Origin of the sequence: Phaeobacter sp. 11ANDIMAR09 (assembly GCF_001294455.1) — a bacterium.
Lineage (GTDB): Bacteria > Pseudomonadota > Alphaproteobacteria > Rhodobacterales > Rhodobacteraceae > Pseudophaeobacter.
Genome location: NZ_LIKT01000016.1, coordinates 1 through 56,826 on the forward strand (window position 1 = coordinate 1; position 56,826 = coordinate 56,826).

The 56,826-nt window shown below is 58.1% G+C and carries 53 protein-coding genes (1 of these 53 only partly in view); 31 read left to right on the forward strand and 22 right to left on the reverse strand.

Features of this window, described 5'->3' with window-relative positions; genetic code table 11:
• Both AN476_RS13805 and AN476_RS23225 read left to right on the forward strand, forming a co-directional pair.
• Nucleotides 1-740, forward strand: a 740-nt coding sequence (locus AN476_RS13805; RefSeq protein WP_216598382.1) for an aminotransferase class III-fold pyridoxal phosphate-dependent enzyme, incomplete at its 5' end; no start/stop codon positions are given.
• Nucleotides 740-1,000, forward strand: coding sequence for an aspartate aminotransferase family protein (locus AN476_RS23225; protein WP_054462185.1), 261 nt, complete (start codon nt 740-742; stop codon nt 998-1,000). The genes AN476_RS13805 and AN476_RS23225, both read left to right, overlap by 1 nt.
• 67 nt (nt 1,001-1,067) lie before the next feature.
• Here AN476_RS23225 and AN476_RS13815 read toward each other — a convergent pair whose 3' ends face one another.
• Nucleotides 1,068-1,982 (reverse strand): LysR substrate-binding domain-containing protein, encoded by a 915-nt coding sequence (locus AN476_RS13815; protein ID WP_054462186.1) that lies wholly within the window; start codon nt 1,980-1,982, stop codon nt 1,068-1,070.
• A gap of 99 nt (nt 1,983-2,081) precedes the next feature.
• On the opposite strand from AN476_RS13815, the gene AN476_RS13820 reads away from it, so the two are divergent.
• The 9 genes from AN476_RS13820 (at nt 2,082) to AN476_RS13860 (ending at nt 12,311) form a co-directional block, all read left to right on the forward strand.
• Nucleotides 2,082-3,743, forward strand: a complete 1,662-nt coding sequence (locus AN476_RS13820; RefSeq protein ID WP_054462187.1) for a GMC family oxidoreductase — start codon at nt 2,082-2,084, stop codon at nt 3,741-3,743.
• Between the two features lie 13 nt (nt 3,744-3,756).
• Entirely contained in the window at nt 3,757-4,965 is a 1,209-nt protein-coding gene (locus tag AN476_RS13825; RefSeq protein WP_054462188.1) for a mandelate racemase/muconate lactonizing enzyme family protein, read from the forward strand.
• Between the two features lie 22 nt (nt 4,966-4,987).
• Nucleotides 4,988-6,448 carry an aldehyde dehydrogenase family protein gene (locus AN476_RS13830; protein ID WP_054462259.1) on the forward strand — a complete coding sequence of 487 codons (1,461 nt, stop codon included), beginning with the start codon at nt 4,988-4,990 and terminating at the stop codon, nt 6,446-6,448.
• Between the two features lie 168 nt (nt 6,449-6,616).
• Nucleotides 6,617-7,021, forward strand: a complete 405-nt coding sequence (locus AN476_RS13835; RefSeq protein WP_054462189.1) for a 5-carboxymethyl-2-hydroxymuconate Delta-isomerase — start codon at nt 6,617-6,619, stop codon at nt 7,019-7,021.
• Nucleotides 7,018-8,526: a 5-carboxymethyl-2-hydroxymuconate semialdehyde dehydrogenase gene (gene hpaE / locus AN476_RS13840; RefSeq protein WP_054462190.1), complete on the forward strand. Its 1,509-nt coding sequence runs from the start codon at nt 7,018-7,020 to the stop codon at nt 8,524-8,526. The genes AN476_RS13835 and hpaE overlap by 4 nt, the downstream gene beginning before the upstream one ends.
• A gap of 108 nt (nt 8,527-8,634) precedes the next feature.
• Nucleotides 8,635-9,486 carry a 3,4-dihydroxyphenylacetate 2,3-dioxygenase gene (gene hpaD, locus AN476_RS13845; RefSeq protein ID WP_054462191.1) on the forward strand — a complete coding sequence of 284 codons (852 nt, stop codon included), beginning with the start codon at nt 8,635-8,637 and terminating at the stop codon, nt 9,484-9,486.
• Between the two features lie 70 nt (nt 9,487-9,556).
• Nucleotides 9,557-10,414, forward strand: a complete 858-nt coding sequence (locus AN476_RS13850; protein ID WP_054462192.1) for a fumarylacetoacetate hydrolase family protein — start codon at nt 9,557-9,559, stop codon at nt 10,412-10,414.
• Nucleotides 10,411-11,211, forward strand: a complete 801-nt coding sequence (gene hpaH, locus AN476_RS13855; RefSeq protein ID WP_054462193.1) for a 2-oxo-hept-4-ene-1,7-dioate hydratase — start codon at nt 10,411-10,413, stop codon at nt 11,209-11,211. Before AN476_RS13850 ends, hpaH begins: the two co-directional genes overlap by 4 nt.
• A 41-nt stretch (nt 11,212-11,252) precedes the next feature.
• A complete protein-coding gene (locus AN476_RS13860) occupies nt 11,253-12,311 on the forward strand; it encodes an aldolase/citrate lyase family protein (RefSeq protein ID WP_054462194.1) in 1,059 nt (352 codons plus the stop codon).
• 50 nt (nt 12,312-12,361) lie between these two features.
• On the opposite strand, the gene AN476_RS13865 is transcribed toward AN476_RS13860, so the two are convergent.
• Entirely contained in the window at nt 12,362-13,528 is a 1,167-nt protein-coding gene (locus AN476_RS13865) for a nucleotide sugar dehydrogenase (protein ID WP_054462195.1), read from the reverse strand.
• A gap of 200 nt (nt 13,529-13,728) precedes the next feature.
• Here AN476_RS13865 and AN476_RS13870 point away from each other — a divergent pair, with 200 nt between their 5' ends.
• The 3 genes from AN476_RS13870 to AN476_RS13880 all read left to right on the forward strand — a co-directional run bounded on the left by AN476_RS13870 (nt 13,729) and on the right by AN476_RS13880 (nt 18,166).
• A complete protein-coding gene (locus AN476_RS13870; protein WP_054462260.1) occupies nt 13,729-14,988 on the forward strand; it encodes a nucleotide sugar dehydrogenase in 1,260 nt (419 codons plus the stop codon).
• Between the two features lie 305 nt (nt 14,989-15,293).
• On the forward strand, nt 15,294-16,730 hold the full coding sequence (locus tag AN476_RS13875; RefSeq protein ID WP_054462196.1) for a mannose-1-phosphate guanylyltransferase/mannose-6-phosphate isomerase: 1,437 nt from the start codon (nt 15,294-15,296) through the stop codon (nt 16,728-16,730).
• Between the two features lie 434 nt (nt 16,731-17,164).
• On the forward strand, nt 17,165-18,166 hold the full coding sequence (locus AN476_RS13880; RefSeq protein ID WP_054462197.1) for a hypothetical protein: 1,002 nt from the start codon (nt 17,165-17,167) through the stop codon (nt 18,164-18,166).
• A gap of 21 nt (nt 18,167-18,187) precedes the next feature.
• Here the strand turns inward: AN476_RS13880 and AN476_RS13885 are convergent, their stop codons facing one another.
• Complete coding sequence (locus AN476_RS13885) at nt 18,188-19,450, reverse strand: replication initiation protein (RefSeq protein ID WP_054462198.1); 1,263 nt, start codon at nt 19,448-19,450, stop codon at nt 18,188-18,190.
• A 597-nt stretch (nt 19,451-20,047) separates the two neighbouring features.
• Between AN476_RS13885 and AN476_RS13890 the strand changes: the two genes are divergently transcribed.
• On the forward strand, nt 20,048-21,433 hold the full coding sequence (locus AN476_RS13890; protein WP_054462199.1) for an AAA family ATPase: 1,386 nt from the start codon (nt 20,048-20,050) through the stop codon (nt 21,431-21,433).
• Nucleotides 21,426-22,493 carry a ParB N-terminal domain-containing protein gene (locus AN476_RS13895; protein ID WP_054462200.1) on the forward strand — a complete coding sequence of 356 codons (1,068 nt, stop codon included), beginning with the start codon at nt 21,426-21,428 and terminating at the stop codon, nt 22,491-22,493. Before AN476_RS13890 ends, AN476_RS13895 begins: the two co-directional genes overlap by 8 nt.
• Nucleotides 22,494-22,527: 34 nt before the next feature.
• On the opposite strand, the gene AN476_RS13900 is transcribed toward AN476_RS13895, so the two are convergent.
• The 5 genes from AN476_RS13900 to AN476_RS13920 all read right to left on the reverse strand — a co-directional run bounded on the left by AN476_RS13900 (nt 22,528) and on the right by AN476_RS13920 (nt 28,271).
• Nucleotides 22,528-23,541: an NAD-dependent epimerase/dehydratase family protein gene (locus AN476_RS13900; RefSeq protein ID WP_054462201.1), complete on the reverse strand. Its 1,014-nt coding sequence runs from the start codon at nt 23,539-23,541 to the stop codon at nt 22,528-22,530.
• Nucleotides 23,542-23,688: 147 nt separating this feature from the next.
• Nucleotides 23,689-24,930: a lytic murein transglycosylase gene (locus tag AN476_RS13905; protein ID WP_054462202.1), complete on the reverse strand. Its 1,242-nt coding sequence runs from the start codon at nt 24,928-24,930 to the stop codon at nt 23,689-23,691.
• An 80-nt stretch (nt 24,931-25,010) separates the two neighbouring features.
• A complete protein-coding gene (locus AN476_RS13910; RefSeq protein ID WP_054462203.1) occupies nt 25,011-26,006 on the reverse strand; it encodes a HAMP domain-containing sensor histidine kinase in 996 nt (331 codons plus the stop codon).
• Nucleotides 26,006-26,680 (reverse strand): response regulator transcription factor, encoded by a 675-nt coding sequence (locus tag AN476_RS13915; protein WP_054462204.1) that lies wholly within the window; start codon nt 26,678-26,680, stop codon nt 26,006-26,008. The genes AN476_RS13910 and AN476_RS13915 overlap by 1 nt, the downstream gene beginning before the upstream one ends.
• Nucleotides 26,658-28,271 (reverse strand): DUF4173 domain-containing protein, encoded by a 1,614-nt coding sequence (locus tag AN476_RS13920; protein WP_157063762.1) that lies wholly within the window; start codon nt 28,269-28,271, stop codon nt 26,658-26,660. The genes AN476_RS13915 and AN476_RS13920 overlap by 23 nt, the downstream gene beginning before the upstream one ends.
• 239 nt (nt 28,272-28,510) lie before the next feature.
• Here AN476_RS13920 and AN476_RS13925 point away from each other — a divergent pair, with 239 nt between their 5' ends.
• The 6 genes from AN476_RS13925 to AN476_RS13950 all read left to right on the forward strand — a co-directional run bounded on the left by AN476_RS13925 (nt 28,511) and on the right by AN476_RS13950 (nt 35,484).
• Nucleotides 28,511-29,695: a lytic murein transglycosylase gene (locus tag AN476_RS13925; RefSeq protein WP_054462206.1), complete on the forward strand. Its 1,185-nt coding sequence runs from the start codon at nt 28,511-28,513 to the stop codon at nt 29,693-29,695.
• A gap of 287 nt (nt 29,696-29,982) precedes the next feature.
• On the forward strand, nt 29,983-31,509 hold the full coding sequence (locus tag AN476_RS13930; RefSeq protein WP_157063763.1) for a class I adenylate-forming enzyme family protein: 1,527 nt from the start codon (nt 29,983-29,985) through the stop codon (nt 31,507-31,509).
• A 77-nt stretch (nt 31,510-31,586) separates the two neighbouring features.
• The gene (locus AN476_RS13935) at nt 31,587-32,651 is read left to right on the forward strand and encodes a C4-dicarboxylate TRAP transporter substrate-binding protein (protein ID WP_054462208.1); all 1,065 of its coding nucleotides are present in this window, start codon (nt 31,587-31,589) and stop codon (nt 32,649-32,651) included.
• Between the two features lie 84 nt (nt 32,652-32,735).
• Nucleotides 32,736-33,233, forward strand: a complete 498-nt coding sequence (locus AN476_RS13940; RefSeq protein ID WP_054462209.1) for a TRAP transporter small permease — start codon at nt 32,736-32,738, stop codon at nt 33,231-33,233.
• Nucleotides 33,234-33,281: 48 nt separating this feature from the next.
• Nucleotides 33,282-34,622: a TRAP transporter large permease gene (locus tag AN476_RS13945; RefSeq protein ID WP_054462210.1), complete on the forward strand. Its 1,341-nt coding sequence runs from the start codon at nt 33,282-33,284 to the stop codon at nt 34,620-34,622.
• 67 nt (nt 34,623-34,689) lie between these two features.
• Entirely contained in the window at nt 34,690-35,484 is a 795-nt protein-coding gene (locus tag AN476_RS13950) for an IclR family transcriptional regulator (RefSeq protein ID WP_054462211.1), read from the forward strand.
• A 47-nt stretch (nt 35,485-35,531) separates the two neighbouring features.
• Here the strand turns inward: AN476_RS13950 and AN476_RS13955 are convergent, their stop codons facing one another.
• Entirely contained in the window at nt 35,532-36,053 is a 522-nt protein-coding gene (locus AN476_RS13955; protein WP_054462212.1) for a CBS domain-containing protein, read from the reverse strand.
• Nucleotides 36,054-36,176: 123 nt separating this feature from the next.
• Here AN476_RS13955 and AN476_RS13960 point away from each other — a divergent pair, with 123 nt between their 5' ends.
• Nucleotides 36,177-36,365 carry a hypothetical protein gene (locus tag AN476_RS13960; RefSeq protein WP_054462213.1) on the forward strand — a complete coding sequence of 63 codons (189 nt, stop codon included), beginning with the start codon at nt 36,177-36,179 and terminating at the stop codon, nt 36,363-36,365.
• 69 nt (nt 36,366-36,434) lie between these two features.
• Here AN476_RS13960 and AN476_RS13965 read toward each other — a convergent pair whose 3' ends face one another.
• From AN476_RS13965 to AN476_RS13980, 4 genes are all read right to left on the reverse strand, one after another.
• Nucleotides 36,435-36,809 carry a cupin domain-containing protein gene (locus tag AN476_RS13965; protein WP_253279903.1) on the reverse strand — a complete coding sequence of 125 codons (375 nt, stop codon included), beginning with the start codon at nt 36,807-36,809 and terminating at the stop codon, nt 36,435-36,437.
• A 24-nt stretch (nt 36,810-36,833) separates the two neighbouring features.
• A complete protein-coding gene (locus tag AN476_RS13970) occupies nt 36,834-38,165 on the reverse strand; it encodes an FAD-binding oxidoreductase (protein WP_054462215.1) in 1,332 nt (443 codons plus the stop codon).
• A 213-nt stretch (nt 38,166-38,378) separates the two neighbouring features.
• Nucleotides 38,379-38,627 carry a (Na+)-NQR maturation NqrM gene (gene nqrM, locus AN476_RS13975; protein ID WP_054462216.1) on the reverse strand — a complete coding sequence of 83 codons (249 nt, stop codon included), beginning with the start codon at nt 38,625-38,627 and terminating at the stop codon, nt 38,379-38,381.
• A gap of 11 nt (nt 38,628-38,638) precedes the next feature.
• Nucleotides 38,639-39,664 (reverse strand): FAD:protein FMN transferase, encoded by a 1,026-nt coding sequence (locus AN476_RS13980; RefSeq protein ID WP_054462217.1) that lies wholly within the window; start codon nt 39,662-39,664, stop codon nt 38,639-38,641.
• A 210-nt stretch (nt 39,665-39,874) separates the two neighbouring features.
• Here AN476_RS13980 and AN476_RS13985 point away from each other — a divergent pair, with 210 nt between their 5' ends.
• Genes AN476_RS13985 through nqrF form a run of 6 tightly spaced genes read left to right on the forward strand, consistent with a single transcriptional unit; the run spans nt 39,875 to nt 45,714 of the window.
• Complete coding sequence (locus tag AN476_RS13985) at nt 39,875-41,212, forward strand: Na(+)-translocating NADH-quinone reductase subunit A (protein ID WP_054462261.1); 1,338 nt, start codon at nt 39,875-39,877, stop codon at nt 41,210-41,212.
• 4 nt (nt 41,213-41,216) lie between these two features.
• On the forward strand, nt 41,217-42,416 hold the full coding sequence (locus tag AN476_RS13990; protein ID WP_054462218.1) for an NADH:ubiquinone reductase (Na(+)-transporting) subunit B: 1,200 nt from the start codon (nt 41,217-41,219) through the stop codon (nt 42,414-42,416).
• Nucleotides 42,409-43,215 (forward strand): Na(+)-translocating NADH-quinone reductase subunit C, encoded by an 807-nt coding sequence (locus tag AN476_RS13995; protein ID WP_054462219.1) that lies wholly within the window; start codon nt 42,409-42,411, stop codon nt 43,213-43,215. The genes AN476_RS13990 and AN476_RS13995 overlap by 8 nt, the downstream gene beginning before the upstream one ends.
• Nucleotides 43,215-43,868, forward strand: a complete 654-nt coding sequence (locus tag AN476_RS14000; RefSeq protein WP_054462220.1) for an NADH:ubiquinone reductase (Na(+)-transporting) subunit D — start codon at nt 43,215-43,217, stop codon at nt 43,866-43,868. Before AN476_RS13995 ends, AN476_RS14000 begins: the two co-directional genes overlap by 1 nt.
• Nucleotides 43,868-44,476 (forward strand): NADH:ubiquinone reductase (Na(+)-transporting) subunit E, encoded by a 609-nt coding sequence (gene nqrE / locus AN476_RS14005; RefSeq protein ID WP_054462221.1) that lies wholly within the window; start codon nt 43,868-43,870, stop codon nt 44,474-44,476. Before AN476_RS14000 ends, nqrE begins: the two co-directional genes overlap by 1 nt.
• 14 nt (nt 44,477-44,490) lie before the next feature.
• Nucleotides 44,491-45,714: an NADH:ubiquinone reductase (Na(+)-transporting) subunit F gene (gene nqrF, locus AN476_RS14010; protein WP_054462222.1), complete on the forward strand. Its 1,224-nt coding sequence runs from the start codon at nt 44,491-44,493 to the stop codon at nt 45,712-45,714.
• Nucleotides 45,715-45,824: 110 nt separating this feature from the next.
• Here the strand turns inward: nqrF and AN476_RS14015 are convergent, their stop codons facing one another.
• Nucleotides 45,825-46,265, reverse strand: coding sequence for a MarR family winged helix-turn-helix transcriptional regulator (locus AN476_RS14015; RefSeq protein WP_054462223.1), 441 nt, complete (start codon nt 46,263-46,265; stop codon nt 45,825-45,827).
• Nucleotides 46,266-46,432: 167 nt separating this feature from the next.
• Here AN476_RS14015 and AN476_RS14020 point away from each other — a divergent pair, with 167 nt between their 5' ends.
• Entirely contained in the window at nt 46,433-48,349 is a 1,917-nt protein-coding gene (locus tag AN476_RS14020) for an FAD-dependent monooxygenase (protein ID WP_054462262.1), read from the forward strand.
• A 30-nt stretch (nt 48,350-48,379) separates the two neighbouring features.
• On the opposite strand, the gene sbnB is transcribed toward AN476_RS14020, so the two are convergent.
• Entirely contained in the window at nt 48,380-49,399 is a 1,020-nt protein-coding gene (gene sbnB / locus AN476_RS14025; protein ID WP_054462224.1) for a 2,3-diaminopropionate biosynthesis protein SbnB, read from the reverse strand.
• A 1-nt stretch (nt 49,400) separates the two neighbouring features.
• Nucleotides 49,401-50,399 (reverse strand): 2,3-diaminopropionate biosynthesis protein SbnA, encoded by a 999-nt coding sequence (sbnA, locus tag AN476_RS14030; RefSeq protein ID WP_054462225.1) that lies wholly within the window; start codon nt 50,397-50,399, stop codon nt 49,401-49,403.
• Nucleotides 50,400-50,568: 169 nt separating this feature from the next.
• Between sbnA and AN476_RS14035 the strand changes: the two genes are divergently transcribed.
• Entirely contained in the window at nt 50,569-51,198 is a 630-nt protein-coding gene (locus AN476_RS14035) for a 4'-phosphopantetheinyl transferase superfamily protein (protein ID WP_172684832.1), read from the forward strand.
• On the opposite strand, the gene AN476_RS14040 is transcribed toward AN476_RS14035, so the two are convergent.
• The 6 genes in view from AN476_RS14040 to asnB are tightly spaced (at most 13 nt apart) and all read right to left on the reverse strand, a layout consistent with a single transcriptional unit that may run on beyond the window.
• The gene (locus tag AN476_RS14040) at nt 51,170-52,345 is read right to left on the reverse strand and encodes a hypothetical protein (RefSeq protein WP_054462227.1); all 1,176 of its coding nucleotides are present in this window, start codon (nt 52,343-52,345) and stop codon (nt 51,170-51,172) included. The two genes, AN476_RS14035 and AN476_RS14040, sit on opposite strands and share 29 nt — an antisense overlap.
• Nucleotides 52,342-53,484, reverse strand: a complete 1,143-nt coding sequence (locus tag AN476_RS14045) for an acyl-CoA dehydrogenase family protein (RefSeq protein ID WP_054462228.1) — start codon at nt 53,482-53,484, stop codon at nt 52,342-52,344. The genes AN476_RS14040 and AN476_RS14045 overlap by 4 nt, the downstream gene beginning before the upstream one ends.
• Nucleotides 53,481-53,741 carry an acyl carrier protein gene (locus tag AN476_RS14050; RefSeq protein ID WP_054462263.1) on the reverse strand — a complete coding sequence of 87 codons (261 nt, stop codon included), beginning with the start codon at nt 53,739-53,741 and terminating at the stop codon, nt 53,481-53,483. Before AN476_RS14050 ends, AN476_RS14045 begins: the two co-directional genes overlap by 4 nt.
• A gap of 13 nt (nt 53,742-53,754) precedes the next feature.
• The gene (locus AN476_RS14055) at nt 53,755-54,609 is read right to left on the reverse strand and encodes a 3-hydroxyacyl-CoA dehydrogenase family protein (protein WP_054462229.1); all 855 of its coding nucleotides are present in this window, start codon (nt 54,607-54,609) and stop codon (nt 53,755-53,757) included.
• A gap of 2 nt (nt 54,610-54,611) precedes the next feature.
• Nucleotides 54,612-55,265, reverse strand: coding sequence for a hypothetical protein (locus AN476_RS14060; RefSeq protein WP_054462230.1), 654 nt, complete (start codon nt 55,263-55,265; stop codon nt 54,612-54,614).
• On the reverse strand, nt 55,265-56,826 hold the 3' portion of the coding sequence (gene asnB, locus AN476_RS14065; RefSeq protein WP_054462231.1) for an asparagine synthase (glutamine-hydrolyzing). It continues 304 nt past the right edge of the window; the window shows 1,562 of its 1,866 coding nt (coding positions 305-1,866); its start codon lies beyond the right edge, outside the window — the gene reads right to left on this strand; it ends in the stop codon at nt 55,265-55,267. Before asnB ends, AN476_RS14060 begins: the two co-directional genes overlap by 1 nt.

Here is a 56,826-nt window from a genome sequence, read left to right on the forward strand (position 1 = left end):
TTTCCCTGACATATTTCGCGCAAGGAGGCATCGCCATAACCACACCAGACGCCAATTCCGCTTGGGCGAAGGACCGCAACCATGTTCTGCATACTTATACGGATTTTACCACCTTCAAAGATGAAGGCAGCGAGGTGATCGAAACCGCAAAGGGCCCCTATGTCACCGACGGGCGCCGTCTGCTGGACGGGATTGCCAATCTCTATGCTAAACCGGGGACCATGACCGAAGAGGCCTATTGCGAAGGTCTGGTGCAGGAGTTTGAGAACAGAATTGAACAACATGGCGCAGAAAATGTCGCCGCCTGTATTGCTGAACCCATCATGGGCGAAGGTAGAGTGCTCGTCGGCCCCAAGGGCTATCACCGGCGCATATGGGAAGTCTGCAAACGCCACGACATGCTCTATATTGCAGATGAGGTGGTCACTGCCTTCGGCCGTCTGGGGGAATGGTTCGGCTCAGAGAGTGTATTTGACTATCAGCCCGATATTCTGGTTTCGGCCAAAGGCATTACCTCAGGCTATATCCCACTGGGGGCGACACTGATTTCGGACGAGATCTATGAGGTCATCAGCCGCCCGCAATGTGACGGCGGAGTCTTCTCGATAGGACTGACCTATTTTGGCCACCCCGTCGCCTGTGCAGCGGCGCTCAAAAACGTCGAGATCATCGAACGTGAGGGCCTACTGACCCTTGCACGGGACACCGGCGCCTACTGCAAGAAACAGCGCAAAGCCTGATGGATCTGCCAATTGTTGGTGATGTGCGCGGGCAAGGGCTGATCACGGCCGTAGATCTGTTGGCTGACAAAACGAGCAAAGCGGGCTTTCCGGTTACTGCTCAGGCCGGGGCCCGGATGTCCAATAAATGTATCGAAAACGGTGTCATCGTCCGGCCTGTGAGAGACAGGCTAGTTCTGTCGCCGCCAATCACCATCAACCGTGAGGAATGTGATTTCCTTTTATCCGCCCTGCGCAGCGCGATATCTGACATCGCCTAGACCCCGGGGGGGCGCCCGAAAAGGCGCTGCGGTGCGACCCGTACCTGATCGATTTATAAGCCAGCCATCAGCCCGGATGCTCAGCCTCCGAAAAGGTCATTTCCTGATAAAGCGATTGCACCCAATTGCAAAACAGCCGGACTTCCTCTTTCAGCTGGGCCCTGTCATTCACAACCAAATAGTGCGACCGCCGCTTTGGCAGCCGATAGGGAACAGGGGCAATCAACACCCCCTGGTCTAGATACTGCCTGGCAAAGCTCTCAAGCACCATGGTGACACCCTGCCCCGCCGACACCGTTTGCAGAGCGATCAGCGACGAATCCGCCTTTAACCAATCCGTCGTCACCTTGAGCCCCAGATGATGCAGCTCTGACAGTTTTCCCCAATCGGTCTCGGATCCGATGATCTGAACCACATCGCCAGCGGCCAGGGATTGGATCGTCAGATTCTCGCCAAAGCTCTGGGCATAGTCCGCCCGGCACACAGGCACGGCGTATTCATGGCCAAGATGCGCAATCTGTGCCTCGCCCCAATTTCCCAACCCGTAGCGGATATCAACATCCAGGGCCTCATCATCAAAACGGTCCGCCCAGACCGAAGTCGTCATCTGCACCAGAATGTCCGGATGCGCCGCCTTGAACGCGGCCAGGCGGGGGCCAATCACCAGCGCTGCGCAGGAAATCGAAGCACGCACCCGCAGGATTCGGGTGCGCTTTTTGCCAAACAACCCGTTGGTGGCCAGCGCCATATCTTCAAAGGATTTCCCAATCGTCTGCGCATAGGCCTGGCCCACATCCGTCAGGCTCACCCCGCGTGGCAGGCGTCGGAACAATTGTGCATCCAGATGTTGCTCAAGATGCCTGATCTGCTGGCTGATCGCAGCGGGCGTCAGCCCCAACTCACTGGCTGCAGCAGTAAAACTGTTGTGGCGGGCGGCGGAATCAAAGGCCTTGAGCCAGATCACATGGGGCAGATCCTTCATGCCAATACTTAACCTCAATGATGCCTATGGGTAAAAACCCATTGTTTGATTTATGCCTAATACTGCTTTCATGCTCCGACAAGACATAAGGATGCCGCTGTGACGCAGAGATTTGACTTTATCATCATCGGAGCCGGTTCGGCCGGCTGTGTCTTGGCCGACAAGCTGACCCGCTGTGGTGGACATCAGGTCTTGTTGCTGGAGGCCGGTGGCAGTGATCGTCGCGGCTGGATCAAGATCCCGGTCGGCTATGGCTTCACCTTTTCGGACCCGGCGGTGAACTGGTGTTTTTCGGCAGAGCCCGACCCCGGGCTGCAGAACCGCACAGGCTATTGGCCCCGTGGCAAGGTGATTGGTGGGTCTAGCTCGATCAATGCCATGGCCTATGTGCGCGGCCTGCCCCATGACTTTGACGACTGGGAGACCGCCGGAGCCCAGGGATGGGGCTGGGACGCCGTGCGGCAAAGCTTTGATGCACTGGAAAGCAACGACGAGCTTGGCCCGGATGGCAACAGGCAGCGGCGCGGCGGCGGGCCTGTTCGGGTCACCGATCTGCAGGGCCAGATGCACCCCTTCGCGCAGAACTTTCTGGCGGCCGCCAGAGACATGGGCTGGCCCACATCCACCAATATGAATGCCCTGCCGTCCGGCAACAGCAACCATGCGCCGGGCGAAGGTCTGAACTATGTCCGCAGCACAGTGCGCAATGGCTTTCGCTGGTCGGCAGCGGATGCCTTCCTGCGCCCTGCCCTCAAACGCTCAAATCTGACAGTTCTCCGCCAGGCTCAGGTCGAACAGATCATGCTGACGGGCAAGCGCGCCACCGGCCTGCGCTATCGCCAGGCTGGCCAGATCCACGAGGCCACAGCCAGCCGCGAAGTGATCCTGAGTGCAGGCGCGGTCAGCTCGCCGCAGATCCTGCAGCTTTCCGGCATTGGCCCGGCAGGGATGTTGAAAACCCACGGCATTGATGTCGCCCATCACCTGCCCGAGGTTGGGCGCGGGCTACAGGACCACCTGGCACTGTCACATTTCTACTGGTCCAACACGGTGACCCTGAATGCAACGCTGGGCAATCGCTGGGGACAATTCATGGCAGGGCTGCGCTATGTTTTAACCCGCCGTGGTCCGCTAAGCGTTCCGGTCAATCAATGCAGCGGCTATGCCCGGACCAAGGGCGCCGATGTTCCCGATGTGCAACTCTATTGCAATCCGGCCTCCTATGCGACACGGCCTGACGGCAAACCGCAAATCGACCGGGACAACGGCTTTTTGCTCTGTGTCCAACCCAGCCGCCCCACCAGCCGGGGCGAGATCACTCTGCGTTCAGCCAATCCCGGTGATGCTCCGCTGATCCAACCGAACTCCCTGGCAACCGAAGAAGACCGCGCGACCGCCATACGCGCCAGCCACCTGCTGCAGGAACTGGCGCAAACTCCGGCGATGCAGGCCGTCACCCGGGCGCGACGTGAGCCCGACATTTTACCCATGGATGATGCCGCCCTGCTGGAGAATTTCCGCGCCCGGGCCGGCACCGTGTTCCACCCCAGCTGCACCTGTCGAATGGGCCATGACGCGCAGGATTCGGTACTGGACGCGCGCCTGCGGGTGCATGGCCTCAGCGGGCTGCGGGTGATTGATGCCTCGGCCTTTCCCAACATCACCTCCGGCAACACCAATGCCCCCACCCTGATGCTGGCCGCCCGCGCCGCAGATCTGGTTCTGGAAGACAACACACACAGCGCCCAAGCGGCGGAATGACAGGAAATATCTGATGAAACTCGACAAGATCGAAACCTTTGTCTTTGGCAATCCGCCTCCGCGCCACGGCGGCCGCTATTTCATCTTTGTGCGCCTCACCACCACCTGCGGCATCACCGGGGTGGGCGAGATCTACAACGCCACCTTTGGCCCCGATCTGTGCTGCGCCATGGCGGAAGAGATGTTTGAGCGGCAATTCTATGGGGCGGATCCGCACCATATCGAAAAGCTCTGGCGGCAATCCTATGGCGCCGGCTTCACCCTGCGTCCGGATGTGACCGTGATGGGCGTGCTCAGCGGCTTGGAAATTGCTTGTTGGGACATCATCGGCAAGGCAGCGGGCAAGCCGGTTTATGAGCTGATGGGTGGCAAGGTGCATGACCGGCTCCGCAGCTATACCTATCTCTACCCGACTGAGGGCGATGTCTATCCCGACCCGGACACACCCAATGTCTACAATGACCCGGACATGGCAGCTGAGGTGGCCCTGCAGCGGGTAAATGAAGGCTTTACTGCCATCAAATTCGACCCGGCCGGCCCCTATACCATCTATGACGGACACCAACCCCGGATGGAGGATCTGGAGCGCAGCGAACAGTTCTGCAAGCGTATCCGCGAGGCCGTGGGCACCCGCGCTGATCTATTGTTTGGCACCCATGGTCAATTCACCGTATCAGGTGCCAAACGCATGGCGCGGCGGCTGGAACCCTATGAGCCCCTGTGGTTCGAAGAGCCCACGACGCCGGAAAACCCCGCCGATATGGCCGAAATCGCCCGCTTCACCTCGGTCCCAATTGCCACTGGCGAGCGGCTGTGTACCAAGCATGAATTTGCCCGGGTTCTGGAAACTGGGGCCGCCTCGATCCTGCAGCTGGATCTGGGTCGGGTTGGCGGGCTGCTCGAGGCGAAAAAGATCGCAAGTATGGCGGAAACCCGGCAGGCACAGATAGCGCCGCATCTCTACTGTGGCCCTGTGGTGGCAGCGGCGAACATCCAGATCGCCACCTGTAGTCCGAACTTTCTGATCCTGGAAAGCATCGGCACCTTTGAGGGAGCTTACATGTCCTGCTTGAAATCCTCGATCACTTGGGAGGCTGGCTATGTCATCCCCGCAACCGAGCCGGGGCTTGGGATTGAGCTTGATGACGCCGCCATTGCCGCTAATCCTTATACTGGCACAAAACTCCACCTCGAACTGGCCCATGAGCCCGTTGTTCAGTGACACCGAGAGAAAAGACAAAAGCATGATCCTTTGTGACAAGTTCTATATCGACGGCGCCTGGGTCGATCCGATTGACCCCAGCCCCTTTCCCATCATGAACCCGGCAACCAACAGTCAGATCGGTACGGTCTCGCTGGGCACCCGTGCCGATGTGGATCGCGCGGTTGCCGCCGCCGCTCGCGCTTTTGAAAGTTTCTCAAAAACCTCCAAAGAAGAGCGCCTGGCCCTGTTGCGGCGTCTGCGCGACATTCTGGAAGCGCGCAACGAGGAAATGGCCCAGGCCATCAGCCAGGAAATGGGAGCACCGCTCAGCATGGCGCGCGAGGAACAGGCCGCCTGCGGCATCGCCTATGCCGAAGATTTTGCCAATATCCTGGAGGCCTTGGAAGATCAGGAAGAACTGCCCAATGGCGACGTAGTGTTACGCGAGCCCATTGGCGTTTGCGGGCTGATCACGCCCTGGAACTGGCCGATCAATCAGATCGCGCAAAAGGTGATGCCCGCCCTGGCCGTTGGCGCCACCTGCGTGTTGAAACCCTCGGAATACACCCCCCTCTCCGCCGCCCTCTTTGCCGAAATCATCCATGAGGCAGGCTATCCTGCAGGCGTGTTCAACCTCGTCTTTGGCAACGGCCCCTCGGTCGGCTCGGCCCTGTCGACCCATCCCGATATCACCATGATGTCCTTTACCGGATCCACTCGGGCCGGGGTGCAGGTCTCCAAAGACAGCGCCGATACCATCAAACGCGTAGCGTTGGAGCTGGGTGGCAAATCGCCCAACCTGCTTTTTGCTGATTGCGATCTCGAAGCCCGTGTCACTGCCTCGGTGCAGGAGTGTTTTCACAACACCGGTCAGTCCTGCAATGCCCCAACCCGCCTGCTGGTCGAGCGCAGTTGCTATGGGAAAGCGCTGGAAATTGCCAAGCACGCAGCAGAAACCCAATTATTGGGCGATCCGGCCCAAGAGGGCGCACATATTGGCCCACTGTTTGACCAGATGCAATTTGACCGTGTCCAAGCCATGATCCAGATTGGCATTGATGAAGGCGCGACGCTCCTGGCTGGCGGATTGGGCAAGCCGGAAGGTTTTGAACAGGGTTGGTACGCGCGGCCGACCATCTTTGCCGATGTCCACAATGACATGTGCATCGCCCGCGAAGAGATTTTTGGACCGGTCCTGGTGATGATCCCCTTTGACAGCGAAGAAGACGCCATCGCGATTGCCAATGACAGCGACTTTGGCCTCTACGCCTATGTGCAAACCGGCAGCAAATCGCGCGCGTATCGGGTCGCTTCTTCCTTACGCGCCGGAGCCGTGGCCATCAACGGGCATGCGACGGCCTATGGCTCTCCCTTTGGCGGCTACAAACAATCCGGCAATGGCCGCGAGGGCGGAAAATTCGGCCTCGAGGAATATCTGGAAGTGAAAGTGATGCCCTCTCTGGACCAGCTTGCAGACGATGGATGTTTCTCTCAGCCTTAAGGCGCAAACAGCCCCACTCTCATCCCAGCACTCTGCCTTCTACACAGCGCTGGGATGAGAGAAGTCTGTTTGATTGAAACTCGCATTTACTTGTCATGTTAAATATTAGTTGACAGCTTCTGGCGCCAGAAGCTATGGTGCCTTTACTTAACATGTAAAGGTTGCGGGATGCCCCATTTTCAGATCGACTATTCGGCCAATCTGGAGCAGCGCGTCGATATTTCGGCGCTTTGTGAAGAAATTCGCGCCACCGCCGCCGGGATCGACACTTTTCCCCTGGCAGGCATCCGCGTCCGCGCCACTCGCGTTGATCACTACGCCATCGCTGATGGCAATCCCGAACACGGCTTCATCGACATCTCCATCCGGCTGCGTGCTGGCCGGTCGGGTGAAGTAAAGCAAGACGCAACGCAGCGCATCTTTGCAGCCGCCCAGGCCTTTCTTGCCCCCGCCATCGCAAGATACTCTATCGCCCTCTCACTCGAGATGCGCGACATCGATCCTGATCTCTCCCCCAAAACCGGGTCCATCCGCGACCACCTCGGAAACGCATCGCAAAAGGTATCCTCATGACCGCCCTGACCGACAATATCGCCAAGCTCAGCGGGTTTCTGGCCCGGTTTCAGGACACAGGCGTCCAAAACCGCATCGGCGGCGAGGATCGCCCCGGTGCCGCAGGCCTGTTCCAGTCCATCTCGCCCGTGGATAAATCGGTGATCTGTGACGTCGCGCGTGGCTCCGATGCCGACATCGACGCCGCAGCCGCAGCGGCCAAGGCCGCCTTCCCCGCCTGGCGCGATATGCCCGCTACAGAGCGCAAAAAAATCCTGATCCGTGTTGCCGAAGCCATCGAGGCCCGCGCCGAGGAAATCGCCCTCTGCGAATGCTGGGACACTGGCCAGACTCTGCGCTTCATGTCCAAGGCAGCCCTGCGCGGCGCTGAAAACTTTCGCTATTTTGCCGATCAGGTGGTACAGGCCCGCGACGGTCAGCACCTGCAATCGCCGACCCTGCTCAATATCACCACCCGTAAACCCATCGGCCCTGTGGGCGTGATCACCCCCTGGAACACGCCTTTCATGCTGTCCACTTGGAAGATCGCCCCGGCCCTGGCGGCGGGCTGCACCGTGGTTCACAAACCTGCCGAAGACAGCCCTCTCACCGCCCGCCTGCTGGTCGAGATCGCCGAAGAGGCCGGCCTGCCGCCTGGCGTGCTTAACACCGTCAACGGCTACGGCCATGACGCCGGCAAACGCTTGACTGAACACCCCGATATCAAGGCCATCGCCTTTGTCGGCGAAAGCCGCACCGGGTCCATCATCACCAAACAGGGCGCCGACACCCTCAAGCGCCTGCATCTGGAGCTGGGCGGCAAAAACCCGGTCATCGTCTTTGACGACGCCGATCTTGAGCGAGCGCTGGATGCAGTGATCTTCATGATCTATTCGATCAATGGCGAACGCTGCACCTCCTCCTCGCGCCTGCTCATCCAGGACAGCATCCGCGAGGAGTTCGAGGCTAAGCTGGTCGCGCGCGTCAACAACATCAAGGTTGGCCATCCGCTGGACCCCGCCAGCGAGGTCGGCCCGCTGATCAGCAAGGAACACTACGACAAGGTCACTTCCTATTTTGACATCGCACAGCAAGACGGCGCCACTGTTGCCGCAGGCGGCACCACTCTGGGAAAGGAGGGCTATTTCGTGCGCCCCACCCTCTTTACTGGGGCCAGCAACCAGATGCGCATCGCTCAAGAGGAAATCTTCGGCCCGGTCCTCACCTCTATCCCCTTCAGCACCGAGAAAGAAGCGCTGGAGCTGGCCAATGACACCCAATACGGGCTCACCGGCTATCTCTGGACCAATGACCTCACCCGCGCCCTGCGCTTTACCGATCAGCTCGAGGCCGGGATGATCTGGGTAAACTCGGAAAACGTCCGCCACCTCCCCACCCCCTTTGGCGGCATCAAGGCCAGCGGCATCGGCCGCGATGGCGGCGACTGGAGCTTTGACTTCTACATGGAGCAAAAACACATCGGCTTTGCCACTGGCCAGCACAAGATCATGCGCCTGGGCGCCTGACGCCCTTTTCCGGCTTCATTTGGCCAAAAATATCCCGGGGTGAGATTTCAAATCCTATTTGAAATCGAGGGGCTGGCCCCTCCCCCGCGAGCAACAAGGAGAGACCCCATGGGAGAGATTGTTCTCGCCGCCAAGATGACCCATGTGCCCACCATGCTCATGTCCGAGCAGGAGGGCCCGATCAAAGGCAAACGCCAATCCGCCATTGACGGCCACGGCGAAATTGCCCGCCGGGCCAAGGCGTTGGGAGCCACCACCGTGGTGATCTGCGACACCCATTGGGTGATCAACGCGGGCTTCCACATCAATGCCAACAAAAATTTCGAGGGGCTTTTCACCTCAAATGAATTCCCCCAGTTCATTCAGAACCTGCCCTATTCTTACGAGGGCAACCCCGAACTGGGTGAAGCTATTGCCAAGGCGGCCACCGACAGGGGTGCCTACACACTCTGTCACCAACTCGACAGTCTCGAGCTGGAATATGGCACCCTGGTGCCGATGCGTTTCATGGCCCGCGAGCACGAGATGAAGGTGGTTTCCATCGCGGCCTGGGCCACGGTACATGGGCACGATGAGAGCCGTATTGTCGGCGAAGCCATCCGCAAAGCCATTGAAGCCTCAGATGAAAAGGTCCTCTTGGTGGCCTCTGGTAGCCTTAGCCACAAGATTTGGGCCAACAAGGACTATGCCGCCAACAATGGCACCTTTACCATCTCCTCCGAGTTCAACCGGCAGATGGACCTGCATGTGCTGGAGATGTGGAAACAGGGCGATCACGCCACCTTCCTCAAGATGCTGGGAGACTATGCGCAGTTCTGCTGCGGCGAGGGCTCGATGCATGACACGGCGATGCTCTATGGGGCGCTGGGTTGGGACGGATATGCGGGAAAATGCGAGGTGGTGACCGAGTATTTCCCCTCCTCCGGCACCGGACAGACAAATGTGATCTTCCCGGTCTGACCGGGCGGCACCGATACAAACTACACTTAGGGGGCCGCGCCCACAGGGCCAGCCGCGCAGGAGGAACCAGATGCGTTTTGCAACCTATAAAGCCCAGGGTGAGACTTTCTATGGGGCCGTCACCGAGGAAGGTATGATCGCCCTCAATGCGCTCTGCCCTCAATGGGCAACGCTCTATGATGTGATTGCCGCAGAGGGTCTCACGGAATTGGCCAGTCTCGCCGCTGACCGCCCCGTCACCCATCGCGATTTCACCTATGAAATGGTGCTGCCCAATGCGCCGCGCATCCTGTGCGTGGGGGTGAACTTCCCGGACCGTAACGCCGAATACAAGGATGGCAGCGCGCAGCCAAAATACATGTCGCTGTTCCCCCGTTTTTCCAGTGGTTTTACCGGTCACGACCAAAACCTGGTACGACCGCCGGAGAACCACACCTTGGACTATGAGGGCGAAGTTGCCATTGTCATCGGCAAGGGCGGTCGCCGCATTACCCAGGACGACGCCTATGACCATATCGCCGCCCTGACGCTCTGCAACGAGGGCACCATTCGCGATTGGGTGCGCCACGCCAAATTCAACGTAACACAAGGTAAGAACTGGGACAGATCCGGTGCCATCGGCCCCTGGCTGGTGCCCTTTACCGATGCCAAACAGCTCGATGACGCCCGCATCATCACCCGGGTCAACGGCGAAGTCCGTCAGGACGATGTGTTGTCACGGATGATGTTCCCGATCCGCCGCGAGATTGAATATATCTCCACCTTCATGACCCTGCAGCCTGGCGATATCATCATCACCGGCACCCCTACCGGGGCCGGTGCCCGCTTTGATCCGCCGCGTTATTTGAAACCCGGCGATGTGATCGAGATCGAGGTCGAAGGCATCGGCACCCTGCGCAATGGCGTTGAGGACGAGGTGCTGTCATGACCCCACAGGATCACGCCCAGGCCGCAGCCGATCTGCTCCAGGCTGAACAGACAGGGGAACAGATTGGTCTGCTGACCAAACGCCATCCGGAAATGGACATGGATGATGCCTATGCAGTGCAAAACGCCATCTACCGCGCCAAATCGGCGGCGGGTCAAAAGGTGATCGGTTGGAAAATCGGTCTCACCTCCAAGGCGATGCAATATGCGCTCAACATCGACATCCCCGACAGCGGCATCCTGTTTGACGACATGCTGTTTGAAACCGGCGCAACCGTGCCAGCGGGTCGGTTTATCCAGCCCCGCATTGAGGCCGAGATCGCCTTTGTGATGAAATCCGCCATTGGCGGCGTGGATGTCACCCGCAAAGAGGTCATTGCTGCCACGGATTACGTGACCCCCTCGATCGAGATCCTGGATACGCGGATCCTGCGCGCCGATCCAGAAACCGGCCAAACGCGTTCTGTCTATGACACCATCAGCGACAATGCCGCCAACGCAGGGATCGTTCTGGGACGTGAACGCCACGCGGTGGATGCCCATGATCTGCGCTGGGTCGGGGCGATTACCTCGCGCAATGGCGAGGTTGAAGAAACCGGCCTGGGTGCCGGTGTGCTGAATGACCCTGTGGAAAGCGTGGTCTGGCTGGCCCGCCGCATGGCGCAGTATGGCCAGAGCATTGCCCCCGGACAGGTGATCCTTTCGGGCAGCTTTATCCGCCCAGTTGAATGCCCGTCAGGTGCGGATATTCACGCCGATTTTGGCCCCTTTGGGTCAGTTGACATTCGCTTCGCCTAAGGCTCCTCTAACGTCAAACATTCCCGCATAAGGACATCATTATGCCTGCTCCGCACAATCCGTTCAAAGCCGCTTTGAAAGCCGGGAAGCCACAGATGGGCTGCTGGCTGGGTCTGGCCGACCCCTATGTGTCGCAGATCAGCGCCGGGGCCGGGTTTGACTGGCTGCTGATTGATGCAGAGCATGCGCCCAATGATCTGCGCTCGATCACCGCGCAGATGCAGGTGCTGGCGGGCTATGACAGCCATGCCATCGTGCGCCCCACCATTGGCGAGACCTGGATGATCAAACAATATTTGGATGCTGGCGCCCAGACCCTGCTGATCCCCATGGTCGAAAGCGCTGATCAGGCCCGCGAACTGGTCCGGGCCGTCACCTATCCGCCCCATGGCATTCGCGGCGTCGGCTCGGCCTTGGCGCGGGCTTCCAACTTCTCGGCGATTCCGGACTACCTGCAGACCGCAGACGCTGAAATCTGCCTGCTGGTGCAGGTGGAAAACCGCAAGGGCATGGCGGCACTGGATGAAATCCTAAAGGTCGAGGGCGTCGACGGTGTTTTCATCGGTCCCGCCGATTTGGCCGCCGACATGGGCTTTATCGGCAATGCTGGAGCGCCCGAGGTCGAAGCGACAGTTCTGGAGGCCATGGGTAAGATTGTTGCCTCGGGTAAGGCCGGCGGTATCCTGACGCTGAACCCAAAGATGCAGCGCGCCTGTCTGGATGCCGGGGCCACCTTTGTCGCCACCAATATCGACGTCACACTCTTTGCCGCTGCCATGCGCAACACCGCCAAGGCCGCGCTGGCGCTGCTGCCCGATCAAATTGCAACCGGCGTGGCCCAAACCGAGAGCGCCAGCCGCTACCTGCAACAGCTGTGCAAGCATTGGTCGCACAAAGGCACTGCGGAGTTTGACGAAGCCCAAGGCAGCGTGCGTTTCGACAGCGGTAATCGAGTCGAGATGAGTGCCACAGATCATCAGCTGACAATCATCGCCACCACGGGGCCACGGGGCGATCTGACGCGCTGGAGAAAAGTAATCAGCGATCACCTGGTGCGTTTCGCCTTCCGCGAAGAGCTGCAGATCATCTGGGCGGCGTAAAAAATGCCCCAGCCTAGGCATTGGGGCATTCATTGTTGGCGCGGGCCGATCTAGTCGGTGCCCGACAGATCGCGGGTAAAGATTTTGGCCTCGACATCGCGAATATCATCGGTCACCCGGTTGGCAACGATGACATCGGACACCTGCTTAAAGGCCTCCAGATCCTGCAATACCGCCGAGCCAAAGAACTCATCCTCCTGCAGGACCGGCTCATAGACCACGACCTTGATGCCCTTGGCCTTGATCCGCTTCATGATGCCTTGAATGGAAGAGCGGCGGAAATTATCCGACCCCGCCTTCATCACCAGGCGGTAGATGCCCACCACATTGGGCGCCTTGGCAATAATCTGCTCTGCCAAGAAATCTTTGCGTGTATGATTTGCATCAACGATGGCACGGATCAGATTCTGCGGCACTTCGGAGTAATTCGCCAAGAGCTGCTTGGTATCCTTAGGCAGACAATAGCCGCCATACCCGAATGAGGGGTTGTTGTAGTGATTGCCGATCCGCGGATCATAGCCGATGCCTTCGATGATCTGGCGCGCCTCCATGCCACCCGCCATGGCATAGCTGTCCAGTTCGTTGAAAAAAGCCACCCGCATCGCGAGATAGGTATTGGCAAAGAGCTTGATCGCCTCGGCCTCGCTGGGATCGGTGAAGAGAACCGGCACGTCTTTTTTCACCGCGCCTTCAATCAGCAAGTCGGCAAATCTGTGGGCCGCTTCGCTTTGTGAGCCGACGATGATCCGCGAGGGATGCAAATTATCATAAAGCGCCTGACCTTCGCGTAGGAATTCCGGTGAAAACATCAGGTTTTCGATGCCCAGCTCTTCCCGAATACGCTGCACAAATCCCACCGGGATGGTGGATTTGATGACAATTGTGGCCCGTGGATTGATCTCCAACACCTGAGAAATCACCGCCTCAACGCTCGAGGTGTCAAAGTAGTTATTATCGGTATCGTAATCCGTCGGTGTCGCGATGATCACAAATTCGGCATCGCGATAGGCGACATCTGCATCAAGTGTCGCGTCCAGCTGTAGTGGCTTTTCTGCTAGAAAACGCTCTAGTTCAGCATCAACAATGGGACATTTGCGGGCATTGATCATTTCGACCCGCGCCTGCGTCACATCAACAGCCGTCACCTGATGGTTCTGCGCCAACAAGACGGCATTCGACAGGCCCACATATCCTATTCCGGCAACGGCAATCTTCATTCCACACCTACAGTACTCTTCCCCTATGCGAAGTTGTGTGTAGTCGAAACTCCGGACCAAGCCAAACCGGAAAGGTCACAACCGGGCAGCAGATGAAATCTGACGCGCAGCAGGGCTGGTCCAGAGCTGGGCAAATGACTATATGGGCATCTGCAAAAGCGCGTCAGAAACCCGACGCCCAATCCCTGCAGGAGCAGAACATGCCAGATCAGATTTGCATCATTGGCCTTGGTTATGTCGGCCTGCCCTTGGCGGTGGCCTTTGGGCGCAACCGCCCTACCCTTGGATTTGACATCGACGAAAAACGCGTCTCCGAGCTGCGCACAGGCAATGATCAGACCGGCGAGATCTCGGAACAAGAGCTGGCCAAGGCAACCCACCTGACGCTCACCGCGAACCCCACTGAAATCACTGACGCCAAGATCTATATTGTCACCGTCCCTACCCCCGTGGATACCAGCCACCGGCCGGACCTGCGCCCGCTACTGGCGGCCTCCAAAACCGTTGGGGCGGTGCTCAAGCCTGGTGATCTAGTGATTTACGAAAGCACCGTCTATCCCGGCGCGACTGAGGAAGACTGCGTGCCGGTGCTGGAGGCAGAATCCGGTCTGCGCTTCAACCAGGATTTCCATGTTGGCTACTCACCCGAGCGGATCAATCCTGGTGACAAGAACCGCCGCCTGGCCAATATCACTAAAGTCACATCAGGCTCGACCCCCGAGGTGGCCGCAGAGGTCGATGCCCTTTACAATGAGGTTGTCACCGCCGGCACCCATCTGGCCCCCAGCATCCGCGTGGCCGAGGCCGCCAAGGTGATCGAAAACAGCCAACGCGACATCAATATCGCCCTGGTCAATGAGCTGGCGATGATCTTTAACCGCATGGGCATCGACACCGAAGCCGTCCTGCAGGCGGCGGGCAGCAAATGGAATTTTCTCCCCTTCCGCCCCGGTCTGGTCGGAGGACACTGCATTGGCGTCGATCCCTACTATCTGACGCACAAGGCCGAGAGCCTGGGCTATCACCCGGACATCCTGCTGGCCGGACGCCGCCTGAATGACGGGATGGGCACCTATGTCGCCCAACAGATGATCAAGGCACTGGTGAAACGTGGCAAACCAATGCATCGGGTTCTGATCATGGGGCTGACCTTCAAGGAAAACTGCCCTGACCTGCGCAACACACGGGTTGTGGATGTGGTCCAAGGTTTGGAAGACTATGGGCTAACTGTCGATGTGCATGACCCCCATGCAGATCCAATCGCCGCGAGGGCCACCCTGGGCCTAAAGCTGGTGGAGCAGCCGGAACAGCAGGCTTATGATGGCATCATCCTCGCCGTGGCCCACGCCGAGTTCGCAAAGATGCAAGACAGAGATTTCCGCGCCTTTGGGACCGAAGGCGCCGTGCTCTACGATCTGAAATATATCCTCCCCCCCGAGGCCTCGGATCTGCGCTTGTAGAGCTCACCTGTTGCTCAAACTGCAATCCGATGGAGCTGCCCCCGGGCGCTTTCTTCAGGATGTCTTTGCGATCAGTATACACTTGGACCCTTGCTACGAGCATATCGCAGCCCTCGCCCTGAGGCCGGACAACAGCCCTTTTTATGAGCTAAGTGCTGCGCCCGGATCCAAACACGACCAACTTCCGTGTCGTGAAAACCAAAAAAAACGAATTTATACAACAAAGTGACCCACGACCTTGTTTCGAGCCCCATGCTCCGATACCAAGAAACCAGTGCAACTTCTGTCTCGTTGGGTATCCCCTAGTGACTCAAATTATCCCTATTCTTCTTTGCGGAGGCTCTGGCACCCGATTGTGGCCACTGTCGCGTAAAAGCTATCCAAAGCAATTTGTGCCATTGATGGGCGAAGAAACCCTGTTTCAGGCTTCCGCCAAACGGCTGACGGATCAGGGCAATGGTGTCGAATTTGCAGCCCCCATGGTCCTGACCAATTCTGACTTTCGGTTTATTGTCACCGAACAGTTGCAGGCCGTTGGCATTGACCCCGGCGCAATCCTGATCGAGCCTGAAGGGCGCAATACCGCTCCTGCGGTTCTCGCTGCTGCGCAAAATGCATATGCACAAGACCCCGAGTCGATTTTGCTGGTTGCCCCTTCTGACCACGTGGTTCCTGATGTTGCAGCCTTCCATGCCGCTCTGACCCAGGGCTTGCAGGCTGTGGCCGAAGGCCAGCTGGTGACCTTTGGCATCACGCCGACACACGCGGAAACCGCTTACGGCTATCTCGAACTGGCTGAAAAGCCTGCCGATACTGGCCGACCAGTGCGGCTCAAACAGTTTGTCGAGAAACCAAATGTCGCCCGCGCCACAGAAATGTTGGCTGCTGGGAATTTCAAATGGAACGCTGGCATTTTTCTGTTTGCCGCCAAAGACATCATAGCCGCCTTCAAGACCCATGCCGCCGATCTGATTGCGCCAGTGCAATCTGCTCTGGACGACGCCCAGGTCGATCTTGGCTTTCTGCGCCTAGCCCCCGAGCCTTGGTCAAAAGCGGATGATATCTCTGTTGATTACGCCGTTATGGAACACGCCCAAAACCTTTCAGTGGTGCCCTTTGATGCGGCCTGGTCCGATCTTGGCGGCTGGGATGCGGTTTGGCGCGAAGCAGGGCCTGACGAAAAAGGTGTCGTGACCAGCGGCGGGGCTACCGCTATTGACTGCACCGACAGCCTCCTGCGGTCAGACAGTGACCGACTAGAGGTTGTCGGCATTGGTTTGGACGGCATCATGGCCGTCGCAATGAACGACGCGGTTCTGATCGCAGATAAATCCCGTGCACAGGATGTGAAGCTTGCCGTTTCCGCACTGAAAGAAAAAGGCGCGATTCAGGCCACAGCCTTTCCAAAGGATCACCGTCCCTGGGGCTGGTTTGAAAGCCTGGTGGTGGGAGACCGTTTCCAGGTCAAACGGATTATGGTTCACCCCGGCGCCAGCCTATCATTACAAAGCCATTTCCACCGCTCGGAACATTGGGTCGTCGTCGAGGGCACCGCAAAAGTGACCATTGACGACGAGGTAAGGCTGGTGACTGAAAACCAGTCGGTCTATCTACCGGTCGGCTGCGTACATCGGATGGAAAACCCCGGTAAAGTACCGATGGTTTTGATCGAGGTACAGACTGGCGCCTACGTCGGGGAAGATGACATCGTTCGCTATGAAGACGTTTATGCGCGATCGTAGCTTCAGACTGCTCATCAGTACGGCTTCGCGCTGTCACTTATTGCGGATTAAAATACAGCTAGTAAGGCCCAGTCGGCTGCTTAAACTTCCTGAAGCCCCTTCTTGGATGAAGCCAGTCGTCTGACACTCTGCCGCCATGAGTTCTTATGGCTTCCACGTTTCAGAACCTGACAAAGAACTGCAATACGCAACAAGACCATGTCACATTCTGAAAATACTTGACGGCCTGATAGGGCGTAACATTCTCAAAGCTGCAAGATTTTGTTGCCATGAGCCTGCCTGCAGAACTATTCACAATTGTACAGGCAGATCTAAGAACCGGTTTTCCGGTTTTGGCCTTAGTCGATCTCAACTGAACCCTCGCTTGGGATCAGATTGTTTGAATGTGCCTTCGCAGAGGGCAATCTATTGGTACGAGTGTTACGGGAGCCCCTATGACCGGCACAGGAAATCAAGACTGGCATAGTCCGGATAGCTCCGATGAGTTGATGGTTCTTGCCACCTCAACCGGTCAGGACTTCATGCAGATCTTCACCGACACACTTGCGGATTGCTTTGAGATCGATCTGGTCACAATTGGCGAGCTGATAGTGACGGAGAGCGAGCGGATCAATGTTCTGGCCAGCTGCTTTGATGGCAGGTCACTGGGCGAATTCAGCTACGACGCAACCATCACCCCCTGCTTTGACGTGATCAAAAACGAAACGCGGCAGACCTTTCTGTGCAAGGTCCAAGAGGCCTATCCCGAGGACTCATTTTTCATAGAAGAAAAAATACACAGTTATATCGGCTTTCCGCTCAAAAACCGGGACGGGGAAACAATCGGCCTGATACAGGCCGCGTGGCGGCGTGACGTCGATCAGGAAGAGGCCGACAACGTTATCGAAACGATCGAGCTTTTTGTGGAACGGTTGGGCGCGGAACTGGCAACCGTTCATGCCATGCAGATGCTGTCGGCTTTGATGCAGCGGCCAGACCATAGGGGGAACTTGGAGGCGCTGCGACTGCTCTGCCAACAAATGCAAACCATGCTTAAAATCCGGGTCGTCTTTATCGCTGAATGTCTGGCTGACAACGACAACTGTTTCCGCGTGCTGACATGCTGCCAGGACGGCGCACTGATCGAGGCCTCCGAAGGCAAAATAGTTGCCTATGAGGGCACCCCCTGCGCACATCTAAAGGATAAGGATGTCTTTCTCGTCCCAACCGTGCTGCAGGAGCAATTTCCTGAACAGGACCAAAACAAACAGCACAACCTAGTCTCCTATCTTGGTCTCAATATCCGTGATGAAAACGGATCCGTCATTGGCCATTTTGCGCTGCAACACGACAAAGAGCTCATGTATGAAACGCTGGATTCAGACATGTTTCAGCTCTTTACGTCGCGGGTGAACCTGGAACTTCGCAGATACCAATCCGAGCAACAGAGCTCCTAATACCCCCTGCCCTTCCAGCTCTCAGGTTTCAAAGGCCTCCGGTTCCAGCTCCTGCCAAAAGGCAATAATCGCGCTGGCATTCAGGGCGGACCGCCAGCCATGGGCGCGAAAGTTTTCGCGTTCCAGATCATCGTCCAACCCCGCCATGAACAACTGCTTGTCGGCATCCCGCTGAGTGGGGTTTCGCCGCGAAACCAACTCCTCGACCAAATCAAGCCGACGCGCGCGCCCTGCCCGTTCCGCCTGACGCGCCGCATAATCGGCTTCTTCTTTGGCACGGTCCAGATCTCGCAATCGGGCGGCCTCTCGTGCTTCGGGGCTCGGTTCAGGTTTCGCCACAGGCTTCTGCGGTTGATAGTCATCGCGCAGCGCCGCGGAAAGATAGCCCACGGAGCTCTTGACCTGCGCCTGTTCGCCCATCAGCGAAAGCTTCTGCTTTACATAGTCCTCGCCGTGTTCGGTGATCCATTGCCGCGCCAAACGGTCAGAGACCCCCTGCCCGCGCAGCGCCTTATAGGTGGCCAGGTTGCGCATCCCGTCGCTGTCATCAATCTGGAACATTGCCATCTGGGGGTTGGATTTGATCAGAAAGCGGATGTCGCTCACGGATCGCCCCTTCTTCTGAAACTCCGGCGTGATGATGATATCCGAACTCTTATTCACCTCGCCCACCGCCGGTTTAATGATTTTGGCATTCAGGTGTTTGAAGCTCTCGTAATAGCTGGACCCATCTACACCCATCAGTTTGCGAAAGGTCTCTAGGCTCCACCAACCTGTCGAGCGGGTGCGCACAAAACGATAGCAATTTTCATAGAGCGCCAGTCCGTGGCCAGAGCTGAAATTGCGCTGAATATGCACATTGATCAGCGCATAGATTTTGGGGTCATGCAGTTTCTGGGCCAAAGCCGGGGAATAGGCATATTCGCAAACACCATTCTTCAGCTTAGCAAAGGACAGCAGCGAGGAGACTCCCCATTCCTGCCGCCCTTTTTCATCCAGCATGTCCCACTCTGCAACGGTTTCGGCCAGCGCTCGCAGACTGGCACGTAGGGTGTCAAAATCGTTGGAGTTGTACCCAACGATCGTCGCCAGGGTGCGCGCATCAATCGTGTGGCTCTGCGCCGTGGTCAGGGTGTCATAGGCATTGAGCAAAAGCACATTGGACAGCTTGCGCTGCAACAGGCTGAGCTTGCCGCTGATATGAATCGCGGCCACGTTCTTTTTTACGGTTTCGCGGCGCAATGCGCCGGATAGGGAATCCATGTCGATCTGGGAATCGCTCATCTCAAATACCTGCTCGATTTTTGCGACATCATGCCATATAAGGTACCCATGTTTCAATCACGCACAGGTTCCCAAAACGTCACCTCAAAGGTACCCAATTACAGGAGAGGTCACAGCCGTCTAGAATCATCACGCCCATCGCCAACGAGGCTCAGTCGCAAAAACACCCCACACATGGGCACCACCCCAGAGCTCGCGCAGAGTCATTTTAGGGCCTAACACCCCGCTGAAGTGCCTAATATCGCCCCGAACACCGTCCCGAGAATCGGCACCTCAAAACCCGAAGCCAGCGACCCATAAACCTGTTGATGGGTACCTTAGATCCCGTAAAATGGTACCCTGTAGCCTGTTTTCAGGCACCCAAAACAGACTACAGCATTGAAAAACAATGTTTTTTAAGGACCAAAGATTCTAAAAATCCAAAAAAAACTAAACGTTTGTTGTGCAGATTTTTCTGTTTTTTGGTGGTTTCGCGGCGAAACCTGTGAATTTGCCACGGTTGAGGCAAAAAAAGCAGACAATGCTGGATTGATCCAAGGATGTCCGTTAATTTTCCCAACATACGCCAAAAAGGCGAACATGTTACGAGGCAACAATATGAGCAAACCCCCCTCACCTTCCCTGCCGCCCTATCTCAATCTTGACCCTGAGACAGCCGCAAAGAAGCTGCCAGATGCAATCGGCACCGCCCGATTTGCCAAGGCCGCTGCCTTTTGCAGCAAGGGACGTGAAGACCTGGCACGGCGGGGCTACGCCCCGGATGGCCAGAAACGGCTGCGTAAATTCTCGACCTGGGAGATCACGAAATATCTGATCCCGGTGGCCCCCGCCCATCTGCGTCGGGTGCTCAAGGCCAATCCTGATCTCCCCCAGGGTGAAGGCGAAGGCGGCTCGAAATGGTTTACCCTCGAAGAGGTTCTGGCGCTGCGCCAACATTTTGCCAGCGAAGGTGTCAGCACCAAAGAGTACCTGCCTTACAGGCCCGAGGGCCTGCCCGCCAAGGTCGTCTCGGTGGCAAATTTTAAGGGTGGCGTAGGGAAAACTTCGACGGCTGCGCACCTGGCCATGTCGGCGGCGTTGGATGGGTATAAGGTCCTAGTCATTGATCTCGATAGCCAGGGGTCCATGACCTCAATCATGGGCGGCAAGGTTGCTGATGAATGGCAGACCGTCTTTCCGCTCATGGCCAAGGATTATGCCAAAGCGGTTCAGGCGGAAAACGAAGTCCGCGCAGCAGCGAGCCAGCCGGAGATCCCGCTGGACGAAACCCTGCAAGAGGCCCTGAAGACCACACCTCAGGATGTCATCCAGAAAACCCACTGGCCCAATATTGATCTTATCGGCGCGCAACTCAATCTCTACTGGGCCGAATTTCAGATCCCGGTCTGGCGCATGGGGCTGCGGAGCTGGCCGCTGTGGGATGGTCTGACCAACTTCTTAGAGGATGAAAAGATCCTGGATGACTACGATGTCATCTTTCTCGATACGCCTCCGGCGCTTGGCTATCTGACCATCAACGCCTTGGCGGCGGCGGATATCCTGCTGGTTCCCCTCGGGGCCTCCTACCTCGAGTTTGACTCTACCGGTCGCTTCTTTGACATGCTCTACACCACCTTTGCCTCCATCGAGGATGGTGAAAACACTGCACAGCGTGCGGCGGGGTTACCGGAAATCAAGTTTGAATGGGATGTTGTACGGGCCATCGTTACGCGTTTTGATGCCAGCCAACAGACCGATATGGCCAATGTGATCCAGGCCTATTTTGGTGATTTCATGAATGCCTACCGGCAGGATTATACCGCGCTTGTGGGCCAGGCCGGTGAGCAGGTGAACGGCATCTACGAAGCGGATTACCGTGACTTTAACCGCGATACCTATGTGCGTGGGCGGGAAACATTTGATCGCACCTATGCGGAATTCAAGGAACTACTGATCGGGTGCTGGTGGCGCGATGCCAATATGGGAGATGAGCACAATGGCTAAACGCAGAAGATTGATCGCCCCGGATGCCAGCGAGTTGCAAGAGTTGGAGGAAGGTTTCGCGACGAAACCCTCGGCCAATCCGTTTGAGACCAAATCAACCGTGCCGCCCATCGCCCAGGTCGCGGCCGAAGCCGCCAGCCTCAATAGTATGGCCGGGGTTACGGATCGTGTGGCGCTGGCCCGGGATCAGGGCGATGCGGCGCGCTGGCGTGAGGCCGAGCAGGAGGGGCTGGTCGTTCAGATGCTGGCGCTTGCGGATATTGATCAGGATTTCATCCGCCGCGATCGTCTGATTGAGGACGCCGAGGCCATGGCCGAGCTGCAGGCCTCGATCAAGGAAAACGGGTTGCGTGCCCCCATCGAGGTCGCCAAGACTGAGGCTGGATACGGGCTTATCTCTGGCTTTCGCCGGCTGCAGGCCTATCGCGCCCTGGCGGCCGACAGCGAGCGCTTTGTCCAGATCCCGGCCTTTGTCCGTGACGCGGATGCGGGGCAGGCGGCCTATGTGTCGATGGTCGAGGAAAACGAGGTTCGCGCCAACCTCAGCCATTACGAGCGTGGACGCATTGCAGTATTGGCCGCGGATCAGTCGGTCTTTTCCTCGGTCGAAGCTGCCGTGGACGCGCTGTTTGGAACGGCGTCCAAGGCCAAGCGTTCCAAGGTGCGCAGCTTTGCCAAGGTGCACGAAGCCCTGGGCGATCTGCTGCAATTTCCAACTGGGTTGACTGAAAAAGCGGGGCTCGCCCTGGCGACAGCATTGCGGGAAGGGAGCCAAGGCCAGCTGCGCGCTGCCCTGGCAGAGGCAAGGGCACAGGATGCCAAATCCGAATGGGTTCTGCTGCAAAAAGCCATGAAAAGCGCAAGCGTTGCGCCTCGTGACAAATCCCGCGGCGGGCGCCCGCAGGAGATCACCCAGATTCCCAGCCGCGACCTGCCCAAAGGTGGCGCGCTAAGCGCTGAGGTTTCAGTGGATGGGCTGCGGATCGAACTGAAGGGCAGGGTGATCAATGCCGATACCGCCGAGCAGATCCTCAATATGATCGCACATCGGATTGGCTGAAACGGTCTTTGGACGCAACAATCGGCTGGGGCTGCTATTTCTGATAGTAGTCTCGGAACCAGCGCACAAAGCGGTCAATACCCTCACGAAAATCCGTTTGCGGCTGATAGCCCGTCAGGGATTTCAATAGGGTCGCATCGGCCCAGGTCGCAGGCACATCGCCGATCTGCATCTCCATGTAGTTGCGGATGGCTTTTTTGCCGAGGCTGGTCTCGATTGCATCGATGAAATCCAGCAGCCGTACCTTTTCCGAATTGCCGATATTGACCACCCGATAAGCCGCCACCGGAGACAGGCTATCTCCCTCTTCAATCTCGTCCTTGCTGGCAGGGCGCTGGGGCACCACGTCGATCAACAGGCGGATACCCCGCACCAGATCATCGACATAGGTGAAATCTCGGTACATCTCACCGTGGTTGTAGATGTCGATGGGGCGGTCTTCTAGGATGGCATCGGCAAATTTATAGAACGCCAAATCAGGCCGCCCCCAGGGCCCATAGACGGTAAAAAACCGGAACATGGTGGTCGGTAGATCCCAGAGATGCGCATAGGAATGGCCCATGCTTTCGTTTGCTTTTTTGCTGGCGGCATAGATGGTGAGCGGCGCATCGGTGCGGTCCAGCTCGGTAAAGGGCATCACATCGTTGCCGCCATAGACCGAAGAGGAGGAGGCCATCAGCAGATGTTCGACCTTCAGGCGTTTGGCAGCCTCCATCACATTGAAGGTGCCCATGACATTGGTTTCTAGATACGACCTCGGGTTTTCAAGGCTATAGCGCACGCCTGCCTGACCAGCGAGGTGAATGATCACCTGCGGAGCAAAACCATCCGCCATAGTGTCAAATCCTGCGGCATCCTCCAGCATCGCCTCGGTGGCGGTGAAATTGGGGTGCTGCAGCAGCATGGCATGGCGACGTCGTTTCAGTGCAACATCATAGTATTCGGTCATGCCGTCAAAGCCATGCACACGAAAACCCTCGTCCAACAGGAGCTTGGCGAGGTGATAGCCGATGAAGCCGGCGGTGCCGGTAACCAGAACGCGTTTCATGTGTTGTCTTCTGTCCTGCCGTCGTGATGCGAAAGGGGGCTTTGTCGCATCATGGCCTCGCGACCGGGGAGGGGCCGCTTGTTGAAATCTGCGCTGCTATAGCACGGGTTGAAACCCGGTGCGAGGGGGCAGGGGTTCTCGATCACACTAGTTTGAAGCCAATGATTTCATTGAACTATCTGGGAAACAACTTGGCTCTTTACCCATACGTTCTTGCCAGCGGCCGATGGAACGGCGGGTTTTAAACCCCACCAAGCCATCGGCGCCGCCAACATCGTGGCCCAGGGCTTCGAGCCCACGCTGCATGGCGGCCACATCTGAGCGGTAAAGCCTGTCCAGCCTCTGCCAGCGGTTGGTGAAATCGCCCACGCCATATCGAATACGGTCACCGACATGGCCGACAAACAGCGCATAGAGATCGCTTTTGTTGTAGTCCTTCAGCACATAGAAATTGGGCGTGACAATAAAGGCGGGTCCATAGCGCCCGGCTGGCATCATTAAATATCCCTCTCCGGTGCGCTCTGCTGCGGGGAAGGGCCGGCCAGAGACGCGGGTAATGCCCAGAGCCTCCCAATCGGCGATGCTGCGGCCCTGATCCGGGCCTTCCAGGCTGCAAGAGACTGCAGCGGGTACTTTGACCTCAAATCCCCAGTCGCGGCCTTGTTGCCAACCGTGTTCGGCAAGGAAATGTCCGATAGACATCAGTGTGTCCGCTTCAGATCCCCAGATATCGGCGCGGCCATCGCCATCGCCGTCCGTCGCATATTTCAGGAAATTGCTGGGCATAAACTGGGGCTGGCCTAGCGCCCCGGCCCAGCTGCTTTTCATGCTGTTGGCCTGCACATGGCCCGCCTGTGCAATTTGTAATGCGGCGAGCAGCTCCGTGCTGAAATACTCGGCGCGGGTGCTCATAAAGGCCTTGGTGCCCAGTACTCGAAACACATTATGCGGGATCTTGGCGCGGCCATGGGCGCTTTCACGGCCCCAGATGGCAATGGCGATCCGTCCCGGCACTCCGGTTTCGGCCTCAACCCTTGCCAGGGTGCTGGCATGGCGCTGCAACATCTTGCGCCCCATGGCGGTGGCCCCGTCCAGCCCGCCTCGGCTAAAATACTTGGCGGGCACGCCAAATTCCGCCTGGCGTTGCTGGCGCGGCACCTGTGCTGTGGTGCCGGGGGGGACCAGATCGGGCAGATCCCAATTTAGGGTCACACCGGAAAAGGCCGCCTTAAAGGTCTTGCGTTTGACACCTTCCGCTTTGGCTGTCGGCCAGATTTCCTGCTGCAACCAGTCCTGAAACTGCCGCTCGATCTTGGCGCGGTCCAGAGCCGAGGCGGGCAGGGGCAGCAGCCAAAGAGCTGCGAGCAAAACAATAAGTCGAGTGAACATAAAGCAGGCTCCGGCGGGCAAAGGGGTGCTTGCCAGCCTAGCGGGGTTTGGCAGAAATGCCAGCCGGGTATCGGCGGGATTCAGCGCGAAAAGGTTCCCGGAAAACGGATGACAAAGCAGGCCCCGCTCTCGCTGGGCTGCAGCGCGATCTCGCCGCCATGAACGCTGAGCATATTTCGCAGGATGGTCAGCCCCATACCCGTGCCCCCCTGGCTGCGCTTGGTGGTGAAAAACGGATCAAAGATCTGTGCCGCATTGCCGGGCGAGATACCCTGCCCATCGTCCGTAATGTTCAACGCCAGATCTGCGCCTTGCAGCTCGGCGTCGATCACAACCCGTTGCGCGCCCTGTTCGCGGGCGTTGTTCAACAGGTGCGTCAGGATCACCCGCAACCCGCTTTCCCCGATAGGCAGCGACAGTTCGATGCCTAAGAAGGAGAGGTCAAGATCGGCAAATCCCTCCCCAAGCCAGGTGCGCAGGGGGGCGAGCGTGCTGCTGCCGTGATGGGCCATCTCGCGGGCGCGTGCGACCTCGCGTAGGGCTGTGAGCTGCTCTTCGATCTGGTGTGCGGCACCCTCAATTTGGGCGAGCAGTTTTTGATCTTCAAGGGGCAGGGCGCCGCCGTCCTCGATCAATTCAGCCGCGGCGCGAATGGCGGAGACTGGGGTTTTGATCTCGTGGCTGACGTGATCGGTGAAACTGCGAATGGTCATTTCCCGGTTGCGCAGGTGTTCGGCCATATCAACGACGTTCTGCGCCATCATGTGCAATTCAGCTGTTCCGGATTGTTCAGGTGGGTCAACGGCTTGGCGGGGTTGGCTGCGGGTCTGAGCGGCATAGGCATTGAGTGCGCGAATGGGTGAAAGCAGCAGCCGAACCAGCAGCCAACCGAGAAATGACGTTGCCAGTAGGATCATTGCCGCCAGCAGGAAGGCGGCATTGCGAAAGCCAATTTCCGGGCCCAGATAGCGCAGGGCAACCAAGCCAATCAGGGAGAGCACCAGTGTGCCGGCCAGCCCACCCGCCAGAACCAGCGCCAGCGAGGGGCGCCATTTTTGAACCAGTTGCGCCCGCATTAGCTAAATGCCCTCAGGCGAATGCCAACGGCATGCACCGTTTCGATCAGGTCATTGCCCCCGGCTTGCTCCAGTTTGGCGCGCAGATTGCGCAGATGGCTGTCCAGGGTTCGATCTGAGACCTGACTGCCCGCCCCCCAGATCTGGGTGATTAGCTCGGCGCGGCTGCGAATGCGGGCAGGGTCTTGCAGCAGCAGGATAAGGATTCCCTGCTCGCGAGCAGTCAGCGCGATTTCCTGCCCGTTGATCTGGCAACGGTGTGCCAGGGTATCCAGGCTCAGGCTGCCATGGAGCAGCGTTGTTGGTGCCTGGGCCTTTTGGCTGCGTTTCACGATGGTGCGGATGCGGGCCACCAGCTCGCGCGGGCTAAAGGGTTTGGTGACATAGTCATCGGCGCCCAGTTCAAGTCCCAGAATACAGTCGACCTCATCGTCACGGGCAGTGAGGAATAGGATCGGCACCTCTGAACGCTGACGGATGCGGCGGCAGACCTCAAACCCGTCCAGTTCCGGCAGACCAATATCCAGCACGATGAAATCCGGGTCTTCGCGGCTGGCGTGCAGCAACGCCTCTTGGCCATCGGCGGCCGTCACCACCTGCCAGCCTGCGCGTTCCAGTGCGATGCGGACGAGGTCGCGCAGGCGGGGATCATCATCGACCAGTAGGATTTTCATCGCTCTTTGCCTTATCTGCGCTTGTGCCGTCAAAATTCAGCCCAGCATAAGAACTTACCCGCCAGGAGCGAAAGCCCCATTCGCGCCAGCTTTTTTGATCAGCAGCGAGTTGCCAGCAGAAGGCATAATCGGGAGGGATTGCGAGATCGGCATCTGCACGCTGTGCCGCTTGTATACCGCTTGCTGCATTTGGCCCAAGGGTGCAGAGGTAATACCAATCGGGCGATTGGGCTGAGCTCATGCTGAGGTTCTGAGTAGCTATCACACTGGCAAAATTTACAAAAGCACAGATGTAGAGCGTGCCCAGCCCCAAGCCGACACACCGTAGCAACAACCACCGGTTTGAACGCACTTTGAGAATTTGCCAAGCAGTCATCATCAGGCCGACTACCACCAAACCGATCCAGATCATCGCGTAGAGCCGCAGGTAGGTAAGGCCAAAGCTGGCGACATAGAGATCAAGCCGCAGCACGGAGCTGAGCCCGAGCAGGGCGTTCTGGCCAAGCCAGAGCATCATCAGCGGTTTCAGGCTGGCATGGCTGTTCAGATAGGGGCGGGCAGCAAGGGCAAAGCTTCCGGCCAGCATGGCCGTGATCAGCAATGGGTAGGCGCCGCGATGGGCATAGTTAGCCAGGGTCATGCCCCGGGGCAGTTCCGCCCCGCCAAAGAGGATGGAAAGATCCAGCCCGCTCTGCACAGTCAGGATCAGATTGAACACTACCAGGGCGCGCAGCACTGAGCCGCCATTGAGACCAAAGCTGGGCCGCTTGCGCTTTGCACTGCTGGCGGGATCTGGCGCGCGGGAGGATTTGGTCTGCACTGGCACAAGCAGGGGCCAGATCATCAGAGCGGTGCCGCTCCAAAACATCAGGCGCTGCAGCAGGGCGACGACATCTAGATCAAAATCCAACAGGTCCAACAGACCCTGCTCCAGCAGGGGGTTGGCCTGCAGCATGAGGGTGATCAGCACCAGAGCACCGCCCACAGGGAAGCTCCAGTTGCGCGCGTGGCGCGACAGGGCGGCGGCTCGTTTGCTCTTTTGCGAGTCCTTTGTGCCCCTCTCAGTGGGACTGGAGAACAGGGCCTTCAGAAAAGCCCGCAGGCCGGAGAGCGGCAGGGTGCGCAGCAAATGCAGGGCTGCCGCTGGCAGCTCCTCAATCTGGGCCTTGGCTGGCAGGTGACCCCAGGCGATGGCGGTAACAAGCCCTAAGAGTTGAAAGCCCATTGATAGAGCCTGATAGTGCTCGATAACCGGCAGACTGGTCAGCAGCAACAGCAACAGGGCAGGCTTGGTCCGGTCTTTGAACTGCGCGCCGTCAGGCCGGTTCAGCAGTATGGTCACGCCAAAAAGTGCCCAGCTGAACAGAGCGATGGAAATCCCCGGCGCATAACCCCAGAACAGCCAGTCGGCCAAGGCAACCAACACCACCAGCGCCAGCAGAGCGCCACTGCTCTTGCGGCTCAGATCTGCCCAGTTACTTTGCCGGGGAGGGCTAGCGGTGGGAGAGTCTTCTGCGCTGTCACAGGAAAGCCACCAGCCATCCTGGGCAATAGATGCGGGCAAGCCGCGCACGATATAGTCACCTGTCATCTTCTGTTCCTCGGTTTTGTTTTTGTCGCAAGCGCTGTTCAATACGCTGCCAGAATGTCTTGCGAGAGGAATGCCACAGGCCCTGCGCAGCTCTTGCGCATGAAATGTGCAGGAGTTGTGCAGAGTGGATATGCTGGGCGGTGATCTGTGCTTCGGCGGGGAGACGCCAACCGCAGTTGCGCATAGATTGCAAGCCGGGCGAGATGCGCTAGGGTGAAAGAAAACAGCGAGCAGTGATCATGAGTTTTTCCAAGAGTAAGACAACGCAGGTGTCGCGACGGTGCTTTGGCCTGGGGTTTGCCGCCTTTGGGCTGGTGGCCTGTGGCAATGTCACCTCGGCCAATCAGCGGGTGAATTCGGGGGGGAGCCCCGTGATCCAACCCGGGCTGCCCGCGGATCTGCAGCCCACGCCCAATGCGGGCTATGATAAATGGGTTGAAGGCTTTTACCCCCGTGCCCAGGCCAAAGGCATCACTGAGGCGACGCTGCGCGCGGGCTTTCGCAATGCCGGCTATCTGCCGGGGGTGGTGAAACGCGACCGCAACCAGACCGAATTCAAACGCACGCTTGAGGATTATCTGTCGATTGCCGTCTCGGATCAGCGCGTCAGCAAGGGTCGCGCCGCCTATCAGCGGCATCAACGTACCCTGCTGGCCTTGGAGGCAAAATACGGCGTGGATGCCTCGATCATTGCTGCGATTTGGGGGCTGGAGAGCTTTTATGGTGAACGGCGTGGCGATGTGCCCGTGGTTTCGGCGACCTCAACGCTGGCCTATGACGGACGGCGCGGCGCGTTTTTTGAAAAGCAGCTGATCGCGGCGCTGAAGATCCTGCAAAATGGCGATATTTCGGCGAACCGGATGACCGGCAGCTGGGCCGGAGCCATGGGCCATACCCAGTTTATCCCAACCTCCTACCAGGCCTTTGCGGTGGATTTCACCGGTGATGGACGCCGCGATATCTGGTCTGAGGATCCGACGGATGCCCTGGCCTCTACCGCCGCTTATCTGGCGCGCAATGGCTGGACCCGGGGACAAAGCTGGGGACGTGAAGTGACAGGCGCAGCCGCTGCGGGGGCCCTGCAGCCGCAGGCGGGCGGACCTAGCTTTGCTGTCACCAGCAATTTCCGGGCGATCAAGCGCTATAACAATTCGGATGCCTATGCGATTGGGGTGGGCCATCTGGCCGACCGGATCGCAGGCGGCCCTCCGCTGCGCGGCAAGTTCCCGCCCGATGCCAATGGGCTGACCAAGGATGACCGGGTCGCGCTGCAAAAGCGCCTGACGGCCAAGGGGTTTGATACTGGCGGTGCAGATGGAGTTTTGGGCCCCAAAAGCCAGGCGGCGATCAGCGCCTATCAAGCTAGCGTCGGGCAGCCTGCGACTGGTACACCGTCGATCGAGCTGTTGCGGGCTCTGAAATAGCCACTCGACCGTCTTCGACCTGCCAATCACCCTGTTCTTCAGACCCGCCCGCTGTGATCTGACAGCAGGCGGGCCTTTCTGTGACGCGTGATCTCTTCAGTGAACAAAATCCGTTACGTAATTTCACTATGGGGATAGCAATTCCACATATTGAAATTATTCTACTCTCACGCTATACCCGGAGAAACAACGCTCTTCTTGCTGCAGGGCAGCAGAGAGGCACCCTTTTGGCGCGATAAAGAGGGAAAGCGTTGAGTTTCAGTAGGATTCACAGGGAGGGGACCTGCGTGCAGACCCGAATTCACGACACGTTACAGGCGGCAGCTGCTGCCAAACCCAGCGCATTGGCGATGATCGACTATGCGGATGGCAGGTTTACCTGGGCGGATCTGGCGGCCGCCACGGCCGATGCCAAAGAGCTTTTGCAGGCGCAGGGGGTCAAACCCGGGGATCGCGTGGTCATGGTGTTTGAAAACTGCCTTGCGGTTTGCGCCTTTATCTTTGCCACCAGCGAGCTGGAGGCCATTTCGGTTCCACTGAATGCGCGTCTCACCCATGCCGAGCTTGATCGCCTCATCACCCATAGCGATCCAAGTATGGTGGTGTTTTGCAACGATGCCTCTGAGACAGCGGTGATCCACGGCAAGGCCTTCTCTGCCAAACCCTCCATGGGGCGCTACGGCACTGTTGGCGTGTTTCAGCGCAATGGCAGCCAACCTGAGCCCTGTTTCGAGGCCGCAACCGAACAGGTGGCGCTGCTGCTCTATACCTCGGGGACAACAGGCGTGCCCAAGGCGGCGATGCTGACCCATCACAACCTGCTTTGTGCTGCCGCGGCAGCAGCCAAGGTGCGCGGTATGCAGGCGGATGACATGACCTTCCTGGCTCTGCCCCTGTCGCATATCTTTGGCTTTGTCACCTTCTTGTCGATCTGTGGGGCCCAGGGCTCTATGCGGTTGGAAGCACGTTTTTCTGTCGAGCGGCTGTATAAGGCGCTGCAAACTGATGTGACCCTGCTGCCGGCAGTGCCACAGATGCATGCGCATCTGTTCCACTATGCCCGGGCACAGAACAAACCGCAGTATGACACCGGGCTATTGCGCTTTGTCTCCTCTGGCGGTGCACCACTGGACCCCACCTGGAAACGTGAGGCCGAAGCCTTTTATGGTATTCCACTGCAAAACGGCTATGGGCTGACAGAAGGCGCTGCCGGCGTCTGTGCCACGGCGAGCCCGCTGGGCGACCCGGATGTGAGTGTTGGCTACCCGATGCAGGACAGCCTGTTCCGGCTGGATTTTGAGGCCGAAGGCGCCACAGCGGATGAGGGCATCGGGGAGATCCTGGTGGGCGGGCCACAGATCATGAAAGGCTACTTCCGCGACCCCGAACAAAGCGCCAAGGTGCTGACCGAGGATGGCTTTTTCCGCACCGGTGACCTGGGACGTTTTGATGACGAGGGCCGTTTGCATATTGCTGGGCGCTCCAAAGAGTTGATCATCCGCTCAGGCTTCAATGTCTACCCGGTTGAGGTCGAAGGCGCGTTGACGGACCACCCGGAGGTGATCATGGCAGGCGTCGTGGGAAGACAGGTGTCGGGCAACGAAGAGGTCCTGGCCTTTGTCAAAGTTGCGGTGGGTTGCACCCTGAGCGAGGCGGATCTCTCCGCCTTTGTGAAGGACAAGCTTGCGCCTTACAAACGGCCGACCCGGATCATCTTGGCCCAGGATCTGCCTGCGGCCCCAACGGGAAAAATCCTCAAGGCGAAACTGATCAGCAGCTTTTCGGACGAGCTGAACGGAGAAACCGTTAGCTGAACAAAAATTCTACTATACGGAATAAGATTCTGTATGTTAGCCATATAAGATATAATCTCGGGGAGGAGATTTTGACCATGCGTTTTGTGAAATCCACATTGGGGGCCGCAGCTGTTGCCCTGTCTTTTGGCACCGTTGCGGCGGCGCAGACCACCATCTTTTATGGCCACAGTGGTCCGGCGCGCGGCACGGTTCCTGCGGCGCTGAAATGGTTTGATGGCCGCATTGGTGAGCTGTCGGATGGTGATCTGAAGCTGGATGTGCAATGGGGCGGAGCCCTGTTCAAAGCCTCGGCTTCTGTGCAGTCGATTGGCGATGGTGTGGCCGACGCAGGCTCGATCATCTCGGCCTATTTCCAAAAAGAAATGGCGGCCTATTCCCTGGCGGACCTGCCTCTGGGCGGTCCTAACCCCTGGGTTGGCCTGCGTGCCACTGATCACTTGATGCGCACCATGCCAGAAATCACCGAAAACCTGGCACGACAGAACCTGGTCTATATCGGCACCTTCACCGCGTCTGATGTGAACGTGGCCTGCAAGGGCGCCGAGATCAATTCGATCAAAGACATCGCGGGCATGAAGGTGCGCGGCGCCGGCGTCTATGGCAAGGTCTTTGGCGAGCTGGGCGCCACCATGGTGAACCTCAGCGTTTACGAGGCCTATCAGGGGCTGGATACTGGGCTGATCGATTGTTCCCAGGGCTATTCCTACATCATTCCAGCCCTGAAATGGCATGAAGTCATCGACAGCTACACCGTGCTGAACTGGGGCCAGATCGGCGGCTATGGCATGTTCATGAACAAACAAAGCTATGACGCGCTGAGTGATGCGCAGAAAGAGGTTCTGACTCAGGCGGGCACAGAGCTGGCGGATAAGTTTGCCCAGATCGTGATTGGTGCCAATGCCAAGGCGCTGAACGCGATGCGCGAGGGCCAATATGAGCGTCCGGTCAAGGTGATTGAGGTCTCCGCCGAAGAGCAGGCTGAGCTCAACGCGGCGACCGAGCCTTTCCTGGCGGATTGGAAAGAAAACGCTGCCAGCGTGGGGCTGAACCCGGATGCGATGATTGAGGTCTATACGCAGGCGGTTGCGGATTACACCGCAGAGTTTGAAGCCGAGGGTTACCCCTGGGAGCGCAACTAACCGGCGCTACTGATCTGCGACCCCGGGGCAGGGAATAGATTGCCCCGGGGTCGCAATAATCCAATACTTGCAGGGAGGGGCGAGATGCTGGACCGGATCGAAAGACTTTGTATCGACGTGGCGACGGCTTCGATCATTTTGCTGGCGTTGATGATCTTTGCCGATGTGATTGCGCTAAATCTGTTCAAATCTTCAGTGCCGGATGCGGTGATCATCGTGCGCGAGCTAATGGTTCTGGCGATCATCATGCCCCTGGCAGCGGCGACGACCCAACGGGCGCATATCTCGGTAGAGTTTCTCACCAATATGTTGCCACCCCGTGTGGTCAATCACTTCGTGATCTTTGGCACCCTGTTTGGGATCTTTGCCCTCAGCCCGCTAATCTATTCGGGCGGCAAAGAGTTGATGCATCAGATCAACACAGGCAGCGCCTTTTACGGAGATCTCAACCTGCCGCAATGGCCGGGTAGGTTGGCCTTTGTCATTGGCATTTCCCTGTGCTGGCTGCGGTTGGTGGTCATGGCCATTGGCGATATCGTCACCGTCTGGCGTGGCGGCACCATCGAGACCTCACCACATTAAGGGCATGCGCCCTTTCTCAAGAATACTTCAATTTCGGGAATAGACTTCATGGATCCGGCAACGATTGGATTACTGGCCTTTGGCCTGATGCTGGTGCTTTTGGCGATGCGGGTGCCGATTGCCTTTGCGCTGATCGGCGTGGCGACACTGGCGGCCTTTACTATTTTTGCCTTCAGAACCGGCACCTTTATGCCGGAACGAGCGATCCGGGCGACCTCGTCTTTGGTGTTTTCCAATTCCTTTGATCTGGTTCACAGCTTTGATCTGTCGATGATCCCGCTGTTTGTGGCGCTTGGCAATATTGCCTATCGCGCGGGCATTACCACGGCGGTCTACAATTCCGCCAAGGTCTGGCTGGTGCGACAGCGCGGTGGTTTGGCTGTGGCCTCGGTCGTGGGGTGCGGGGGATTTTCCGCCATCACCGGGTCGAGCCTTGCCTGTGCTTCGACCATGGGAAAGATCTGCACGCCGGAAATGTTGCGACTGGGTTATGATCCGCGTCTAGCGACGGCAAGCGTGGCGGCGGGCGGCACATTGGGGTCGCTGATCCCGCCAAGCATCCTGTTCATCATCTATGCCATTTTCACAGAAACCTCGGTCAGCAAGCTATTCCTGGCAGGGGTTTTGCCGGGGCTGTTGACGCTGGCAGGCTTTGTACTGGTGATCTGGGTCTGGATCCGGGTCAATCCCAAACTGGTCCCCGAACAGGGCGTAGCTGCCAGCTGGGCCGAGAAGATGGCCGCCGTGCGCGAGGCCTGGCCTGCGGCGCTGATCTTTGTGATCATCGTGGTTGGCATCTATGGCGGCTTTTTCACCGCCACAGCGGCGGCGGCGGTCAGCGTGGTTGTCACCACTCTGATCGGTTTTGGCCAGAAACGCCTGACCCTGCAGGGGCTATGGGAGGCGGTGCGCGAAACCTGCGTGCAGACCTCGGCGATCTTTGTGGTGGCGGCGGGTGCCAAGATCTTTGTCGCGGCGATTGCTCTGACTGGCATGGCACCGGCGCTGGTGCAGTGGGTGGCGGATGCACAGCTGACACCCATGATGCTGCTCATTTGCATCTGTGTGGTCTATCTGATGCTGGGGATGTTTCTGGACCCCATCGGCATCATGGTGCTGACCCTGCCGCTGGTGGTGCCGCTGGTTGAATCCTATGGCATGAACCTGATCTGGTTTGGGGTTGTGGTGGTCAAGCTGCTGGAGATCGGGTTGATCACCCCGCCGGTTGGGCTGAATGTCTTTGTCCTGGCCAATGTTGTCGGACGTGAGGCGCCGATCGGCACTGTCTTTGCAGGTATTTGGAGGTTCTTGTGCGTCGATGTGGTGGTGCTTGCGCTGATTGTAGGCTTTCCCTCGATTTCATTGCTGCTGTCGATGACGGCGAGATGAACAGGCTTTTTCAACAGTAGGAAATTCTATAAGTTGGAATTTCCTACCATAAAGGGAACATGCGGCCATGCCAGATCTGAAAGACGACAAGCGATTTGCCAATACTCTGGCGCGCGGCCTGAATGTGCTGCGTGCTTTTGGGCCCAATGATGATGGCCTTGGCAATCTGGAGATTTCAGAGCGCACCGGCCTGCCGCGTTCAACTGTGTCGCGGCTGACCTTTACTCTTTGTGCATTGGGGTATCTGACCCATGGCCACCATCATGACAAATATCGCCTGGGGCCTGCGGCCCTGGCGCTTGGCAATATTGCCGGCGCGTCCTTTGGCTTTGTGGAAACTGCCGGGCCGATCATGCAAAAACTGGCTGATGCCACCAAGACTTTGATTGGTGTGGCAATCCAGGACGATGGCAAGATGCTGATCGTCAAAACCTGGCGGCCCCGCAATTCGACCACCACCTGGTTGAATGTTGGCTATCGGATGCCAATGCTGCAGTCCTCTTCGGGGGCGGCCTTTCTGGGGGCCTTGGGGCGCAGCGAGCTTGAGAAACTGACCCAGGGCATGACGCCGGAGGATCAGGCCCAGTACGCGGAGTTTGCTGGTCAGGCGCAGTCCAGTCTGCTGAGCGATGGCTATGCCTTTGTGCGTGGAGAACAACGGTTCAACGCCACTATTAACGCTATTGCCACCCCCTATCGACCCTCGGAATTTGGCGAGCCAGTGGCGTTCCTAAGCGGTGCGCGCAAAGCGGATCTGGCGGATGAGCAGGTCACGGAAACCGTCGGGCCAGCTTTGGTGACAGCGGTGCAGGAGCTTTTGCATATCACCGGGCGGCGCTTTCCCATCATGCTCGAGGACTGAGGGACAGTGTTTGCCCTCCTGCCGCTCTGTGGCAGAAGGGCAGGGGGTTAGCCGACGATCATCTGCTTGAGCTGAAGCGCTTCATATTCCAATGCGTTCAGGCGGTAGTTCACCACATCGCCGATGGTCAACATACCGCAGAGCGTTCCGTTGCTCACCACTGGCATGTGACGAAACCGGCCTTCATTCATGCGACGCAACACCGTGACCAAAGGATCACCAGGGGCGCAGGTCTCGACCTTGGTGGTCATGTTCTCGCCCACCGTCTGCGGCAGGGTTTGCCCAGGAGTCTCGGCCAGTTTGCGCACGATGTCGCGCTCGGACAGGATGCCTTCCAATGTGCCATCAATCCCGGTGACCAGCAGCGCCCCGATGCGGCGATCCCGCAGGACGGTAACAGCGGTGCTGAGCGTATCGCTGGACGAGATGGTATAGGTGGTTCCGCCCTTTTTGCTGATCAACTGTTCGACCGTTGTTTGCTCCTGCGAGAGATTGCTCTGGGCAGACTGGCTGTGCGTGGTCTTTTTGGCCTGATCCCCGCGGCTGGGGGCCTGATAAGAACTTGGCATGTTGAAATGCTCCCTGTTGTTGGCGGCGTGTGGTTGTCTAAGTATCCCGTGCTGTGTCATTCAGTTTAGACAACTTGGTGCCTTAGGGTAGCTTAGACGACAAAATGCCTTAGGGGGAATAGCTTGCTTGCCTCGCAGATCACACTGACGCCGCTTATCGCCACGATTTTGATTTTTCTAGCAGTGCTGGCGGGCAACCGGTATCGCCGGGTCTGGAAAGCCGAAGGGCCGCGTTGGCAGCTCTGGCTCTTTGGCTTGATTGCGGCTCTGGCCCTGCTGATATTAGCCTTTGTGCCGATGCAGGGGATTTAGGTCGAGCAGCCAAAATCAAAGGCCCGCCCGTGTTCCGGGGGCTTTTGGAAAGACAAGGGCGCGCACGGTCTAGGCGTCAGCGCTGATCACAAATAATTTGCGCATGTGTTCGTGAATGGTCCATTCGCCGACCCAGCCCTGTGGCAATACTAACAGATCTCCGGGGCCAATTTCGCGGGTGTTTGACCCATCGACATGGCTCACCGATGCGCGCCCCGAAATGATGTGGCAGTATTCACCCGCTGCGGTGCGGTCCGCGGTGAACCGTCCAGGGGTGCATTCCCAAACCCCAATCGAAGTGCCGCCATTCGGCGCTTCCCACAATACATTGGCAGCCTCGGTCTGACCCTCGGTGCGGCTGGTGGGTTTGAGCTTGAACTCTCCTACCGGAGTGTCCGCCAGGTTCTTGAAACTGTCGAGTGAGATCATGATCGTCTTTCGCATTCTGCTCTGAGTGAGAAGGGAGGTTTACCGGCTGCGCGCGGCCTGGCGCAGTTCGAACTGGTCTTGCCAGCGGTACCAGGTGACGGCGGCGGGCAGGAACCAGGGGGTGCCGCGATAAAAGGGCCGGGTCGGGAACTTTAATCCGTCAAGTGCGGTTGCGCCTTCGCTGAGGCCGAGGATCTTTTGCCCGACCCGCATGCCAAAATAGCTGGCCAGCGACACGCCAGTGCCGCAGTAACCGGTGGAATAATACATGCCTTGGTGCATGCCCACATGGGGTAGCCCGTCAAAGGTATAGCCGACTTGCCCGGTCCAGGAATGGGAGATACCATAGTCGCGCAACTGCGGGAAAATTCGGCACATGTCCTGGTGCAGTTTGGGGCCGCTGACAGATGGGTCGGTTTCCTTGGCCGAGACCCGCCCCCCAAACAGAACCCGGCTGCGATCCGGTGAGGGGCGAAAATAGTAGACCACCTTGCAGGTGTCATTGATGATCCGGTTGCTCGGAAACAACTCATCCATCAGCCCGGGCGGGATGGGATCAGTGGCGATCACATAGCTGCCAATGGGGATGATGCGCCGTTGCAGCCAGGGAGACAGCGGGCCGCTATAGCCTCCGGTTGCGATCATCACTTCCCGGGCTTGAACCATGCCTTTGGCGGTTTTGAGCCTAAACCCATTTGCCTCTTTGCTGACCTCTTCAACGGGGCAGTTACCGGTGACATGCACCCCGGCCTCAAGTGCCCGCTGCAGCAGGGCGCGGTGGTATTTTGCCGGATCAAGCGAGGCATGATGAGGAAAAACCATGCCGCCAAAATAACTGTCCGACCCCAGCTCGCTGTGCTGCTGGTGCCTTGGAACCGCATAGGCCTCGGCGCCCTCGGTCCTGTTCAATACATCGGCCGAGCGCTGAAGCGCGTCAAAATGTTTGGGGCTATGGGCGGCGTGATACCGGCCACAACGGGTGAAATCGCAGTCCAGCTGCTCGGACTGGACGAATTGTTCCAGCCAGTTCAGGGCATCAAAGCCTTCCTGCCGAATGGCGCGGGCCTTTGCGGCATCATAGCGGGCGGTCAGTTTTTCCAGACTGGGCTTGATGCTGGTGCTGATCTGGCCGCCGTTTCTGGTGCTACAACCCCAGCCGGGATTGCCAGCCTCCAGAACCATTGTTGATCGACCGGCGCGCGCCGTGACCAGAGCAGCGTTCAAGCCAGTGTAGCCAGACCCCAAAATGGCCACATCCACCTGAGGCAAGGGGTCAGACGGCGTATCTGGCGCAACTGGCAGACTCTCCAACCAATAGACCTCTCGGCTGTCTTGTGGGGCAGGGGAGGCAGAGCGGTGGTTTGTTGTCATTTGGGTTGATCCTGGGGCACGTCTGAATTCCATAAGTCCCAGGCTATTTTGTTGCCGGGTCGAGAGGAAGAGACGAGAGAAGCTGGGGTGTTTCTAGCCCCGTTGCGACACCGAGACAAAAAGTCATGGTTCTGCCTAGTTTATTGACCCAGAATAGAAAAAGGCGACCGCTGGGGCCGCCTTGCAAAAAGCTGGATAGGGCAAAACCTGTTGTCAGGTGTCGGCGCGCATCTCGGCTTCCATTTGTTCGACCATCTTGCGGGCCCGCTTGCACTGCAGCTTGTCGCGCAAGGGGCTGTCGGGGTCGATGTCCTTGCTGCACACCACACATTTGTCGGCGCCAGAAATGGCATTCAGCCCACCGCAGCTGCCCTTGATGGTCTTACCCATCAGCAAAACGCCCAGCGACATGCCCAGCATGACAAGTGCCAAAAGCCCAAAGGTGAGAAGGAAGGTTGCCATGGGGTCTGTCCTTACGGCTTGGCTTGCAGTTTGGAGAACTGCGAGCTGGTGGTGGTTTCAAAGCCTGTTGCACCGGAATCGGGGCTGCGTGCAATGAACAAAACCGCGAGCCCTTCAGATTCGGCAATTCTGAGCCCACGCTCCTGGCCCAAGGCCAGCAAGGCGGTGGCCCAACCATCGGCCATCATGGCGTTTTCCGCCAGAACGGTCACCGAAGCCGTGCCATGGGTGATGGGGCGGCCCGTCACCCCGTCGATGATATGCGAATAGCGGATGCCATTCTGTTCGAAGTAATTGCGATAGTCCCCCGAGGTGGCCATGCCGAGACCCGAGACATCAACCACTTCTTCGATTGTCTGGCTGGCGGCATCGGGGCGTTCAATTCCAATGCGCCAGGCTTCGCCCTGTGGGTTGTGGCCTGCCGTAACCAGATCACCGCCAATTTCGACCATGTAGTCGCGGATCCCAGCCTCGGCCAGAACCGCAGCGACCTGATCAACGCCATATCCTTTGGCGATGGCCGCCAGATAGACCGAGGTCTCGGGCAGATGTTTGGCCAGGGTGGCGGCGCCGCTGTCCAGGGTCAGAACCTTGCTCTGGCCCACAACATCAAGTGCGGCGGCGATTTTCTCATCTGCGGGCACCGGGCTGTCGGGGGTCCGGGCGCCAAAGCCCCAAATTTCGATCAGTGGCCCCAGGGTCACATCAAACAGGCCTTCGCTCTTGTCATGGATCGCATTTGCAGCAGTCATGACAGAGGTCAGCTCGGGCGAGATCTTGATCGGATCAGAGGAGGTCGCGCTGTTGAACCGCGAGATTTCGGAGTTCGGATCCCAGTTCGACATCTGGCTGTTCACTTTGGCCAGGGTCGCAGTGATTGCCGCTTCCAGGGCATCCGATGACAGATCCGCCGTTTTGTCGATGGCGACGATATTGTAACTCGTTCCCATGGTCTCGCCGCTGAACTTCAGCGTGACGGGATCTGATTTACAGGCTGCTAAGAAAAACATCAAAGCGACAAGAAAGAGACGTGCCATTTGTTCACCTACCCTTGAAACGCCCTTGTATTGTACGCTATTCGCGGCCCTGTCAATCAAGGGCGGATTCAGTCGGAAATGGCACGGTAACGGGCTTTTTCGTTTTTCCCTGTGGGAAAATGGTCCGGATCAGACTATTTGCAGGCCGAATCCGAACGACGGCCCAGACATGTTGGTTCAGACCCAACAGCAAAAGAAGAAGAGATAGAGTTGCGGCAATATAAGCTACGAAAAGGACTCGAGCTTCCGGTTGCGGGTACCCCCGCGCAGGAAATTCATGATGGTCCCGCAGTCAGGACCGTTGCCCTGCTGGGCAGCGACTACCTGGGTTTGAAACCCCGTCTTGCGGTGCAGGAGGGCGATGTCATCGCCGCCGGTGCCCCGGTCTTTGCCCATAAGGACACGCCTGATGTCCAGGTGGTCGCGCCGATCTCCGGTCGCGTCAAAGCGGTGAACCGCGGCGCACGCCGGGTGCTGATCAGCGTCGAGATCGAAGTGGACGCTGCCGCAGCAGAGCCCGTCGATTTCTCCGGCGTCGGCGATGTTGCCACGTCTGAGGGCCTGGTAGAGCGCCTGTGTGCCGCGGGTCTGTGGACCTCTTTCCGCACGCGCCCCTATTCCAAGGTGCCCGCCTCCGATACGCGCCCTGCCGCGATTTATGTGACGGCGATGGACTCCGAGCCCCTCTCGGCAGATGCCAGCGTCATCATCAACGCAGCGGCGGATGATTTTGCGGCGGGTCTCAAGGCCATTGCGGGTCTGAGCGAAGGCAAAACCTATCTGTGTCAGTCCAGCACAGCCTCCATCCCCAGCGCTGAGGGTGTTGAGGTTGTCGGCTTTGATGGGCCGCATCCTGCTGGCCTTGCCGGCACCCATATGCATTTCATCGAGCCCCCCACCGGCACCAAGACCGTTTGGTCCATCGGCTATCAGGACGTGATCGCCATTGGTCGCCTGCTGGCGACCGGCGTAATCAACCCTGAACGCATCGTGGCGCTTTCAGGTCCTCTGGTTAACAGCCCTCGTCTGCTGCGCACTGTTGAAGGCGCCTCCATGGCAGATTTGACTGCGGGTGAAGTTGACGCTTCGGTTGCGGCGCGGATGATTTCCGGCTCGATCCTTTCGGGTCGTGCGGGCGAAGGCGGTGATGGCTATATGGGCCGCTATGCGCGTCAGATCACCGTGATCGAAGAAGATCACAAGCAAATCCCCATGGGCTGGATTCGCCCGATGGCGAGCAAATATGCGGTGCAGCCGGTGCTTGGCTCGCTGTTTTCCAAAAAGCTCTATGCGCTGACATCCAACCTCAACGGTGGTCGCCGCGCCATGGTGCCCACTGGTACGTTTGAGCAGCTGATGCCGCAGGACTATCTGCCAACGCAGCTTTTGCGTGCGTTGCTGGTCATGGATACCGATCAGGCTCAGGCGCTGGGGGCGCTGGAACTGGACGAAGAAGATCTCGGGCTGGTCGGCTTTGCCTGCCCGGCAAAATACGAATACGGACTGGCGCTGCGCGACAGTCTGACGAAGATCGAAAAGGAGGGATAGTCTCTTGGGTCTCCGTAACTTTTTTGACCGCATTGAGCCGAATTTTACCAAAGGCGGCAAGTGGGAGAAACTGTTCCCCATCTATGAGATGGTGGAAAGCTTCCTCTACACACCTAAGACGGTCACCACCGTTGCACCTCATGCGCGGTCCTATATCGATATGAAGCGGATCATGACCTATGTGGTCATCGCGACGATCCCATGTATTCTGTTTGGCCTGTATAACACGGGCCTGCAGGTCAATACCGCCATTGGCACCTATGGGGCCTCGGGTTGGCGCGCTGCGCTGATCGAGTTCTTTGGCATTGGCTTCAACCCGGAAAACCCGCTGGGCAATATGCTGCACGGGCTTTTGTATTTCCTGCCGATCTATATCACCACGCTGGTGGTGGGTGGTATTTTTGAGGTGATCTTTGCCACCGTGCGCGGCCACGAGGTCAACGAAGGCTTCCTGGTGACTTCGATGCTTTATGCACTGATCGTCCCTGTGAGCATTCCATTGTGGCAGGTTGGCCTTGGCATTGCCTTTGGCGTCGTCATCGGCAAAGAAGTCTTTGGCGGTACAGGCAAGAACTTCCTGAACCCCGCGTTGACCGGTCGTGCTTTCCTCTATTTTGCCTATCCAGCCTATATGTCTGGTGACAGCATCTGGACGCCTGTTGACGGTTTCTCCGGCGCCACGGCTCTGTCGGTTTCTGCCTCGGCTGGTTTTGATCAGCTGGCGGCCAACGGGATCGAGTGGATGGATGCCTTTGTCGGCACGATCCAGGGCTCCTTTGGCGAGACCTCTACGATTGCCTGCCTGATCGGTCTGGCCTTTCTGTTGATAACCAAGATTGCCAACTGGCGTCTGATCGTCGGCTGCATGGCAGGCATGGTGGGTTTCTCGCTGCTGCTCAACACCATTGGGTCTGACAGCAACCCGATGTTTGCGATGCCCTGGTATTGGCATTTGGTAACCGGTGGTTTTGCCTTTGGCATGGTCTTTATGGTCACTGAGCCGGTGTCTGCCAGCCATACCAATATGGGCCGCTACATCTACGGCGCGCTGATTGGCTTCATGGTGGTGATGATCCGGGTGATCAACCCGGCCTTCCCCGAAGGCATGATGCTGGCCATCCTATTCGGCAACGTCTTTGCGCCGCTGATCGACTATTTTGTTGTGCAGGCCAATATCAAACGGAGAGCGAAGCGTCATGTCTGAGCAAACCAACAAAGGCGCGATTCAGCGCTTCCTTGAGGCCTCACCAGATTCCACCGGCAAAACTCTGTTTGTCGCCGTGGCGCTCTGCCTCTTTGCTTCGATGGTTGTCTCCGCAGCTGCGGTGGCCCTGCGTCCAACGCAGGAAGCCAACAAGCTGAAAGACAAGCAGATCAACATTCTGCAGGTCGCAGGTCTTTATGAGCCCGGCGTCGATATCACCGAGGCCTTTAGCGCTTCGTTTGAACCAAAGGTGCTGGAGCTGGCCACCGGTCGCTTTACCGATGCGTTCGACGTTGCCACCTTTGACGATCGCGCTTCTGCGGATGATCCGGCGACCTCCACCGCTTTGGAAGATGACCCGGCCTCGATTGGCCGTCAGTCGAAATACATGACCGTCTATCTGCTGAAAGATGACGCGGGCGAGATCGACAAGGTGATTCTGCCGCTGCATGGCTATGGTCTGTGGTCGACGCTCTATGGCTTTATCGCTGTGGAAGAAAACGCCAATGACATCTTTGGCCTGCAGTTCTACAGCCATGCCGAGACCCCCGGTCTGGGTGCCGAGGTGGACAACCCCCGCTGGAAGGCGCTGTGGAACGGCAAGCGCCTGGCGGATGACAATGGCGAATTGCAGATCACCGTGGCCAAAACCGCACCTGCCGCTGGCAAAGACTTCCATGTGGATGCGCTCTCCGGTGCGACGCTGACCTCGGTCGGTGTCGACAATCTGGTGCGCTTCTGGATGGGTGAAACCGGCTATGCCCCCTTCCTTGCCAATCTCAAAGCAGGAGATTTCTGATGGCCCAGACACGTAGGGAAATGCTGCTCGACCCATTGGTCGACAACAACCCGATTACCCTGCAGGTGCTTGGCATCTGTTCCGCCCTGGCGGTGACCTCCTCGCTCAAGGTGGCGCTGGTGATGACCCTCGCGGTAACCCTGGTGACGGCGTTCTCGTCGATGTTCATCTCGATCCTGCGCAACCAAATCCCCAGCTCGATCCGGATCATCGTACAGATGGTGATCATCGCCTCCTTGGTGATCCTGGTCGATCAGGTGCTCAAGGCCTATGCCTTTGAGATCTCAAAAACCCTGTCGGTTTTTGTCGGTCTGATCATCACCAACTGTATCGTCATGGGCCGCGCCGAAGCTTTTGCCATGAAGAATCCGCCCATGGCTTCCTTCATCGACGGCATCGGCAATGGTCTGGGCTATGGCCTGATCCTGATGCTGGTTGGCTTCTTCCGCGAGCTCTTTGGCTCTGGCTCGCTCTTTGGCGTGACCATTCTGGAAACCGTGAACAACGGTGGCTGGTATGTCCCCAATGGCCTGCTGCTGCTGCCGCCCTCTGCTTTCTTTGTCATCGGTCTTTTGATCTGGGCCTTCCGCACATGGAAACCAGGACAGGTAGAAGAGCGTGAATATAAAATCCAAGTCGTAGAGGCCCACTGATGGAAGCGCTCCTCTCTCTTGCGGTCAAGGCAATCTTTGTTGAGAACCTGGCCCTCTCCTTCTTCCTCGGCATGTGTACCTTCATTGCCGTGTCCAAGAAAATCTCAACCGCGATTGGTCTGGGGATTTCGGTGATGATCGTGCAGGCCATCACCGTGCCCGCCAACAACCTGATCCTGACCTATCTGCTGGCGCCCGGCGCGCTGGCCTGGGCCGGGTTCCCGGATGTGGATCTGACCTTCCTTGGTCTGATCTCTTACATCGGCGTGATTGCTGCACTGGTGCAGATCCTCGAGATGGTTTTGGATAAATACTTTCCGCCGCTCTACAACGCACTAGGTATCTTTCTGCCGCTGATCACCGTGAACTGCGCCATCCTCGGGGGCTCGCTCTTTATGGTGGAACGCGACTACGGCTTTGCCGAGGCGGCGACCTATGGTCTGTCTTCGGGCTTTGGCTGGGCGCTGGCGATTACCGCCATGGCCGGTGTACGCGAAAAGCTTAAATACTCTGACATCCCGGATGGTTTGCAGGGTCTTGGCATCACCTTCATCACTGCAGGACTTATGGCCATGGCCTTCATGTCCTTCAGTGGCGTGAAACTGTAAGGGGGGCTGACACAATGGCTACTTTTGGACTTGGCATTGTCCTCTTCACCCTGATCGTTCTGGCGCTAGTCAGCATCATCATCGCGGCCCGTTCCAAGCTGGTGTCGACCGGCAATGTGAACATCACCATCAACGGCGAGAAAACCATCTCAGTTCCCGCTGGGGGCAAACTGCTGCAGACGCTGGCAGCTGAAAAGCTGTTTGTGCCTTCAGCCTGTGGCGGCGGCGGCACCTGTGCCCAGTGTCGCGTGCGGGTGCATTCCGGCGGCGGGTCTATCCTGCCGACCGAAGAAGGCCATATCACCAAGCGTGAAGCCGGTTGCGGTGACCGTCTGTCCTGTCAGGTTGCGGTCAAACAGGACATGGAAGTGGAGGTGCCCGAAGAGGTGTTTGGCGTGAAAAAGTGGGAATGCACCGTGCGTTCCAACGAAAACGTCGCCACCTTCATCAAGGCGCTGGTTCTCGATCTGCCCGAAGGCGAAGACGTGAACTTCCGCGCGGGTGGTTACATCCAGATCGAAGCTCCGGCCCATGCGCTGAAATACACCGATTTTGACATCGAAGAAGAGTACCGCGAGGACTGGGACCGCTTTAACCTCTGGCAGTATGAGTCGGTGGTGAATGAGCCAGTTGAACGCGCGTATTCCATGGCCAACTACCCGGATGAGAAGGGCATGATCATGCTCAACGTGCGGGTGGCCTCTCCGCCCCCCGGCTCAGAGGGCATCCCTGCCGGCCTGATGTCGAGCTACATCTTCAACCTGAAGCCCGGTGACAAGGTAACGATCTCTGGTCCCTTTGGTGAGTTCTTTGCCCGCGACACCCAAAAAGAGATGGTTTTCATTGGTGGTGGTGCTGGCATGGCTCCGATGCGCAGCCATATCTTTGACCAGCTCAAGCGACTTGAAAATCGCGATCGCAAGATCTCCTTCTGGTACGGTGCGCGCTCCAAGAAAGAGATGTTCTTTGTCGAAGATTTCGACACGCTGGCAGAGGAGTTTGACAACTTTGACTGGCACGTGGCCCTGTCGGATGCGATGCCCGAGGACGAGTGGGAAGGCTATACCGGCTTTATCCATAACGTGCTGTTCGAAGAGTATCTGAAGAACCATCCCGCACCCGAAGACTGCGAGTTCTACATGTGTGGCCCGCCGATCATGAACCAGTCGGTGATCAACATGTTGCTCGACCTTGGGGTCGACCGCGAAGACATCATGCTGGACGACTTCGGCGGCTAAGCCACTCCAATAAAACCAATAAAAGGGCGGCTCCTGTTTCAGAGGCCGCCTTTTTATTGTTTGATTGGTGTTTGAGCGAGCGCCGTCTTTTGTTCTAGAAAGGCCGCTGCTCAGTCCGTTTCCTGGGGCGCGGATTTGCCCAGGGCTTTGCGGCTCAGATCCAGAAAGATCCTGCGTTCCTGCGGCGTCAGCTCTTGCAGCATTTCATCTTGCATCCGTTCCACCTTTGGCAGGATCTCCTGAAACAGAGCGCGGCCTGTTTCTGTAAGCCGGACCTCGCGGGCGCGCCGATCCTTTTCGCTGACGGTGCGGGTGACATGTCCCTTTTGAACCAGCCGGTCGATCACCCCGCCAATGGTGGCGCGGTCATAGGCGATCTTGGCGGCGACCCCAGCCTGGTCAATGCCTGGGTTCGAGGCGATAGTGTCCATGGCCGCAAACTGGACAGGGGTAAGATCCACGCCATCTTCCTGCATCTGTTTGGCAAAGATATGGGTCGATGTCTGGTTCAGGCGCCTGATCAGGTGACCTGCCATTTCCTGAACTTTCATCGGTCTCTTTCTCCCACATTTCCGTACCCTATGTGCTGTTTATTACAGGCTGGGCGACGATGATAGCAGGGGCTGGATTGTTTCTTGACTCAATATAGTAAGTATAGTTATTAAAATGAGAGCTAGGTGATCCGCGAGGATCTGGTCTAAAAATGGGGGATGCGGTGATGCAGTTTTACAAGGACGGTTTTCGAGGAGGCGATCCTGATGTGAAACCCGCGGCACCTTCAGTCCGGAGCTATGAGACCTTCGCGCCCCTGCCGGATAAAGTGGATGTGCTGATTGCAGGCTGTGGTCCTGCTGGCCTGTGTCTGGCGGCTCAGCTGGCCCAGTTTCCTGAGATCACGACCATGATTGTTGACCCAAAACCGGGTCCGATCGAAAAGGGACAGGCCGATGGGGTCAACACCCGCAGTATGGAGATGTTCCAGGCCTTTGGCTTTGGCGAGACGGTTAAACGCGAAAGTTATTGGGTGAACCAGACGGCCTTTTGGTCGCCTGACCCTGACAATGCAGCGCATATCCGCCGCATTGGGAGGGTGCAGGATGTGCCCGAGGGCTCTTCGGAAATGCCGCATACGCTGATCAACCAGGCGCGGGTGCATGAGCTGTTTCTGAATGTGATGAATAATGCCCCAAGCCGGTTACAGCCGGATTACTCTTGGGCGGTGCAGGGCGTAGAGGTCGATCCCGGCAGGGCGGATCATCCGGTAACTGTGACGCTGGAGCAGACTGGCGTCAACCTGGGTGAAATCAGGACAGTGCGGGCCAATTATGTGGTGGGCTGTGATGGGGCGCGCTCAACGGTGCGGCAGGCCATTGGCGGCGAGCTGCACGGCGATGCAGCGCATCAGGCCTGGGGTGTGATGGATATCCTGGCCAATACGGATTTCCCCGATGTGCGGCAGAAATGTCTGATCACTTCGGCCGAGGAGGGCAATATTCTGATCCTCCCCCGCGAGGGTGGTTATTTGTTTCGGATGTATGTGGAACTGGACAAGCTGAACCCGGATGAACGGGTCTCGGCGCGAAAGTTTTCCGCCGAAGATATGATTGCGGCGGCCAATCGTATCCTCACCCCCTATACCCTGGAGGTGAAAGAGGTGGTCTGGTGGTCCATTTATGAGATTGGCCATCGCCTGACCGATCGTTTTGACAATACTCCGAAGGGGTCAACCGAAAAACCGCGGGTCTTTACCGCTGGAGACGCCTGCCACACCCATAGTCCAAAGGCCGGGCAGGGGATGAATGTCTCGATGCAGGACAGTTTCAATCTGGGCTGGAAACTGGCGCAGGTTCTCAAAGGGCGCTCTGATCCGGATTTGTTGTGCACCTATTCTGCGGAACGCTGGGTCGAGGCGAAGCGACTGATTGAGACCGACCACAAATGGGCGCGGATCATGTCTGCCCCCCCTGGAGAATCCGAACTGGATGACGGTGGTATGCCGCGTTTCCAAAAGCAGTTTATCGAAAATTTGGAGTTCACCGGCGGGTTGGCGGTGAAATATGACCGCTCGCGACTGACAGGCGGAAGCAGCCACCAGGGTTTGGCTCCCGGGTTTGAGATTGGCCGCCGCTTTCACTCGGCGCCGGTTGTCCGGGTGAGCGATGCCATGCAGATGCAGCTGGGCCATGTCGCAGAAGCGGATGGTCGTTGGCGGATCTATGCCTTTGCCGGAGAGACCTGCCAAGCGGGGTCAGGTCTCTACGGGCTTTGCGACTGGCTGATGAAGGATTCTCATTCGGTTGTGCAGAAATATCGCCATAAGGAAGAGGACATCGATGCTGTGATCGACCTGCGCGCCATCTTTCAGCAGGATTTTGAGGCGATACTGGATTTGAAGCTGGCCGAGATCCTGAAACCGCACAGGGGTGAGATGGGGCTACAGGACCACGAAAAGGTGTTTTGCGTCGATCACAAGGGGGCAGGGGATATCTACCAGATGCGCGGAATTGACCGCCAGGCGGGCTGCATGGTTGTGGTGCGGCCGGATCAATATATTGCCCATGTTTTGCCGCTTGAAGCCCATGACCAGCTGAGCGATTTTTTCGCCGGGATTTTCCTGCCGCTGGCCCCGAGCTGACAGTTGCCTTTGGTCTGTTTCCAAAGCGGGTCACTGGCCAAAGAAATCAGGCAGCTCCAGACTGTCCCCACGCGCGACGGCCTTGGCGTAGACATAACTCGCCAGGGCCACATCCAGGACCCCCATGCCAAAGGGCGAATAGATCACTGGCTTGCGATCCGTGAGGGTCACATTGCCCTCAATCACCTGGGTGAGAGAGCCGGCAACAAAATCGCGCCCACCAGATAGGGTCTCGGCAAGATGGGGAGAGGTCTGCGCCTTGAGGCAATGGTCCACATCGTCAAAGACATTCTGTGCCGCTAGGATTTGCTGCGGTGCGATATCGCGTAAAGATACGTTTAAAATGGTCTGTCCAGGGGAAAACTGAAACGTTTCAGGTAGGTAGGGCGTTACCGCGTTGGTGGCAAAGACCACGAGTTCCGCATCCAACGCCTGCTCCAAGCCGACAGATTGCGCTGCAAGGCCGCAGCCCTCTGCGGCATGGTCAACCAGCGATGCGGCGGTGTCTGGATTGAGGTCGTGGCAATAGACCTTACCGATGTGCCAACCCCGGGCGCAAAACTGGTACAGAATATTGCGGGAAATCAGCCCCCCGCCGACAAAGGCGATGGATTTTACCCGACGTCCCAGGTTTGAACAATGATCCGCCCCCAGCACGGCGGAGGCTGCCGTGCGCATGGCGCTGATCTGTGCCCCTTCCAGAACCGCAAAGGGGTAGCCGGTTTCAGCGTCGTTGAGGATGATCACGGCTGAGGCGCGGTCCAGTCCTTTGCTCAGATTGGCGGGGTAGCTGGCGATCCACTTGATGCCCGAGACCTGGAGGTCCTTGGTGGCGATGGCGGCGGGCAGGGCAATGATACGGTTGCGGTCGCTGTCGGGAAAGCGCAGAAAATAGCTGTCAGGATTGACCGTTTCTTGCTGGTGATGCGCCTGATAGGCACGCGCCACCAATTGTTCGATCTCCTCGGCATTGCCCTGCAGCACCTTGCGGATTGCATCCGCTTTGATCAGCTGCAGGCCAGGCTTTGGGGGTTGGGGTTCGGTTTCCATGTCAGCTGACCTCGCTTGCCGCCTCTTCCAATCGTTGCCGGGGACGGTCGGCGCTTAGATCCAGCGCGGGTAGGGCGCCATAGACCTCCTGCACCCAGGCGTCGTTGTAGACCGTGTCCAGGTATTTTTCGCCGCCATCCGGCGAGAGCGCGACGACTTTGGTCCCTTTGGAAAATAGATCTGCACGGGCCCGAATGCCGGCCAGAACCGACCCGGTGGAGCCCCCTGCCAGATAGCCATGGCTGGTGGCCAGCCAGCGACACAGGCGTATGGCTTCTGGTTCGGGAACCAGGACGCTATGGCGCAGCTTGTCGGCCTGATAGATTTCCGGGATGCGGCTGGTGCCGAGACCGGGAATGAAACGCGGGCCAGCTTGGCCGCCAAAGGTGATGGAGCCGGTTGAATCTACCGCCAAAACCTGGGCCGGATGACGGATACCGTCGAAATAGTCGAGAAACCCCATGAGAGTGCCGGTGGTGCCAGCTCCAACAACGACCCAATCGGCCTCCGGGTGAGCCATAGCGATCTCGACCGCTGTAAGCCGCGCATGGGCCGCCGGGTTGGCTGGATTTGCATATTGGTTGGTCCAATAAAGGGTAGGATCGGCCGCTAGCATTTCTTTGATTAAGGCAATGCGGGTTCCCAGATATCCCCCCTGTGCATCGCGGGCGGTGACTTGGATAACCTTACCGCCAAAGGCATGGATCATGGCCACGCTTTGGGCGGAAACATTCGGATCTACCACACTGGTAAAACCATAGCCGCGTTTTGCACAGAGAGCGGCCAGTGAAATGCCTAGATTGCCGGAGGTGGATTCAATAACCGTGCCACCGGGTTGCAACCTACCCGAGCGTTCAGCCGCATCAATCAGGCTGATAGCCGTTTTGTGTTTGATGGATCCCGAAGGGTTTACGGATTCTATTTTCAGAAACAACTCCGCCTCAATCAGACCGGATAATTTCATAAAGAAGGCATCTGGTAATTCATCTCTAGCGGGCATTTAACCTCCAAGCAGCTTTCTAAAGTTTGAAAACCACTATAACGAGTAATAATGTATGATGATTCAGTCAATAGGGGCGTTTGTCTTGGAAAGGCCATATCTCCGGTCAAATACAATAAAATCAGGCATTTCGCTCTTTCTTTGTTTGGTGAATGCGCCAGGTAGCAGTTTGGTTTCGGCCCTGTTGCCTGGGTTGACGGATCAAGAACGCCAAAGAGCTGCGCGCTTTGTCTGCCCTGAGGCGCTGCATCTGTTTGTTCTGTCTCATGCCGCTTTGCACTGGGCCCTGCGGGGCGCCGGAATTTGTAGCTACAGCTTTGCCTGCACTGCGCAGGGCAAACCCTATCTGGCCGATCACCCTGCGTTGCATTTTAATTTGTCGCATACAAAGGGGTTGATTGCTGTGGCGCTGAGCGCGGGCCATCCGGTTGGTGTGGATGTCGAACGGCTGACGACCCCACAAACCTACCGTGAACTAGCCCCGCGTGTCATGACCCCAGCGGAGTGTACCTATATGGCGGCGCAACAAAGGCCAGAGGATCGCTTTACCCAGCTCTGGTCTGCCAAAGAGGCGCTGATGAAGGCGACCGGGCTTGGTTTTACCCTGCCGCCGCAGGACATCGAATTTGCGGGACCAAAGCCCACCCTGACCCGTCTGCCCACCACTCAGGGTCCGGTCGCAACATGGCAGCTGCGTACCCAACGTTTGCCGGGGCATTGGCTCGCCCTGGCTGCGCAGGCTCCAGCGCTGGCGTTTGATCCGATCCACCTCAGTCCGCAGGATCTTGTGGCGCCATGACAGCTCTGCGCACAGGATCGGGCCAGCCCGAAGGATCCAGGCCCTTTTGACGCACAAAGGCATAGAGCCAGCGCTCCAACCCAAAACCCATACAGGCACTTTCGGCCCTGGTTCCGTCGGCAAAAGCAATGTCATAGGTGCTGGTGTAGAAATCACGGTGCAGGTTGAAGCTGGAGGCCGCTAGGGGGGCGTCCCGGTCTGATATGTGAAACAGCAGCTCGTATTTCACCTCTCCCATTCGCTGATAGACCACCTTGTCTCGGCTGCTATCCACAAAAAAAGGATCATTCGCCAGCTCGAGACTGACCTGCATCCCCAGGGTCTCGCAAAAGGCAAACACCCGCTCCATCACCTCGGCACGCAGCCGGGTCAGTTCCGCTCCGGAGCCAAAAAATACAATGTCGCGCACTGAAAAATCCCAGCCGCGCGACAGGGGTTGAAACCGGTTAGCCTCGTAGCGGAACACATGGTTTTGCATGGTCAGCCGTCGCACTTCGCCTCTGGCCAGCCGCAGACCTGCGTGTTGAGAGTAGCAGGGCAGGCAGACCGCGGGGGTCAGCACGTGCTCGGGTCCTTCCATGACGGCGCCCAGCTCGGCTGCGCGGGCTTTGGAGAGCGGTTCCTTGGCCATCTGTGCCACCTGTTCTAGAACTGGCAACTGGTCGGGGAAATGACTGCACAGGGTAACATGCTGGGGAAAATTGCTTGTATAGCCAACCTCTTGCAGCAGTTTGGCAGGCATCATAACCGGATAGTGCTGATCCAGTGCGGCGTAGTCGTCGGCCAGATCCGCAAAGGTGGCCTCAAAGTACCGAAACAGCTTGAGCAACTGTCCAGAGATCCCGGTCAGCCCATCAGCAAAGAAATGCAGATCTTCGCTGGCCGCCAGATCTTCATCCGAGCACCCCTGCGCGCTAGGCGCGGAGGTTTCCCGCAGCACGCGGCGGGCCACCAAACGGTGGGTTTTGCGCATCGCTTCGGCAAATCCCAGGGCTTCGCCCATCTTGGCTTCTCCGGTCGCGGAGATCTGCGCTATGCCGTCGGGCTGCAGCTCTACCGTCACCCCAATCGCCAGTAACCCGTCAACAATGGCAAGCCGGCTTTCTGGAGTCAGCGCCGTGAGGTCAAAATCACAGGTCCGGGTCATGAGAGATGCACCTCTGAGAGGGACAGCCGGGCGATCATGCTTTCCAGCACCTGGGTGGTGCCCTCGATCACCTCCATGATCCGTGAGTCGCGATGGAATAGCGCCATGGGGGTGTTGGGGCCGATGCCTTCGGCGCCAAAGATCTGCTGCGCATCGCGGGTGACGCGTCCGACCATCTGCGAGGCAAAGTATTTGGCCATGGTTGCCTGTTTCGCCGCATCCATCTGGCGCAGGGCGCGCGCGGTGGCGGCCGATTGGCACATCAGCCTGGCGGCGTGGATGTCCGTTGCCATACGGGCCAGCATTTGCTGCACCAGTTGGAAGTCACCAATTGGCTTGCCAAATTGCTGGCGGGTCTTGGCCCGCCGCAGCGCCAATGTGCAGGCGGCATCTGCCAGGCCGACACAGCCCCAGGCGAGGTTAAGCCGCCCGGCCTCCAGCCCAGTGACCGCGACATGCGACGCTCCAAAACCGGGGCGGCCCAACAGGTGATCCTCGGGCAGATAGGCCGCCTCTAGGTGCAGATTGGCCATCATATAACCGCGGCACCCCAACAGGCCCTCGATAGGGGCAATGCGCAGGCCCTTGGTCTGTTTTGGCAGCAAAAAGGCCGTTGGTCCGGCTTCCGTTTTGGCGATCAAAACAAAGAGGTCTGCAAAATCTCCACAGGTAATCCAGGCTTTTTGACCGGTGAGCTCATAGCCGCCTGAAACGGGTCTGGCCTGGGTCTGCACCGCCGAGATGTCGCTGCCAACTTCGGGCTCGGTCATGGCAATCGCGCAGCAGATCTCGCCGCTGAGCACCCGTGGCATCCACTGGGATCTTTGTGCTTTGCTGCTCCATTTTGCCAGCGCGCTGCCCCCCATGTGGTGGACATTCAGCACCCCCTGAACCGAGGCGCTGGCCGCGCCCAGGGCCTGATGCATCTGGCCATGGTCCAGGCTTGCAGAAAGTGCCTCCGCCTGATCTGTTGCGGGCCCGCCAGGAAAGCCACTGGCAAAGGCCCCAGCCTGGCGTAGCGCCATAATCACCTGTTGCGGCACCCGGGCGTCCTGATCAATCTGGGCGGCCAAGGGCGCTATGACCTCCTGCGCCAGGCTGTCCCATCGGGTATGGTCCGGAGTGGTCTGGACAGTCACGCGGCGGCCATGGCTTGCTTGCGGGCAACCAGGGCGGCAACGCGATTGATCGAACGAAAATTGTCGATCTCCAGATCTTCTGCTTCAATGTCCAGGCCAAAATGTGATTCAACAAAAGCAACCAGCTGCATGGCAAACATGGAATTGCCATAGCCGGCTTCAAAGATATCCTGATCGGGTTCGATCTTTGCGCCGTCAAAGGAGCGCGTCATGAATGCGGCGATGGCGCCCTGGGGATTGGTCTTGGTGTCAGTCATGGGAACCTCTTTGTTATTGATCATAGGTGTGAAAGCCGCGCCCGGCCTTGCGTCCGGTTTGCCCGGCATAGACAAGCCGTTTGAGCAGGGGGCAGGGGCGGTACTTGGGGTCGTTGAATTCGTCATAGAGAATATCCAAAGACAGTTTTACGGTATCTAGCCCGATCAGATCAGCGGTCTCTAGCGGACCCATTTTGTGGCCAAAGCAGGTCTTGAACAGCCGGTCCACGCCCTGAACATCGGCCACGCCCTCATGGACTAGAAACATGGCCTCATTGACCATCAGCATCATCACCCGATTGGTGACAAACCCCGGGCTGTCGTTGACCAGAATCGACTGTTTGTTGGCAGCCGCGACCAGATCCGCTGCCGCCTGCAACGCCTGCGGCGTGCTATGGGTGGCACGAATGATTTCGACCATGGGCATGATTGGCGGCGGGTTCATAAAATGCATGCCAATGACGCGGTTAGGATGGCGCGAGAAGCTGGCAATGCGGGTGATCGGGATGGCGGATGTATTGGCGGCGACCGGCGTCTCGGGGGGCAGAATGTGATCAATCTCGTGGTGGACTGCCGTTTTCAGAGCCACGTTTTCGGTGATATTCTCAATCACGAAACCAGTCCCCGACAGAGCTTCCATATCCGTTGTAAATGTCAGCCTGTTCAGGACGCCGGCAGGGGCGGGTAGGGATTTGTGCACCATGCCATAGAGGCGGGCGTTCTTGGTGATGTTTTTGCAGGCGGTTTCCAGCTGCTCGGCGACGCTGTCCACCAGCACCACCTGCAACCCGGATTGAGCAAAAAGTTGGGCAACACCTGATCCAATAGTCCCGGCGCCAACAACGCCGATGGTTCCAAAGTCTCTCATGGCTACTCCTTGGTTTGTGACCTGTTTCTAGGGGCCTTTGCGGCTGCGGGGTGCAGCGCGGCGATGGCCTGCTGTGCCTGGGCTGCCAGTTCCGGCAGCGTGTACATCCCGTCAAGAATCCTGTCGGCCTGCGCTCTGGCCTGCGCCTCTGCCAGGCGATAGGCCTGCCGTTGTGGCCCCAGATATGCCTGAAACTGGGCAGCAAGATCCTCCAGGGCTTCTGCGTGCCAATGCGCATGCGCCGGGTCCGGTTGTGCCTGGGCGCGGCGCAGCGAGCGACGGGCCAGCGCAATGTCCGGGGGTAATTCTAGGTGCAGCGCCAGATCGATCAGCGGCGCAAGGGCGCTGCGGGCGCGGCCAAAGGGATCTTCCAGCAGGATCAGCTCGGCCGGAGCGACTGGCGCGCGACCTCCCGAGGGATGGATGGTTTGATTAGACTGTAGGGCCAGCAGATCATCCGTGAGCCCTGGTGTCTTGATGGCATCCGCAGGGGCACCCTCCGCGACCCATTGCTGGATCTCATCCACATCGGTGCCCAGCTCGACATAGTCATCAAAAAACAACAGGGCCGCGCCGCCCTGCAGTGCCGCGAGGTGGCGCATCAGAGAGCTTTTGCCCGCACCTGAGGTGCCCGAGACAACAACGGTGATGGCCATCATATCCCTCCCGGCCCCAAGCGGGGCATGTCAAAGCATTCCAGGAAAATTCCAAAGCTGAGCACCGTCAAAAGCGCGTCATCCGGCGCCCCGCCGGAAGGCAGCGCAGGCCCTCTCAGTGCAGCGCGTTTGAGCGCTTCCACGGAATCGACGTTAAAGAAGCCCTGGGCGCGGATTGTTGCGGGGGACAAGAGGTCAGCAATCCAGGGGCAGTTCTGCAAGAGCAAAAAGGCGCTGCCCGGGGCGCCAAAGGCAAATTTCTCCCGGTTGATGATTTCTGCGGGGACATGCGGTTTGGCCGCCTGTTTCAGGACATGTTTTTCCTCAAAGCCATGCAGCAATTGGTCCGGTGGGATTTGCGTCACCAGCTGCACGAGATCGCGATCCAAGAAGGGAAAGCGCCCCTCGACTGAATTGGCCATCAGCATCCGGTCCCCGTGATCGCCAAGCAGGTGATCCCCAAGGCGCAGTTTGAAATCCAGGTAGGAGCGTTGGTGAATCACATGCCGATCCTTGACTTTGCTTGGGTCCACCAGCGCAGTATTGGAAAAGCAAAACTGCTGTAGTTGGTCCGCCAGCGGGGCCGAATAAAGCCAGCGGCGCTGTGCTTCGTGGGCAAGGAGGTCTTTTTCATAGAACAGATCCGCTGCCCCAAAGGCTCTGGCGCGCAGTTCAGCCTCGGCGGCGGGTGGATCGACCTGGCCACGTAGGGCCCGAAAGGCATCATAACGATAGCCCAGGTAGCCCGCGAACAGCTCGTCTGCGCCTTCACCCGACAGCACAACCGGCACCCCGGCGTCACGGGTGGCAGCCGAGAGCGCCAGCGACGCGGTGTTGTAGCTTTCTTTGATTGGGCATTCGGCGTGCCAGATGGATTGCCGCAGAGCGGCGGCGATATCTTCGGCGGGATGCAGTGAGCTGCGGTGAATGGTTCCGCATTCTTTGGCAACGAGGCTTTGGTAGCTGTCTTCGTCAAACATCGGTTGATCGAAGGTGATTGAGAAGCTGTTCAGCGCCTCGCAGCCTTGGTCGGCCATCAGAGCGGTGATAAAGGCGCTGTCCAGCCCGCCGCTCAGGTAGCTGCCAACCGGGACATCCGCCATCAATCTGCGCTCGACCGATGCAGCCAAGGAGGCGCAGACCTGCCTGTCATGCTGGGCAGTGCTGTCGGGGGCCTCTGCCGTTGTCGGATAGTTTAGATCCCAATAGGCTGTGCACCGCGTCCCGGCCCCATCCACCACCAGTTTGCATCCGGGCGGCAAGCTGTGAATGCCTTTGAACATGGTTCTGGGGCTGACCAGGCCGGGCAGGGACAGCACTTGATCCAAACCAGTCAGATCCACTTCTCGTTTGATGCCGGGATAGGTCAAGATCGCCTTTATTTCCGAGGCAAAGATCAGGGCATTGCCGTGTTCCGTGTAAAAGAAAGGGGCCACTCCAAAGGGGTCGCGGGCGCAAAACAGACGCTTGTTGTCACTGTCATAGAGGGCAAAGGCGAATTGGCCGTTGAGCTGATCCAACAGTGCCTCACCATGGTCCTCATAGAGGTGGAGGAGGACCT

Excerpts from the sequence above, each read along its gene's own strand:
- AN476_RS13870 (WP_054462260.1), top strand. The coding sequence starts at position 13,729 with ATGCCAGATCAGATTTGCATCATTGGCCTTGGTTATGTCGGCCTGCCC.
- AN476_RS13970 (WP_054462215.1), bottom strand. The coding sequence starts at position 38,165 with ATGACAACAAACCACCGCTCTGCCTCCCCTGCCCCACAAGACAGCCGA.
- hpaD (WP_054462191.1), top strand. The coding sequence starts at position 8,635 with ATGGGAGAGATTGTTCTCGCCGCCAAGATGACCCATGTGCCCACCATG.
- AN476_RS14055 (WP_054462229.1), bottom strand. The coding sequence starts at position 54,609 with ATGAGAGACTTTGGAACCATCGGCGTTGTTGGCGCCGGGACTATTGGA.
- AN476_RS14000 (WP_054462220.1), top strand. The coding sequence starts at position 43,215 with ATGGCCCAGACACGTAGGGAAATGCTGCTCGACCCATTGGTCGACAAC.
- AN476_RS14040 (WP_054462227.1), bottom strand. The coding sequence starts at position 52,345 with ATGACCCGGACCTGTGATTTTGACCTCACGGCGCTGACTCCAGAAAGC.
- AN476_RS13935 (WP_054462208.1), top strand. The coding sequence starts at position 31,587 with ATGCGTTTTGTGAAATCCACATTGGGGGCCGCAGCTGTTGCCCTGTCT.
- AN476_RS14060 (WP_054462230.1), bottom strand. The coding sequence starts at position 55,265 with ATGGCCATCACCGTTGTTGTCTCGGGCACCTCAGGTGCGGGCAAAAGC.
- AN476_RS13910 (WP_054462203.1), bottom strand. The coding sequence starts at position 26,006 with ATGCGGGCGCAACTGGTTCAAAAATGGCGCCCCTCGCTGGCGCTGGTT.
- AN476_RS14020 (WP_054462262.1), top strand. The coding sequence starts at position 46,433 with ATGCAGTTTTACAAGGACGGTTTTCGAGGAGGCGATCCTGATGTGAAA.
- AN476_RS13825 (WP_054462188.1), top strand. The coding sequence starts at position 3,757 with ATGAAACTCGACAAGATCGAAACCTTTGTCTTTGGCAATCCGCCTCCG.
- AN476_RS13915 (WP_054462204.1), bottom strand. The coding sequence starts at position 26,680 with ATGAAAATCCTACTGGTCGATGATGATCCCCGCCTGCGCGACCTCGTC.
- nqrM (WP_054462216.1), bottom strand. The coding sequence starts at position 38,627 with ATGGCAACCTTCCTTCTCACCTTTGGGCTTTTGGCACTTGTCATGCTG.
- AN476_RS13955 (WP_054462212.1), bottom strand. The coding sequence starts at position 36,053 with ATGCCAAGTTCTTATCAGGCCCCCAGCCGCGGGGATCAGGCCAAAAAG.
- AN476_RS13940 (WP_054462209.1), top strand. The coding sequence starts at position 32,736 with ATGCTGGACCGGATCGAAAGACTTTGTATCGACGTGGCGACGGCTTCG.
- AN476_RS13905 (WP_054462202.1), bottom strand. The coding sequence starts at position 24,930 with ATGTTCACTCGACTTATTGTTTTGCTCGCAGCTCTTTGGCTGCTGCCC.
- AN476_RS13900 (WP_054462201.1), bottom strand. The coding sequence starts at position 23,541 with ATGAAACGCGTTCTGGTTACCGGCACCGCCGGCTTCATCGGCTATCAC.
- AN476_RS13890 (WP_054462199.1), top strand. The coding sequence starts at position 20,048 with ATGAGCAAACCCCCCTCACCTTCCCTGCCGCCCTATCTCAATCTTGAC.
- AN476_RS23225 (WP_054462185.1), top strand. The coding sequence starts at position 740 with ATGGATCTGCCAATTGTTGGTGATGTGCGCGGGCAAGGGCTGATCACG.
- AN476_RS13815 (WP_054462186.1), bottom strand. The coding sequence starts at position 1,982 with ATGAAGGATCTGCCCCATGTGATCTGGCTCAAGGCCTTTGATTCCGCC.
- sbnA (WP_054462225.1), bottom strand. The coding sequence starts at position 50,399 with ATGCCCGCTAGAGATGAATTACCAGATGCCTTCTTTATGAAATTATCC.
- AN476_RS13850 (WP_054462192.1), top strand. The coding sequence starts at position 9,557 with ATGCGTTTTGCAACCTATAAAGCCCAGGGTGAGACTTTCTATGGGGCC.
- AN476_RS13865 (WP_054462195.1), bottom strand. The coding sequence starts at position 13,528 with ATGAAGATTGCCGTTGCCGGAATAGGATATGTGGGCCTGTCGAATGCC.
- hpaH (WP_054462193.1), top strand. The coding sequence starts at position 10,411 with ATGACCCCACAGGATCACGCCCAGGCCGCAGCCGATCTGCTCCAGGCT.
- AN476_RS14050 (WP_054462263.1), bottom strand. The coding sequence starts at position 53,741 with ATGACTGACACCAAGACCAATCCCCAGGGCGCCATCGCCGCATTCATG.
- AN476_RS13980 (WP_054462217.1), bottom strand. The coding sequence starts at position 39,664 with ATGGCACGTCTCTTTCTTGTCGCTTTGATGTTTTTCTTAGCAGCCTGT.
- AN476_RS13885 (WP_054462198.1), bottom strand. The coding sequence starts at position 19,450 with ATGAGCGATTCCCAGATCGACATGGATTCCCTATCCGGCGCATTGCGC.
- nqrE (WP_054462221.1), top strand. The coding sequence starts at position 43,868 with ATGGAAGCGCTCCTCTCTCTTGCGGTCAAGGCAATCTTTGTTGAGAAC.
- hpaE (WP_054462190.1), top strand. The coding sequence starts at position 7,018 with ATGACCGCCCTGACCGACAATATCGCCAAGCTCAGCGGGTTTCTGGCC.
- AN476_RS13945 (WP_054462210.1), top strand. The coding sequence starts at position 33,282 with ATGGATCCGGCAACGATTGGATTACTGGCCTTTGGCCTGATGCTGGTG.
- sbnB (WP_054462224.1), bottom strand. The coding sequence starts at position 49,399 with ATGGAAACCGAACCCCAACCCCCAAAGCCTGGCCTGCAGCTGATCAAA.
- AN476_RS13835 (WP_054462189.1), top strand. The coding sequence starts at position 6,617 with ATGCCCCATTTTCAGATCGACTATTCGGCCAATCTGGAGCAGCGCGTC.
- AN476_RS13920 (WP_157063762.1), bottom strand. The coding sequence starts at position 28,271 with ATGACAGGTGACTATATCGTGCGCGGCTTGCCCGCATCTATTGCCCAG.
- AN476_RS13895 (WP_054462200.1), top strand. The coding sequence starts at position 21,426 with ATGGCTAAACGCAGAAGATTGATCGCCCCGGATGCCAGCGAGTTGCAA.
- nqrF (WP_054462222.1), top strand. The coding sequence starts at position 44,491 with ATGGCTACTTTTGGACTTGGCATTGTCCTCTTCACCCTGATCGTTCTG.
- AN476_RS14015 (WP_054462223.1), bottom strand. The coding sequence starts at position 46,265 with ATGAAAGTTCAGGAAATGGCAGGTCACCTGATCAGGCGCCTGAACCAG.
- AN476_RS13830 (WP_054462259.1), top strand. The coding sequence starts at position 4,988 with ATGATCCTTTGTGACAAGTTCTATATCGACGGCGCCTGGGTCGATCCG.
- AN476_RS13965 (WP_253279903.1), bottom strand. The coding sequence starts at position 36,809 with ATGCGAAAGACGATCATGATCTCACTCGACAGTTTCAAGAACCTGGCG.
- AN476_RS13860 (WP_054462194.1), top strand. The coding sequence starts at position 11,253 with ATGCCTGCTCCGCACAATCCGTTCAAAGCCGCTTTGAAAGCCGGGAAG.
- AN476_RS13950 (WP_054462211.1), top strand. The coding sequence starts at position 34,690 with ATGCCAGATCTGAAAGACGACAAGCGATTTGCCAATACTCTGGCGCGC.
- AN476_RS13925 (WP_054462206.1), top strand. The coding sequence starts at position 28,511 with ATGAGTTTTTCCAAGAGTAAGACAACGCAGGTGTCGCGACGGTGCTTT.
- AN476_RS13880 (WP_054462197.1), top strand. The coding sequence starts at position 17,165 with ATGACCGGCACAGGAAATCAAGACTGGCATAGTCCGGATAGCTCCGAT.
- AN476_RS13995 (WP_054462219.1), top strand. The coding sequence starts at position 42,409 with ATGTCTGAGCAAACCAACAAAGGCGCGATTCAGCGCTTCCTTGAGGCC.